Consider the following 50,817-nt stretch of genomic DNA (forward strand, 5'->3'; position numbering starts at 1 on the left):
TCTTCGGACGCGACACACTGCGCGCCGAGTCGGTTGGTCGGTGCCACCCGCACGGGCGGTGGCTGGAGTGGCTCGCCTAGCGAGCGACTACTTGCCGGCGCCGCAGTGCTGCTGGAAGTACGAGTCGATGTGCTGCACCGCGGCCTTGAAGTCATCCGAGGACATCTTCTGGGCCAGCGACTGGAACTGCGGGTTCTGGGCGACCTCCATGTAGTTACCGTTGGCGCTGGCGAACAGGTCGAGGTACGCGCCTTCGGTATCGGCGACGAGCTGGAAGTCGGCCTTGATCTCCGACGGCGCCGCGGCGGCGTCGGTCTTGAGGACCTGCGACATCGACTTGAAGTCCGTGCCGGCGCTGTTGGCCGCGGCGGTGGCGGCGGTCGCGGCGAAGGCGATCGCCGCGCTGCTGTCGCACACCTTCGACGCGGCGAGCGCCGCGGCTGCGCCCGACAGGTGGCTGCCGGCGCTGGTGTTCGCCTTGGCGTTGGCGTTGACGTTCGCGCTGGCGTTGTCGTCCTTCTTGCCGTTGCAGGCGCCCGAGGCGAGCAAGGTGACGGACGCGAGGATGACGAGTGCGAGCTTGCGCATGATGTTGTGCCCCTTGGTTACGTGGTGTCGGTCAGTCGAACAGGTCGGGCTGCTCGACGGAGATGCGGTCGAAGATCGGTTGGAAGCTGAGCCAGCCGGCGAAGTGACCACCGACCTGCGTCTGCGTGATGGCCGCCATCTCCGGATCGATCGAGATGGTCGGACCGGCGGCCTCGGCCAGCAGCTGCGCCTGGCAGGTGCGCTCCATCGTGATGAACCACCACACGGCTTCGTCGACGGAGTGGCCGACGGTCAGCAGCCCGTGGTTGCGCAGAATGACCGCCTTGGCCTCGCCGAGCGACACGGCGATGCGCTTGCCCTCGTCGGTCGACAGCACGACGCCGGTGTAGTCGTCGAACAGCTCGTGGTCGCCGTAGAAGGCGCACGCGTCCTGCGTCAGCGGGTCGAGCTTCTTGCCCAGCGCCGAGAACGCCTTGCCGTACAGCGAGTGGCTGTGCGCCGCCGCGATCACGTCGGGACGCGCCGCGTGGACCTGCGAGTGAATGGCGAAGGCGGCGCGGTTGACGTCGTACTTGCCCTCGACCACCTCGCCCTGGTCGTTGCACAGGATCAGGTCGGACACGCGGATCTGGCCGAAGTGCATCCCGAAGGGGTTCACCCAGAAGTGGTCGAGCAACTCGGGGTCGCGGGCGGTGATGTGGCCGGCGACGCCCTCGTCGAAGCCGCACTTCGAGAACATCCGGAACGCCGCCGCGAGGCGCTGCTTGCGGTGCAGACGCTCCTCTTCGACGGAGTTGAACGTGGGCAGGTCGTGGAGCATCTTCACCTGATTCGCCATGCCCAAATCCTACGCCCGCCGCCGGGTTAGCCGCCGTCGGCGAGGGGGTGGAGACGCATGGCCGCCGCGATCTCTTCGTCGGCGACCTCGGTGTAGATCTGCGTGGTCGCCAGCGACGCGTGGCCGAGGGCGACCTGGAGTTGGCGCAGGCTGAACGCGCCCTCCCGCAAGCCGAGGGTGGCGAAGGTGTGCCGCAGCGCGTGGACTCGTATGCCGGGCCGGCGGGCGCCGATCATGCGCAGCACGCGGTCGACCACGTAGACGACCGATTCTCGTGACGCTTCGACCGTGCGACCCACCACGCGCCCGTCGCGGGCGCGCACGTCGCGGGCACGCGACGAGATGATCACGGTCTGGGCGTCGAGGCCGAGTTCGTCAAGGCGCTTCTGGCGGCTGGGGAAGTAGGCGCGCAGCGCGTCGGCCACCACCGGCGGAACCCCGAGGCGGCGTTCCTTGTCGCCCTTGCCGCGTACCACCATGGCCGCCGGGGGGTCGCCTTCGAGGTCGACCATGCGCAGCCCGGCGATCTCGGCGAGACGCAAACCGCACGCCAGCGCCAAGGCGAGGATCAGCGCGTCGCGTTCAGGCCACTGGCTCTTCTCCGCCGCGTTCGACAGCGCGCCGCCGGCGAGGGTCTGCTCGAGCGCCCGCGGCACGCGCTTGCGCCGCTTCGGGGGCGACAGCAGCGCGGCCGGGTCCGCCGGGATGCGTTGGGTCTTGTACGCCCAGGCGAAGAACGAACGGATGGCCGAGGTGCGCCGGGCGATGGTGGCCGGCGAGCGCTCTTCGGGAGCGCGCTCGGGATGGGTGGAGAAGCGCGGGTCGGGACGGGTCCGGAACTCGGCGAGGGCGGCGTCGAGCATGTCGGGGGTGACGTCGCCCAGCTCGATGCGGTCGTAGGCGGCGAGGACCGCCGCGTCTCTCTCCGCTGGATCCTCGGGCAGGCGCGATCGCAGCGGCAGCAACCCGAGGTCGGCGGCCACGTCGATCATCGTGTCGTCGAGGTCGGCGCGGTAGGCCGCCAGCGTCGACGATGAGCGCCCCTCGTTCGCCAAGCGCTGCAAGAAGCGCTCGAGCATGACGGCGTAAGTGGCCCCAGGCACGCGGCTCAACCTACAAAGATGCGCCATGGGCATCGTGTTGGGGCTCGTCGCCGCCATCCTCTACGGCAGCGGCGACTTTGCCGGCGGGCGCGCCGCCGAAGGCGTCGACGTGCGCCGCGTGCTTCTGGTGTCCCAGGCAACAGCCGCGGTCGGGTCCCTCGTCGCGTTGGCGTTCGTGCACGGCGTGGCGGTGGGCGCCGACCTCGGCCGCGGCGTGGCGGCCGGGCTGCTCACCGCCGTGGGTCTTGGTCTGCTCTACCGCGCCCTCGCCATCGGGCGCGCCAGCGTGGTGGCCCCGCTGTGCGCCGCCACCGGCGCCGTCGTGCCCGTCACGTGGGGACTGGCGACGGGGGAGCGGCCCGGGGCCGTCGCCCTCGTGGGCGTGGTGTGTGCCATCGCGGCCGGCGTGCTGCTGGCGCGGGGTGACGAGGGGAGTGGTGCATCGGCCGACGGTGTACCGATCGCCATCGCGGCGGGCGTCGCCCTCGGCGCGTCGTTCGTGTGCTTCGCCGCGACGACCGACGCGTCGGGACTGTGGCCGGTGGCGGCGTCGCGCCTTGCCGGGGTGCTCGTGGTGGCGCTGGCGATCTCGGCGCGCCGGCCCGAACGCATCGCTTTGCCCGCCGACGTCATGCGGATCGCGGTCATCGCCGGCGTGTGCGATGTCGTGGCCACCGTGGCTCTCGTCGCCGGCCTGCGCGCCGAGCTGGCCGTCCTCGTCGCCGCCCTTGCCGCGCTGGCGCCGGGCTTCACCGTGGCGTGCGCCTGGCTCTTCGCCCGCGAGCGCGTCGGGCGCGAGCAACTCGTCGGTGTCGGCTTGGCGCTGGTGGGTCTCGCGTTGATCGCGGCGCGCTAGGCGAGACTGACCGCCGTGCCCGTCGCCCTGCCGATCCCGCCCGACCGCCCCATCCGCCTGGGCGTGGTCGGCCTCGGCCAGATCGCCGAGCTCATGCTGCCGCCGTACCTGGCGCACGCCGAGGTGGAGATCGTCGCGGCGTGCGACGCGTCGGCCGAGCGCCTGGCGCGCTGGGCGCCGCTGCTGCCCGCTGCCGCCCTCACCGAGGATCTCGACACGTTGCTGGCTCGCGACGATCTCGACGTCGTCGACGTGCTCGTCCCGACGCCGAAGCACGGCGACATCGGCCGGCGCGTGCTGGCGGCCGGTCATCACCTGCAGATCCAAAAACCGATCACGCGCTCGCTGGAGGACTGCGACGCATTGCTCGAGGTGGCGGACCGCGCCGGGGCGCTGGTGCGTGTGCTGGAGGACTACGTGTTCTTCCCGCCGCTGGTACGCCTGCGCGAGGTCGTGCGCTCGGGCGAGCTGGGGGAGCCGGTCGGGCTGCACATGAAGGTGGTCAACACCGGCCGTGGGGGATGGGACGTGCTCCCCTCGGCCTACGAGTGGCAGCTCGAACAGACCAAGGACGGCCGGGGCATGCTCGTGTTCGACCACGCCTGGCACCAGCTGGCGGTCGCCCAGTGGCTTTTCGGGAACATACGTTCGATCGTCGGCTGGGTCGGCCAGACCGAAGTCGCACCCGGGTTTTTCCTCGACGCGCCGGCGACGCTGGCGTGGGAGCACGCGACAGGCCTGCGCGGCGTCCTCGACGTCACGCTGGCCATCGACACGTACTGGCGCAGCGAGTTCTACAGCTGCGACGAGCGGGTCGAGGTGACCTGCGCCCGGGGCTCGGCCCGCTGCAACCGGATCTCGGCGGCGGGGCGCCAGGAGCCGTCTGTGGAGGTCTACAGGGACGGCGAGGTGCGGTCGTTCCACACACTCGACGACAACGGCGACGCCGGGTTCAAAGCGTCGACCCAGCACTTCGTCGACGTGTTCCGGGGCCGCAGCGACGACGTCGTGATGGACGGGCCCACGGCCCGCCACGTGCTGAGGGCCCTGCTGGCGGCGCTCGATTCCAGTGCTGACGGCGTGCACTTGGTGAACGTACCTACAAAAGAGTGATTATGTAGGGATGGTCAGGCAGGAACGCGGGTCACCGCCGGCGAATCTCTGTGGCGTGGGGCGAGGGCTGGTGCTTGGGGTGCTGGTCCTGGCCGCCGCAGCCATGGGGGTGCTGGGGAGGCCGGTACCCACACAGGCGTTCTTGGGCCGGGAGAACGCCAACAACGCGCGGGTCGATCGGTTCGTGATCCCGGAGCGCACTGTGCACGGCCTGCCGCCGTCGCCAGTGGGTTACGAACCGACCGACCCGGCGTCCACCACCACGACCATCCCCACCCGGGTCGAAGCGGCCACGCTCGACCGCACGGACCAGACGCCGACGACGCTCAGCGAGACCGAGGTGTTCGAGGCGACGGCGGTCGCGCCCGTCAACGGCGAGCCGGCGTGGGTGGCGATCGTGGTCGTCGTCCTCCTGCTGTCGGGCCTGCGCGTCGCCGCCCAAATCCAGGAACAGCGGGCGGCTCGACGCGCCGAGGACGGGTAAATCCGCCCCGAGTTGTAATTTGGAACGCCCATGTCCCGTCGCATCGAAATCGAACTGACCAGCGCGCGCCCCGACGGCTCGTGGACGTGGCGCGCCGCCGGCGCCCGCGAGCCCAAGGGCGTGCTGACCGCCTCGCTGCTGCCGGCGGGCGCCAAGCCGGGCGACGTGCTGCGCGCCGAGGTCGAGCAGGAGATCGACGGCATCAACGTGGTGGCGATCCTGGCGTCGAAGGCGTCGTCTCCCCTGCCCGAACGCATCGAGATCGTGGGCCGCGGTCCGGTGCAGGGCGGCGTGTCGAGCGAGCTGCGCCGTCCCCTGCGCGACGGCGACACACGCGAGCGCAAGCCCCGGCGCGACGGCGACAAGCGCCCGGGCGGTGGCGACCGCAAGCGCCCGAGTGGGCCGCGGCCCGAAGGCGGCGACCGCCGGCCGCCGCGCGAGCGCGCCGAGCGGCCGCCGCGACGTGAGGCCCCGGCGCCCAAGCCGAAGCCCAAGCGCCTCTCCCCCGCCCGCACGCACCGCGACGCCTGGCTGGCCGGGCTCAACGAAGCCGAGCGCCGCATCGCCGAGCAGCTGATGACCGGCGGCATCAACGCCGTGCGCCAGTCGCTCGACGCCCAGAACCGCGCCCTCGAAGCCGAGGGCAAGGAAGCGATCGACCCGACGCCGATCCTCACGCTCGCCGACGACCTGCGGGGCCAGATCACCGCCGTCGAGTGGCGCGACTTCGCCGAAGCGGCGATCGCGGACGCCAACGAGATCGCGCTGCGCGACCTGCGCGCCGTGGTGACCAAGGCCGACAGCGCCACCCGTGACGACGAGACGCGCCTGCTCGCCGCGCAGCTGCGCGAGGCGCTCGACACCCGCCTGGCGGCGATGAAGGAACACTGGGTGACCGAGCTGACCGCGGCGGTGCGCGACGGCCGCCTCGTGCGCGCCCTCAAGATCTCGGGCCAGCCGCCCGAACCTGGGAGTCGCTTTCCCGACGAGTTGGCGACGGAGTTGGCCACCGCCGCCGGCGCGGCGCTCAACGACGAGACGATGCCCGATCGATGGGGTGTGCTCGCCGAAGCGGTCGCCATGTCATCGGTGCGCCGCAACGTCGTGCCGGCCGCCGCGCCCAAAGACATCACCGAAGAACTGAAGGCCGCCGTCACGAAGGTGGCAGCCCGGGTCCCGGCCATCGCTGCCTGCCTTGGCATCGAGGTGCCGGCGTCGGCGAAGCCCGAGGGCAGGGCGCCGCGCCCGCCGCGCCAGCCCGTCGCCGCCAAGAAGGTGGCGCAGAAGCCGGCGGCACCCGCCGCCCGTGCGACGGCGGCGCCTGGTCCCCGGGTGATGATCGGCGGCCGCGCCATCCCGCCGCCTCCCCGCCCGACCGCCGCCGCGCCCTCAGAGCAGGTCGAGGATGTCGCCGGGACGCGCGGCGACGAGGTCGCCGGCGACGCGCTCAGCGCGAGCGTTCCACCCGGCAACGACGTAGCGGACACCAGCGAGCAGAGCCGCGCGCCGATCGTGGGCGGTGTCGCCGACGAAGAGCACGTCGCCGCTCCCGAGCCCGAGGCCGGACAGAACTAACTCGAGGCTCTTCGGTCCGCCGAAGTCCTGCGCGAACAGCGCCACCTCCGGCGCCCAGCCGAGCGCCGTGAGTTCGGCCCGCGCCGTGGTGCGGTCCTTGTGCGACGCCACCGCCCAGCGGTCGAGCGCGCCCAGCAGTGCGTCAACGCCGGCGAAGGGCACGACCTCGCTCGGGTCGTAGGCAGCGAGGTACTCCTCGACGGCGAGGCCGAGCCGAGCGCACTCGTCGGTGATGAGATGGCCGAAGGTGACCGACTCGGCGGGGACGCCGCAGCGCACGAAGGCGTTGACCAGGGCGCGGTCGGAGTCGAGCAGGGTGCCGTCGAGGTCGAAAACGACCGCTTGGACGCGACTCACTCGTCGTGGTGGATGAGGAACGACGAGCGGCGGCTGCGGCCGCGGTACTCGCCGCTGGCGCGGTCTTCGTCCCAGCGCGCTCCGCAGGTGAGGCACTCGCAGCTGTCGAGGTTGCCGGACGCGACGAACATGCGACCGATCTCGTAGCCCGAGCAGAACGGGCAGGCCAGGTGCGGTGCCCCCACCGCTCGGGAGTCATCCTCCCGACGCACGAGTTCTGAGGGTATCGGCAAAGCTGCGCGCAGTGGTGGCAACTACGTTGCACCCGCGTCCTTGGGGCGCTCGCTACGCTCGCCGCCCATGGTCAAGTTCGACAAGAAGGGCCCGATCGGCATCATCACGATCGACCGGCCGGAGGCGAAGAACGCGGTCAACGGCGACGTTGCCAACGGCATCGAAGCGGCGATCGACGAACTCGAGGGCGACGACGAGCTCTGGGTCGGCATCATCGCCAGTTCGGGCGACGTGTTCTGCGCCGGCGCCGACCTCAAGGCGATCAACTCGGGTCAGGCGGGCGCCTTGCAGACCAAGCGCGGCGGCTTCGCCGGCTTCGTGCAGCGCGAGCGCACCAAGCCCGTGATCGCGGCGGTCGACGGACCCGCCCTCGCCGGAGGCTGCGAGATCGTGCTGGCGTCGGATCTCGTCGTCGCGTCGGAGATCTCGCGTTTCGGCATTCCCGAAGTGAAGCGGTCGCTGGTCGCGGCGGCCGGCGGTCTGTTCCGTCTCCCCCGGGCGATCCCGCGCAACATCGCCATGGAAGCGGCGCTCACCGGTGATCCGATCTCGGCGGAGCGGGCGCACCACTTCGGCCTCGTCAACGAACTCGTGCCGGCGGGCCAGGCGCTCGCGGCCGCCATCGCGCTCGCCGAGCGCATCTGCGCCAACGCTCCCCTCGCCGTGCGCGCCACCCGTGAGGTCGTATTGAAGGCCTATTCCGAGACGGACGAGGTGCTGTGGGGCATGAGCGGCGCGGCGATGGGCAAGGTCGTGGCCACCGAAGACTTCATGGAAGGCCCCCGCGCCTTCATCGAAAAGCGCGCCCCGGTCTGGAAGGGCAAGTAGCGGGGCGCCGCTGTCAGCGGACAGCGCGAGGCGCCGTCACCTCGTCAAGCGAACAAGTCGATGATGCGGTGGTCGGCGAGAAACTCCGCCAGCCCCTCCGACAGCGCGAGGTCGGCGACGGCGTGCAGGTCCACCCACGCTGCCTCGCGGGCATCATCGCCGGCGACGACGCCTTCGGTGTCGAAGGCAGTGGCGTAGAAGTCGTGGACGACGTAGTGCGCGTCTTCGCTGAAGATCTCCACGTGGCCGATGTAGTCGCCCACGGCAACGTCGAGGCCGGTTTCCTCGCGCACCTCGCGCACCAGCGCTTCGACCATCGTCTCGCCGAACTCGACGCGGCCGCCGGGCAGCGACCAGTTGCCCGCGGCCGGGCCATGGCCCCGCCGGATCAGCAGCAGCCGGTCGTCGTCGAGGATGACCGCGCCGACGCAGAGCTCAGGGCGCGGTGGGCTCATCCAACCGGTGGCTCACCGTCAGCAGCCGCGCCTTGAAGCCCGCGGCCTCGAAGAAGTTCTTGGTGATGCGTTCGCCGGGGAGCGCGTAGGCGTCGATCGACGCGCAGCCCGCGGCGCGCGCCCAGTCGACGAGCGCGTTCAGCAACGCCTCCCCCACCCCGACGGCGCGGGCCGCTTCGTCGACGTAGAGCATCGTGACAACGGCCAGCAACGTGCCGCCCGTCAGCACCTCGACGTGCGCCGCCGCGGCGCCAACCGGGACGCCGTCGAGCACGCCGATGAGTACGGCCGCGTCACCGGCGTGGAGCCAGTCGACGATCGTGGTGGCGTCGGGCGGCGTCGACTCACGCAACAGCAGCAACTCGGCGCCGCGCGAGCCGTGCAGCGAGGCGGCGGCGGCCTCAGCCAACGCGACGACGAACGGCACGTCGACTTCGAGCGCCGGCCGTACCCCCGGGGTGGGCACGACGGCGCCGGCGGTCACCCGCGGAGTTGGGCGACGCGGTTGAGGATGGTGCGCCGGCCGCGGCCCGCAGCTTCGTAGGAGCCGATGGCCTCGAGCTCTTCGGCGTTGAGGCCGGCGAGGCGCTCGACGACTTGCGACGCCGACAGGCTGTCGTAGCCCGGAATGGCGAGGCTCTGGGCGTCGTGCACCGTGACGGGCGTGCCGTTGCTCTCCGCGGTGGCAGCGGCGGGCGCCGGCGGAGCGGGCGGCGGCGATGCCGGGGCGGGCGGCGGCGTCTGCGTCGCCGGTGCCGCGGGCGTGGCCGCGGTGGCCACGGGCGACGACGCCGGGCGATTCGAGGCCGGGCGCTCGGCGATTTGCTTGAGGCGCTTCTCGAGCTCGGCGCGGCCCATCGTGACGGCGAATTGCCCCATCGTCTTGGCCATGGTCGCTTCCTGGTGCCCGCGCGCGACGAGCTTGGGAAGTTCTTCGCGCACCATCGCCGCAATGCCGAGCGGCGCGTAGAACGCGGTCTCGAGGAGGCGCTCGATCGGGGTCTTGTCGTCGTCAGCCATCCGCGATTCCTACCCGTCCGTCGTGTGCACGATCAAAACGTCGCACGGCGCGCGGTGCGAAACCTTGTTCGGGACGTTTCCCTTGATGGCGCGTGTCGCCTGCGTAATCCCGCGATTACCTGTGACGATCAGGTCGCCGCCGGAGGACTCGGCCGCCTCGATGAGCGCCATCGCCGGGTCGGTGGCGCCGGTCACGATCTTGACGTCGGTCACGCCGAGCTTCTTCGCCAACGCCTTTCCCCGCTTGGCCCGGGCCTCGGCCTCGTTGACGTCCTTGGCCATCCACTGCATCTCGTCGGGCAGCGGCTCGGACTTGCGCGCTTCCTTGAGCTTGTCGTGCACGTACGCGGTGACGATGGTGAGGCGGGCGCCGAACGTCTTGGCCAACGCCGCGGCGTGCGCCACGGCCTTTTCCGCGGTTTCCGACCCGTCGGTGCCCACCACCACGTTCCTGTAGCCCATCCGCCTCGCTCCCTGTTAGACGCAGTCGCGGCAGAACTGCCGCTTCGGATCCGCCAGCTGACTCGGGTGCTTCACCAGGAAGCACGACTGGCAGACGAACTCGTCGGGCCGCTTGGGCGCGACCTTGCCGCTGTCGCCCTCGTCGGCGCGATCGGCGGGTTCGTCGTCTTCCTCGTCGTCTTCCTCGACGACGACCAGACGTTCTTTGAGGATCTCGTCGAGGGTGGCCTCGACGTCGTGGTCGACCTCGAGCTCGTCCTCGTCGTCGTCTTCGGCCGACTTCTTGGCGGACGCGGCTGAGCCTTCTTCGTCGTCCTCCTCGTCGCCCCCGCCCTCTTCGTCGTCGTCGAAGGACTCCTCGTCGTCGTCGGCGAGGTCAGCTTCCTCGTCGTCGATCAGGTCTTCTTCGCCGAGTCCTTCAAGGTCCTCTTCGTCGATTTCTCCGGGCTGGTCGTCATCGTCGACGCTGTCGTCAGCCATGTGTGCCTTTCCGCTAGCAGGCCTGCGCGGCGGCGGAGAATAGCGGGTTCTGGCGCTCCGGCTTAACCAGCCGGTGTCGTCGTGGCTGTCGAGCCACCCGAGGAATCGTTGCCCGCGTTAATCGCGCTCAGGCTGTCGACCAGCCAACCGCCGCTGCTATGCACGAGCGCGAGCTCGAAAAACGCCGTGCCGGGCCGATTATTCCCGCCGACGCCGGACACCCGGAAGTCGACACGCACGATGGCGGTGGCGTCGCTGCTGGACACGTCTCCGACGTACACGTCGACGGCCCGGACCTCGGAATGCTGCTTCGTGAGCTTGTACAGCTGGTCCAGGCCGCCGTCGAAGGCTTCGCGGTACTGCTTCTTGAATGACCCCGTCGCGAGCTTCACGACGCGCTCCTTGGCCTGGGGCAGGTGCTGGTAGTCGTAGGACAGCATGGCCGTGCCCATGGCGCCGGCGACACGCCGCACCGCCGCCGAACGACCCTCGGTGTCGCGGTTGTGGGCGCTCAGATTGGCGGCCAGCACGCTGAGCACGAGGCAGACGCCGGCCAGCACCACCACGGCGATCTTGAGGCCGTTGTGACGCGCCTTCGGGGCCGTCTCGGTGGCCAGCGGTTCCGGCGGCTCCGCCGCCGCGGGAACCACGGTCTCGTCCGGTGTCGCATCCTGCACGGTCACGGCGACATTCTGCTTGCTGCCCGCACCACGAACAGCGCGGCGACCACGGCCATGCCGAGGCCGAGGCCCGCTCCCGAAGCCGAAATCGGCGTCTTGGCCGGCGCCGCGGCGCTCGACGTCACCGCCGCACTGGGCGGAAGCGTGCTGTTGCAGTTCGGTGCCGGGATGACCGGTGGCAACGGGCGCGGCGGGTCGAACTGCTTCGGCGTGTCGTTGAGCGGCGCCTGGATCGGCGACACCCGCACCCACACGCCGTCCGGCTCGATGTCACGGGTATCCCACACCGCGGCGAACGCGGCAGGGGCCCACGTCAGCAGGGCGCGCAGGCCGGTGAGCTGCTGGGTGGTCGAGGCGTGGTCGACGACCACTTCGAGGACCTTGAGGTCGCAGTCGAGTTCGCCCTTGTGATTGCCCACCAGGGCTGTGACTTGCTCGAGCAGCGGCGTGCCCTGGTCCAGCAGCGTGGCGATGTCGGCCTTCGACGCGGCGAGGGCGGCGTTGATCTGCGCCAGGTTGTCGAGGTCGGCGCCGAGCGACGCCCGGTGCTGCGCCAACGCGTGCGTCAGCTTGCCGCCGTTGGCTGAGATGCGATCGAGCGCGGCGGTGCGGCTGGCGATCGTCGCCGTCAGCTTGTCGCCCGCGGTCGCCAGTTGCTGCAGCGAGTCGGCGCGGCCGTCGAGGCCGACCGAGAGGTTGTGCACGATCGTGTTGACGTCCTGCGGGTTGAGGGCGCTCAGGAGGGCGGATGCCGACCGTAAGAACTCCGAGAACTCGAGTGGCACCGTCGTGAGCGACTTCGGGATGTTCTCCCCCGCCTTGTAATACGGCGAGCCGGCGATCTGGGAAGTCGGCGCGTAGAAGTCGATGAACTGCTCACCGATGGCCGACTTGCGCTGAATGTTGGCCGTTGCGCCACGCGGGATGTCCTTGCCGCGGTCGATGGCCATCGTGACCCGCACGGCGTGGCTGGCGCGCTCGATCTGCACCTTGGTGACCTGACCGACGGGGACGCCGAGATACGAGACTTCGGCGTGGGGCAGCACGCCGAAGGCATTGTCGAAATCCGCCGTCAGCTTGTACGGCTTCTCGACCTGTTTGAAGCTCACGACGTTGCTCGCCAGCCACACCATCATCACGACGAAGCCGATGGCGAACACGACGATGTTGAGGTTGATCCGCCGCCTCATGGCTTCTTCGCCCGGGGATCTTGCAGGTACGGGATGAGCCAGCCGATGACGTTGGTGAAGTCGTTCGGGATGGCCGAGGGCAGGCCGTAGACGAACTTGTCGAGCCAGTCGATGAGGCTCTGCAGCTCGCTCGACTGGCCGGCGAGCACGCGCAGGATGTCGTCGGCCTGATGGATCTGCGTCTCGACGTTCGCCTGGTACTTGTCGAGCTCGGTGTTCTGAACCGCGGCGAGCCGGCTGAGGTTGCGCAGGATGGCGACGGCCTTGTCGCGATTGTCCGCCAGTGACTTGGTGGTCGTGGCGAGGTCGCTCAACAGCGCCGACAGCGACGCCCCCTCCCCCGCCACCGCCGCGATCGAGGTGTCGAGGTGGTCGACGATCGCCCCGATGTTCTGCGTCCGCGTCGCCAGGGCAGTGCTGAAGGTCGACAGCGAGTCGATGAGCGTGCGGATGTCGTCTTTGCGGCCGAGCACGGAGGTGGCCCCGGTGTCGATGAGCGTCGCTACGTCGCCCGCGGTCACCTGGCCGAGCACGTCGACGGCTTGCTCGGCCACGAACTCGAGCTCCGGCGCCTGCTGCACGTCCTTGATCACGTCGCCGTCCTTGAGGAACGGACCCTGCGTCGGGTTGCCCCGCGGGCGCAGCTCGACGAACTTCTCACCCAGCAACGACGTGGTGCGCAACACGGCCGTGACGTTCTGTGGGATGTGATGCCCGGGGTTGATGTGGAGCGTGACGCGCGCCTTGAAGTCCTTGGTCAGGTGGATCGAGCCGATACGGCCGATGCGCACGTCGGCGGTCTGCACCGAACCGCGCGGTTGGAGGTCGCCGGAGTCGTCGAACACCACGGTGACCGTCGTCGAGTTGGTGGCGCACGCCGACAGCATCGATGCCAGGAGCGCGGCGCACACCACGACGGGGATGAGGGCGCGGCGCTTCACCCGAACACCGCGCTGATCGAGTCGATGACGCCGCGCACGACCGACTTGTGCTTCGGCCCGCTGGTGAGCGGTGTCGGCGGCAGGTCGGGCGGGATCGAGAGTCCGGTGCCCGGCAGCGAGCACTGCGTGGTGACGGGTTCGCACACGAGCGTCGTCGGCAGGCCGAGGGCGTTGAACACCTGCGCCACGTCGGGCGTCACGAGTGTCCGCAGGTCGAGGGCGTGGAGGTTCTTGTCGTACGACGCGGCGAGACCGGCCTTGCCGTCGAGGTTCTTGCCGGCGACGAGGATCGGCCCGGCGGCGAGCAGCTTGTCGACCTGGTCGATGTGTGCGCCCACGAGGCGCAACTCACGGCTGAGCACCGTGATGTCGTGGTCGAGCTTGGTTCCGTGCTCCTTCAGCAGGTCGAGCCCGTTGGTCGACAGCGACGCCAGGCTGGCGAGCAGCGACTGGATCGCCGTGCGCTCCTTGGCCAGGGCGTCAGTCGTGGTGGCGAAGTTGTCGAGCACGCGTCCGAGCGTTTGGTCGCGGTCGGCGAGCGTGGCGGTGAAGCGGTCGAAGTTGTCGATGATCGACGCGACCTGTTGGTCCTTCTCGCCCAGGGTTTCGGTGATCGTGCCGAGCCCGGCGATCGCCTTGTTGAGGTCGTCGCCCGTTCCGTCGAGCCCGAGCGCCAGGTTGTGGACGAGTTTCCCGGTGGCCTGCGGATCGATGGTGTCGAGGAGGTGCTTGAGCGCGGCAAGCGTCTCGTCGGGCTCGACGGGCACGCTGGTGCGGTCGAGATCGAGCACGGCGCCGTGCGGCAGTGTCGGCTCCCCCTCCTTCCACGCGGGATACAGCTGCACGTAGCGCTCGCCGATGAACGACAGCGGGATGATGGTGGCGCTGGCGTCCTTGGGTAGGGGGATGTCGTCGTGGATGCGCAGGACGACGCGCACCTTGTCACCCACGACCTTCACCGACTTCACGTGACCGGCGGGGAGGCCGAGGACGCGTACCTGCGACGCGCTGTACAGCGAGATCGCACTCGTGAAGTAGGCCGTGACGGTGTACTCGTCGGGGCCGCCTGGACCACAGGCGCCGAGGCCGGTCACGACGAGGGCGGCGGCGAGGAAGCCGGCGAGGCGCCTCATGGCGTGGTACTCCCCTGCCCCGTCAGCGCCGCGAGCAGCGCAACGACGTCGGGGCCGAGCGAGCGCACGAGCACGTCACCCCACTCGCCGTGCGAGGACGCCAGGGCCAAGCCGTACGAGCCCTCGCCGATCCAGGCCAGCGCGCGATCGAGGTCGCCTTGATGGCGATCGAGGATGTCGACGGTCGGGTGCAGCGTCGACAGGATCGAGTCGAGATCGGCCTTGTGCGTACTCACCACGCCGGCGAGTTGGTTGAGGGCGATCGACGCCTGCTGGATGCCCTGCGCCACCGCGTCGTGCCGGTTGGCCAGGACCTTGAGCACGGCATCGCTCTGGTCGAGCAACGTCACGAGCGTCTGGTCCTTGGTGGCCAGGGTGCCGGAGATGGTGTTGGCGCGGTCGATCAGATCGGACAACTGCGAGTCGCGCTGCGCGATCGCGTCGGACACCTGACCGATGCCATGGATGAGGTCCTGGATCGACTGCTGGCGGCCGTCGGTGATCGTCGCCAGTTGCTTGATCAGGGTGTTGAGGTTGTCGTTGTGCGTTGCCTCGATCGCGTGGGTGCCCTGCTTGGCGATTTCGAAGATGTCATACGGCGTCGCCGTGCGGTCGTTCGGGATCACGGCGCCCTTGGTGAGCACGGGATCCTTCACCTCGCCGGCGAGCCGCACGTACTTGGAGCCGAGCAGCGTCGCGAGCGCCACCTCGGCGCGCGTGTCGGGGCCCAGCCGCACGCCGTGGTTGATCGTCATGTGGACGATGACGAGGCCGCGCTGGCGGTCGGGCCGCACCGAGGTGACGTGGCCGACCTGCACTCCCGCGACGCGCACCGGTGCGCCCTTCGACACGCCCGAGCCGTCGGAGAACTCCGCCGCAATCGGGAAGTTGCCCCGCGACGTCACCGGCTTGATCAGCAACGTGCCCAACAGCACGATCGCCATGGCGAGCAACGAGAACAGCGCCACGAGGTACGGGTTGCGGTCGCGGAAGCTCTTCATCGCGACACCGCCAGCGAGAGGATCGAGCGGATCCCGGCGGCGCCCTTGAGGACGGACGCTTGTGAGCCGGCGATGCCGTTCATGTTGTTGCTCGGCTGGTCGAGGCACGGCGTCGACGCCAGCGCCGGGTAACCCACCCTGAGGCACACGATCGACTGGTCGAGCCACTCGCCGTACTGCGACACGTTGGCGAGGCGCAGCACGCCGTCGTCGAGACCCGCCACGATGTGCTCGACCGTCGGCAGCTTGTCGCCCACGGTGTTCACCACCGTGGTGAGGTTCGTCAGGATGCCGTCGATCTGGGTGCGGTTGTGACTCAGAATGTCGGCGAGGTGGCCGTTGTAGTCGGCGAGTTCCACGCTGGCCTTGTCGAGGACGTCGACGTTGTCGTCGAACGCCTTGGTGATGAGCACGAGGTTGTCGAGGACCTGGCGGATCTCGCGATCCCGGTCGGCGACGGCGGCGGAGACGACGTCGATGTTGGACACCAACCGCCCGATGGCTTCGTCGCGTTCGCCGAGCGTCGCCGCAATCTTGGCCAGCGCGTCGAGGGATTCGCCGACCTTTGCCTCGTTGCCGTTGAGCGCGGCCACCACCGTGTCGAGGAAGTCGTTGACCTTGTTCGGGTCGATGGCCGCGACAATTGGACCGAGCCGGTTGAGCAATTCGCCGAGGTCGACGACCGACGTCGTGTGCTTGATCGCCTCGCCCGGTTGCAGCGCCGTCGACGCGGTGCCGGGATACAGGTAGAGGTAGCGCTGGCCGAGCAGGTTGCGCCAACGGATGGCGGCCTCGGTGTCGACCGGCAGCTTGAGCTGATGCTTTACGCGCATCGTCACGCGGGCCTTGCCGTCGACCACCTGAATACCGGTGACCTTGCCCACCTTGACGCCCGCCACTTTCACGTTGTCGTTGATCAGCAGGCCGGTGACGTCGTCGAAGGTGGCGGTTAGGCGGTACGAGTCGTCGAGCAACTGCACGGGCCCGATGCGCAGTGACTGCACGTTGCCGATGCTGAACACGAGCGCGACGGCGATCACGACGCACAGCGTCACGAAGGCGGTGAGCTTGATCAGGGTGGAGCGCATGTCAGCCCAGCAGGCTCCGTAGGAGGGCCCGGATGCCCTTCACGCCTTTGACGGGCGGGTGCAGCGGGGCCGCGGTCGGCTCGACGGTGTTGCCGGCGTTGATGCCGCTGAGGACCGGCGCGTGGTTCACGCTGTAACCGGCCGGGAGATCGGTCGAGCAGTCGGCCAGCGCCGGCTGGCAGGTGTTGCCGCCGACGAGCACCTTGATCTTGGCCACCGTGCCGCTGCCGTACGGGATGCCCGTCCCCGACTCCGCCAGCGTTTCGAGGAACTGCCGCAAGCCGACGACGGTCTTGGGCAGCTGGCCGAGTTGGGCGTCGATGACTGCCAGCGGCTTGCCGCCTTCGGTGACGAGCTTGTGCAGCAGCGGCTGGTTGTTCTCGAGGACGTCGGCGAGGTCACCCGACAGCGTGGCGAGATCACTCAACGCCCCCGTGAACTCGGCGGTGCGGTCGTTGATGACCGGCAAGACGTCGTGCGCGTCGTGGATACCCTGCGCGGTGGCGTCGGCTTTGGCCGCCAGCGTGTCGGACAGCGCGGCGAGGTCGTCGACGAACTGCTCGGTCTCCTTGACGTTGCCCGCCTGCGAGGTGGCGATGACGGCCAAGTTCTGGAGTGAGTGATTGACGTTCGGGCCCGTGCCCTCGCCGCCGCGGGCGAGCGTCTCGAGGATGGTGCCCAGCTCTTCGGGCTTGACCGCTTTGAGGATCGGATAGGCGTCGGACAGCACCCGCTCCAGCTCGAAGCCGCCGAGGGTGTGCTTGATCGTGTCGCCGTCGCGCATGAACGGGCCGGTGGCTTCGTCGGCTCCCGGGTCGATGTCGATGAACTTCTCACCGAAGAGCGTCTTGGGGCGAATGATGGCGTGCGCGTCGACCGGGATCTTGTCGGACTTGTCGATGGTGAGGCGAATGCGGGCGCGCCCGTCGACGAGCTTGATCGTCGAGACCTTGCCGATGTTGACGCCGTGGATCTTGACGTCGCTGCCCGACAACAGGCCCTGGCCCGCCGCGCTGAACGTGCCCTCGACGTGGTACACGGGCTTGGCCGCGCCCGACGCCAGCTTCGCCCCGGTGACGACCACCGACGAGAACAGCAGGACCGCAACCAGACCGCTGAGAACCCGATAGGTCCGCTCAGTCACTCGTTCCGCCATCCTTCGGATGGCGCACCGAGCGAATGCCTCTTCGGACCGGCGCTCCTCGCTTCGCTGCGGTGCTCGGTCAACCCGCGATCCTCACGCTGTTGCCGCCACCCCAGAAGATGACCGAGAGCACCAGGTTGAGCACGACCACGGTCACGATGCTGAGCCGGATGGCGCGCCCTACCGCCACGCCGACGCCGGCCGGACCTCCCGACGCGTAGTAGCCGTAGTAGCAGTGGATGAGCGACACGACCACGGCAAAGATGCAAGCTTTGGCCAAGCTGTAGAACACGTCGATTGGCGGCAGGTACAACCGGAAATAGTGGTTGTAGACGCCCGGTGACAAACCGAAGAACTTGGTCGTGACCAGCCGCGTGGCGAAGAAGCTGGCGTAGAGCGAGAACAGGTACAGCGGGATGATGCAGATCAATGCCGCCACGACCCGGGTGCACACGAGGTACACGAAGCTCGGCACCGACATCACTTCGAGGGCGTCGATCTCGTCGGAGATGCGCATAGCGCCCAGTTCGGCGGTGAACCCGGCGCCCACCTGCGCCGCGAACGCCACGCCGGCGATGATCGGTGTGACCTCGCGGGTGTTGGCGAAGGAGCCGACGAGGCCGGTGAAGGCCTGCGCGCCGATCTGTTCGAGACCCTTGAAGCCTTGGAGGCCGACCTCCGTGCCGGTGAAGAACGACATGGAGAAAATCACGAACACCATGCCGCCACCGACGATGAGCGCCCCGGCGCCGATGGTGATGTCCGAGATGAGCAGCGTCAGTTGCTTGGTGTAGCCGCGGCGGAACACCTGCATGGTGATCACGTCGCGCAGGATCCGGAGATAGAACTCCATCTGGCGACCGATCTCCTCGAAGACGGCCGAGACGCGGAGGCGAGCAGTGCGAACGGTCTGCATCGTCAGAATTTCTGCGGGACGACCGCGAAGTAGAGCGTCGTCATCACGAAGTTGACGAAGAAGATCAGGATGAAGCTGACGACCACCGACTGGTTCACGGCGTCGCCGACGCCCTTCGGGCCACCTTTGGCGTAGAGACCCTTGTAGCAGGCGACCATGGCGGCCACGAGCCCGAACAGGAACGCCTTGGCGAGCGCCGACCACAGGTCGGCGAGCTGCACCAGCACGGTGAAGCCGGAGAAGTAGGCGCCGGCCGTCACCTTCTGCACCACGACGTTGAACACGAAACCGCCCGCCAGGCCGGCGAGGCTCACGAGGGGCACCAGCAGTACCGACACGGTGGCGGCGGCCCACAGGCGCGGCGTCACCAAGCGGTGGATCGGGTTGACCGCCATCACCTCCATCGCCGCGATCTCGTCGCGGATCTTGCGCGAGCCAAGGTCGGCCGTCATCGCCGATCCGCCGGCCCCGGCGATGAGGAGGGCGACGGCGACGGGCGCTGCCTCGCGCACGATGGCGAGCACCATCGCCGCGCCGGTGTTCGACTCGGCTCCGAGCTGACGGCTGAACGAGCCCACGTGCAGCGCGATCACCGCGCCGAACGGGATGGCGATGAGAACCACCGGGATGCTGGTGACCTTGGCGATGAACCAGCACTGCTCGAGGTATTCGCGGCCCCATTGCCGCACGTCCCACGTCTTGCGCAGCGCCTCGAGGGCGATGGCGAACATGTTGCCGGTCTCGCGGACCAGCGTGACGGGCTTGTCGGTGAAGTCGCTGAGAGTCGTCGCCATCTAGACCGAGAGGATCTCGTAGGTGGTCTCGGAGCCGTCGTCCTCGTCGTCGTCGCTCGCCATCTCGTCCATGCCGATGGGACCCTTGGCCCGCCCGGCCAGGAACTGGCGGATGATCTTGTTGTCGGTCGTCTTCATCTCCTCTTTCGAGGCGAACTTCACGAGACCGGAGCGGAACAACACCCCGATGTACTCGGCGGTGCGCATGACCGAGGGGATGTTGTGCGTGATGATGAAGAACGTGGCGCCCGTCTTCTTCTGGACGTCGACCACGAGCTCGTCGAGATAGGCCACGCGGACGGGATCGAGGCCGGAGTCGGGCTCGTCGAAGAGCACGATTTCGGGATCGAGCACCAGCGCCCGGGCGAGGCCGGCGCGCTTTTTCATGCCGCCCGACACTTCACCCGGCACCTTGTTCATGTGGTCGAGCATCCCGACAAGCGCCGACTTCTCCATCACGATCTCGCGGATCTCGCGCTCGGACTTGCGCGTGTGCTCGCGCAACGGGAAGGCGATGTTGTCGTACATGTTCATCGATCCGAACAGTGCCCCGTCCTGGAACAGCACGCCGAACTTGCGCCGCACGCGGTAGAGGTCCTTCTCCGACATGCCGACGGTCTGCTCGCCGTCGACCCAGATCTCGCCCGCGTCGGGGCGCAGCAGCCCGATGATGTTTTTCAGCAGCACCGACTTGCCGGTGCCCGACGGCCCCATGATGGCCGTGATGCGGCCCTTGGGCACGTCGAAGGAGATGTCCTTCAGAACGGTGTGGGAGCCAAACGACTTGGTGACCCCTCGCAGCGAGATGATCGCCTCTTCGGCCACTACACCCCCTTGGTCTGGAACGTACGGAAGACCCTAGTCAGGCGTCGATCGATGCACGGCGCACTTCGGCGCGCCGCTCCGACTCCAGCCGTTCGAGGTCGTACGTCTCGTGGTCGACGTAGCGCATCATCTCCGCCACCGCGTGATGGCCGGCGCGCTCGGCGATCAGGTTGTGCATCTGCTGGCACACCTTGCGGTACGACGGGTGACCTTGGCGCTCGGTGCGCAGCTCGAGCATCTGCATGGCGGCCCGGGCGTTGAGCGTCATGGCGTAGCGGACCTTGTAGGCCAGGGCGACTGCGTAGGCGGCCTCGTGCGGGAAGTCGGCGCACAGCACGTCGTGCAGTTCGGCCGAGCGCTCCATCGACTCGTCGTAGGTCTCGGCGAGACCGGCGTCGGCGACGTCGGTCGGGAGTTCGTAGCCGAAGTGGGGCGTCAATGCCTGCCATTCGATCGTGAGCATGCGGTGCCGCTGCAGATCGCGGAAGGCGCCGTAGTCGCTGAGGATGTCGAAGCGGTACCAGACGTTTTCGAGGGCACGGCCGGGGCGGTGCCGGCGATTGGTGCGGTCACCGACGTAGGCGTGCACGACGCGCACCTTCTCGTCGGCCGACATCTGCGCCACGCGCGCCGCGATGGCCGTCTCGGGTTGGTTGCTGTACGGATACAGCATCGCGGTGATCATGCGGTCCTCGGCGTCGGGATCCCAGCGCACGAGCGTCACTTCGTCGGTCGCCGGCGGATCGCTGCCGGCGAAGAGTTCCCGGGCGACGGACTCCATGGCGTCGCGGTTGTCTTCGAGGTAGTGCGACCACCGCTGGCCGCGGTCTTCGAGGTCGACGCGGGTGAGAAACGACGGGATCACCTTGCGCAGTTCGGTGAGCATCATCTGGGCGTACTCACGCGCCTCGGGCAGCGGGTGGGCGTTCATGCGGATCAGCAGCTGCTCATAGGCCTGGCCCGTGCCGTAGATGCCGACGTTGGACAGCGACGCGGCGGGCAGCAGCCCGCGGATGGCGTCGAACGCCTTGGCCTTGACCGCCTGGTTCCACACGAAGTCCGAGTCGCCCGGCTGCTGCGGGTGCACCTTGCGATAGTGCTGCTGCATCGCCGGCACGAGTTCGGCGTAGGTGTCGAACATGCGGTCCATGTCGCCCACGTAGCGGGTGCCGTGCGCCGACTTCAGGATCGCCGGGTCGCGGTAGTAGCGGTAGCGACCGTTGCCGAGCCGGGTGTCGTAGGCGATGTAGCGGGTGGACTGCTCGAGGTAGGCCATCAGCCGGCCCCACTCGAGCACCTTGGTCAGCAGGTTCGACGACTGCTCGCAGGCGAGGTGGACGCCCCCGAGCTGGGCGACCGAGTCGTCGCCGTACTCGAAGAACACCTTGCGGTACAGCTCTTCGGCGCGGTTGAGGCCCATGGTGGCGTCAACGGTGAGGTCGCCGGTCATGTCGAGCTCGCCGACGAACTCGTCGAGGAACAAGCGGCGCAGGCTCTTCGCCGATCGGCTGTAGCGGGCGAATAAGGCGCCTTTGACCACTTCCGGCAGGTTCGTCAAGGCAAACACCGGCTGATCGAGGTTCGTGAAGTAGCGCCGCAGGATCACCGCCTCATCGGGCGTGAAGGTCTCTACGGCGTACCTCGTCATGGGACTCCGCAGAGTACGACCGCCGGGGTCACTTGTGGCGGATCACAATTTTTCCGGACTGCGACCCCGTTGCAAGTCGCTCGAGAGCCGCTGGGTAGGCGTCGAGGCCGTCGAAGACCTCGTCGATGGGCACGGGCACCCCGGCGGCCACGAGGTGCATCACGGCGTCGAATTCGGCATAGGAGCCCATGGTCGAGCCGATGATCTCGTGCTGCTTGAAAAACAGGCGCGGCAGGGAGATCTCGACGGTGCTGCCGGCGGTGCCGCCGCACGTCACGAGGCGCCCGCCGGGCTTGAGGGCCCGGATCGAGTTGTTCCACGTGGCGGCGCCGACGTTCTCGAACACGACGTCGGCCTGCACGGGCCACGGCGCGTTCGAGTCGAACGCGGCCGCGGCGCCCATCTCGACGGCCCGCGTCCGCTTGGCTTCGTCGCGCGACGTGGCGTAGACGGTGGCGCCGCTGGCGACGCCGAGGACTAAGCCGGCGGTGCTCACCCCGCCGCCGACGCCGACGACGAGCATCGTCTCGCCGGCGGTGAGCCGGGCGCGGCGCAGCATGCGCCACGCCGTGAGCCAGCACAACCCGAACGCCGCCGCGGCGGGCCAGTCAAGCGACGCCGGCTTGGCCACGACGTTGGCCGCCGGCACGATCACATACTCGGCGTGCGTGCCCCAGCGGTGCTCGCCGAGGATGCCGAACTGCTTGCACAGGGGGCTCTCCCCCGCCAGGCAGTAGTCGCACTTCCTGCACGAAACGGCGGGGTTGATCACCACCTCGTCGCCGACCGCGACGTTGCGCACCTCGTCGCCGATCGCATCGACCACGCCCGCGCCATCTGCGCCCGGTACGTGGGGCGTGTGTGGCTTCGGCATGCCCTTGGTCACCCAGATGTCCATGTGGTTGAGGGCGGAGGCGACGACGCGCACGCGCACCTCGTCGCGCGCCAGCGGCGGCAGGTCGATCTCCCCGCGGCGGTAGCTGCCCGGCGACTCGTCGAGAATCCACGCGTCCATCGCGTTCACGCTATGACCCGCAGCGCGTCGGGGACGACCCGGATGGCGACGTGCTTCGCCACACCGGCGGGTTCGCCGTCGAGTTTCACTTCGGCGGGGCGCGGGAACTCGAAGGTCATGGCCTTCGTGCGGTGGCCCTCGATGCGCGGGTGCGGCAGGTGCGAACCGGTGCGCAGGCGCGCCTTGACCTGGCGCCACTCGAAGCGGTTGAGCTTGGCCTCGTAGACGTCGAGCACGCCGTCGTTGGGGTGTGCCTTCGGCCCGAAGTTCCACTCCCCCATCCACGGCGCGTTCATGGCGACGACGAAATGGCGCCACCCGTTCGGCTGGATCAGCAGGTGAGCGACGAAGAAGTGCACGCGACCGTCGAGCAGGACCTCCCCCACGTCGAGCGGGAACGCCATCCCGGCCGCGCCACCGAGCGTGCGGAACAGATCCCCGCCTTGGAGGCGGAAGGTCGGCGGATCGGTGTGGCTGCGCCGGGCCTCCTCGACGGCACGCGACAGCTCACGGTCGGTGTGCACGACGACGGCGCCCTCGCCTTCCGTCGCCGGTTCGCCCCACGCCTGCCCCGGCTTAATCGTCATCGGCACCTACGACCGACGAGGCGACGACGACGCCGCGGAAGATCGCATCGGCTGCCTGGTTCGCCGTCTTGGCGGTCGTCGCGTCGGTGGCGACGAGTGCGATCTGGCGCAGCAGGTCGACGAGCTGCTTGATGTTGCGCACGAAGTCGCCGCCGGTGATCCCGTCACCCAGCAACTCGTGCAGCGGTTCGCCCATGGCCCAGGCGTAGGCGACGCCGACGAAGCCTTCGTCGACGTCGCGGGTGATCGGCAGGTGCGCCCGCTTCTCCAGCCCGACGAGCCGCGCCAGGTGCGACTCGATCTCGGTGATGCGGGCGTTGAGCCCGGCCGGGACGGGCAGGAGGGCGACGTCGGTGCCGCGCGCCTCGAAGGTGAACACCGAGACGAGACCGGCGAGCTCGGCGGGCCCGAGGCCGTCGAGGATGCCGGCCGTGACGCAGTCGGCGATCAGCAGGTCGCACTCGTGATACAGCCGGGCGAGGCGCTCGCCGGCGGCGGTCAGGGCCCATCCGTCGACGAAGCCGAGTTCGGCGAGCACGGTCAGCACGCGATCGAGCTGGCGGCCCAGCGACGCCTCGTCGTTGCGCCGCTGGCGGCGCTCGGCGGCGAGGCTGCGTTCGAGCCGGTCGACCCGCCCGAGCGCCCGCAGGTGCTGCGCGGCGTCGGGACACGCGGCCACCGGGTGCATCGTCGCCAGCCGTTCTGCGGGCGTCCGGCCGCGGGCGCGCGATCGACCCCCTTGCCACTTCGGGGTGTACGTCTTCACGTCGTCGGGCTCGACGACCTCCGCCTGGCGCACGAGGTCTCCAGCGGCACGCAGGAACCGCGCCGCCGTGGGATCGAACGGCGTGGGCAGCTTGATGTGCCCGGCGCGCCGCGGCGGGACGGGAAAGTCCTTCACCCGCAGCTGCAGCCGCCGCCCGTCGTCGGTGACGACGGGCAGGTGCAGCCCGCTGAGTCCCTTGCCGCGGGGCGGGCCGAGCACGGCGACGCGTCCCTTGGTGCGATGGCTCGGCACGATCACGATGTCCCCGGGCCGGAGCCGGTTCATGGCGTCGACGACGAGGCGGGCGTCGGAGGGCGCGTCGCGGCGAGCCGCGTCGGCCTCGGCGACGAGCAGTCGGTACTCGCGGACGTCGCCGCGCTCGCACTCGGCCTGCGCCCGGGCGCGGGCGATGTCGTGCACGAGCCGCTCGATGGCGGCCTCCTGCTGCACCACGACGCGGTCGGCCCGGTACTGCGCAAAGCTCAGGTTGAGCAGATGGCGCGCTTCGTCGGGGGCGTAGCGCCGGACGAGATTGGCCGCCATGTTGTACGTCGGGCGAAACGACGATCGCAGCGCGTACGTGCGCCGCGACGCCAGGGCCGCCACCTGTTCGAACGACACGAACGGCGACCACAACACGACGGCGTAACCCACGTCGTCGAGCCCGCGACGCCCGGCGCGCCCGGTGAATTGCGTGTACTCCCCCGCCGTGAGCATTTCGTGACGGTCGCCGGTGAACTTCGTCAGCTTCTCGATGACCACCGAGCGAGCCGGCATGTTGATGCCGAGCGACAACGTCTCGGTAGCGAACACCAGCTTCACCAACGCGGCGGCAAAGAGCGCTTCCACGGCCTCCTTCATCGGCGGCACGAGTCCGGCGTGGTGCGACGCCACGCCCATTTCCAACCCGGCGAGCCAGGCGTCGTAGCCGAGGGCGTCGAGGTCGGCGTCGGAAAGACCGGCGAGGTGCTGATCGGCGACGGCGCGGATCTGATCGCGTTCGGTCGGCGACGTCAGCCGCAGCCCGGCGTTCACGCATTGGCGCACCGCCTCGTCGCAACCCTTGCGACTGAAGATGAAGTAGACCGCGGGCAGCATCTCGTGATCGTCGAGCACGTGGGCCACCTCGACACGCCGCGGCGTGTAGACCTTGCGCCGCCGCCCGCTGCGCTCGTTGCGGTCGGTGCGGCTGTCGAGACGGGCGGCGAAGCGGTTGGGCAATCCGTCGACGAAGGTCGGCACGAGGTGCATGCGTTCGGAATCACGCTCTCCCGCCAGGTACAGGTGCTCGAGTTGGACGGGCCGGGTCTCGTCGATGATGGCGTCGGTGGCGCCGCGCACGGTGCCGATCCAGTCGGCGACGTCCTCGGCGTTGCTCACCGTCGCCGACAGGCACACGAGGTCGACCGACGTCGGCAGGTGGATGATCACCTCCTCCCACACTGCGCCCCGGTACGGATTCTGGAGGTAATGGACTTCGTCGAGCACAACCCAGCGCAGGCTGTCGAGGTTGCTCGAGCGGGCGTAGATCATGTTGCGCAGCACTTCGGTCGTCATGACGATCACGTCGGCGTCGGGCCGCACGACGGTGTCGCCGGTGAGCAGGCCGACGCGAGCAGAACCGTGGCGGGCCACGAGGTCGTTGAACTTCTGGTTCGACAGCGCTTTGAGCGGCGTCGTGTAGAACGCGCGCGCGCCCTCGGCGAGCGCGCACTCGATGGCGTACTCGGCCACCACCGTCTTGCCCGATCCCGTGGGCGCGGCGACGAGGACGGAGTGGCCCTGGTCGATGGCGTTCATGGCGTCGGACTGGAAGGCGTCGAGCGCGAACGCCAGCCCCGCCTCGAACTGGTGGCGCACGCTCGCCGCGGTCATCGCTTCAGCAGACGCCCGATCAGGATCGACAGCTCGTAGAAGAGGCACATCGGGATCGCCATGCCGAACAGCGAGTACGGGTCCTGGCTCGGCGTGATCACCGCCGCGGCCACGAAGATGATCACGATCGCCGGCCGCCGCCAGGAGCTCAGCTTCTTGCTGGTGACGGCCCCGACGAGTTCGAGGAACACGAGGAGGACGGGAAACTCGAACGCGAGGCCGAACGCCAACATCACCTTCAGGAAGAACGAGACGTACTCCTTCGGGCTGAAGATCTCCTGGAGACCCGACCCACCGATCTGGATCAGGAACTGCAGCGCCTTGGCGAAGGTCAGGTAGCCGATGAGGACGCCGAAGAAGAACAGCCCCGTCGACGCCGCGATGAATGGGACGGCGTAACGCTTCTCCTTCTTGTGCAACCCGGGCGTGATGAAGCGCCAGATCTCCCACAGCACGACGGGGCTGGCGATCATCAGTCCGCCGTACCCGGCAATCTTGAGCCGGACCGCGATGCCTTCGAGCGGCGACGTGATGAACAGCTTGCAGTTGCCGTGGCGCACGGCGCAGTACGGATGCACGAGGAAGTGCAGAATCCGGTAATAGAGCAGGAACGCCACGACGGCGCCGACACCGATAGCGATCACGGAAATGAACAGCCGCTGGCGCAGCTCCGTGAGGTGCTCCACCAGCGTCATGGCGGCGAAGTCGGTCTGGTCGGCGGCGGTGGCCGCCTCGTCGGCCACGCGCGGTTACGCGATCTCTTCGCCGGATGAGGACGCCGGTGGTTCCGGTGGCAGCGCGGGAGGCGGTGCCGTCGGCGGCGTCGGGCTGGGGATCGCCGGTGGCCCCGGCGGTTCGGTCTGGTTGACCTCGTTTTCGAGCTGCGACATGGCGTCGCGCATCTCGGCCTGCAAGCCGCCGGTGACCTTGCGGAACTCCGCCATCGCCTTGCCCATCGACCGGGCCGCCTCGGGCAGTCGGTTCGGACCGAGCACCAAGAGCGCGACGATGAGCACCACGATGATCTCGGGTCCTCCGATGTTTCCCACAGTAGGAATCTACGCCGCTGCTAGTGCGGCCAGATGATCACGCCGCCGAATTAGGCGGCGTGGCCACGCTCGTCGCGGGCGACGAGCTCTTCGACGGCGGCGAACCAGTCGTCGGTGCCGAGCAGATCGTGGAAGGCGAGAATGTCGTCATAGCTGATCGGATCGCCGGCGTGCTCTTCGGCGAGTTCGCTGGGCAAGCTCCAGTCGGTGAGGCTGATGCCACTGGCGACGAGCAGGTCGAGCAGTCGTTGGTCGGCCGGCTTGACGACGACGGTGCCGCACTCGGGGCAACCGAAGCTGTAAGAACCCTCACCAGTGGTCGAGCAGCGACGGGCGTGGAGCGCAGTGCCCGGCAGTTCGACGTCGCCGCACGAAGGACAGCTGGCTCGCACGAGCGCCACCAGCGGCTCGGTATTGCGTCCATCCATCGTGCGTCTCCTTGCGGGTTGTTGTTGCGTGATTGTTGAGACAATCCTGTGCCGAATGCCCGATTTCTGGCTATGCCTCATCTGTGGGGTTTTGGACTCACCCGAAGTGACTAGTCAACGATGGCGCACGTGGATTCGTTACAGCGCCCGCCCATAGCCTTCGCCCACCGCGGTGCGCGCGCCCACGCGCCCGAAAACACGCTGGAAGCCTTCAAACTCGCACGAAAACTGGGTGCGACGGGCTTGGAGAGCGACGTGTGGGTGACCGCGGACGGTGAGGTCGTCCTCGATCATGACGGAGTAGTCCGCGGCGGATTGCGCCGCCGCTCGGTGCGCGATGTCGTTCGCGCCGACCTGCCGGCCCACATCCCGACGCTCACCGAGTTGTACGAAACGTGCGGCACCGACTTCGAATTGTCCCTCGACGTGAAGGACGTCGCCGCCTTCGCCCGCACCGTCGAAGTAGCCGACGGGTTCGGGGCGACGGGGCGGTTGTGGCTGTGCCACCCGGACTGGGAGGTCGTCGCCCGCTGGCGTGAACACAGCGCCGCGGTGCGTCTCGTCGACTCCACTCGGCTGCGCAAGATCTCCGAAGGCCCGGAGCGCCGCGCCGCCACGCTGCAGAAGGTCGGCATCGACGCGCTGAACATGCACTGGACCGACTGGAACGCCGGGCTCGTCACCCTGCTCCATCGCTTCGAACGTCTGGCGTTCGCTTGGGACGCTCAGCAACCCCGCGCCCTCGCCCGCACCTTCGCCTACGGCATCGACGCCGTCTACAGCGACCACGTCGACCGCCTCATGGAAGCCCTAGCCGACCAACTCCGCTAACTGCTCGCAAACTTGTGTTCTGTGGCACCCGTTTCGGGTGCCACAGAACACAAGTTTGGTTAAAGGCCGCCCCAGCGGCTGGGGGGCCAGACGCGGAAGTAGGCGTGGCCGATGATCGAGGACTTTTTGATCGGGCCGAAGTACCGGCTGTCGCGGGAGTTGCTGCGGTTGTCGCCCATGACCCATACGTCGCCCTTCGGGATCGTCACCTGCCCGTCCATGATCGTCTGGGTGCCTGGGACGAGGTACGGCTCCTTGATGGCGACGCCGTTGACCAAGAGCTGGCCGTCGCGGGCGGAGACCGTCTGACCCTCCGTGGCGATGACGCGCTTGATGAGGTCCTTTATGGCGGCGGCTTCTTCACCCGGAGGGCGCTTGAAGACGACGATGTCGCCGACGTGCGCCGACCTGTTGCGCTTGTTGACCAGCACGCGGTCACCGACGAGCAGTGTCCGCTCCATCGACACCGACGGGATGCTGAACGCTTGCACGACCGTCGCGCGCAGCAGCGTCGCCGCGAGGAACGCCGCGATGATGACGACGGCCCATTCGATGATCTGGCGGCGGGTATTGGATCCGTCGGACACGGCGGCGCACGCTATCTGTCAACTAGCGCCGCGGCGTACGCGCCCGCGGCCGCAGCGAACTCGAACGCCCGCGGGTCGTCGCCGGGCGTGCGGCCCATGGTGGTGGGCGTGATGCCGCGGCGGTGCAGAAAGGTCACGGCGTCGGGCTCGTCGACGTCGGCGACGAACGCGTGCGGCCCCAGGTCCGGGAGGCCTTCGGTGCCCGACGGGACGGCCACGAACACGGGCGAATGCGTCGCGGTCGTTAGCGCGACGATGCTGTGGTCGCTCACGAACTGATGGCGCGGGCGAGGATCGGCGTCGGACACGCGCAAGGCGGCAACGGCGCGACCCCCCAGATCGTTCGTGGCGTCGATGATGCCCCCGACCTCGATGCCCGAGTAGCCGAGCACCGTGCCCGTCCCAACGGAGCCCGGACCCATGCCGGCGAGGATGACGTCGGCCCGCAGGCTGTGCTTCGCGACGGCCAGCCCCGAACGCACGTTGACCGCTTCGAGATCGCCGCCGAACGCGTGGCCGGCGGTCACCGTAGCGTCGACGACGCCTTCGTACACGAGGTCGGCGACGAGATCCGACAGCGCCAGCGGCAACGCTGCCGCGTCGGTCATCACGTAGACGACTCGCAGCCGCTCGTCGTACGCCTTGATCGCCGCGGCGGCGCACGCCAACTGGCTGTGCAGTGCCAGCGCGACGACCGGGGTGCCCTCGAGCGTCGGCGGTGCGTCGTCGCGTTCCTCCGCGACTCCAGTGTCGGCCTGCAGGCTCGTGTAGCGCAGCTTGATGACGTGGCCGCCGGATTCGGTGGCCACCGAGCCGCGCGCCAGATTCCAGTGCACGAAGTGCCAGCCGCCGGTGCCAAGGCCGAGTTCGACGGCGGTGGTGTTGACCACCACCTTGTCGCCGACGGCTACCTCACCTACGAGTTGCGTCAGGACGTAGGACGGCTCGCCGTCGACTTCGACGCGTTGCAGGCCGCGCCGGGCACTGAGAATTTCCGTGACGGTGCCGGTCTTGTACGACGGCATCGGCTACAACGAGGCAATGAGGCGATCGACGCGATCGTCCTTCGACTTGAACGGGTCCTTGCACAGCACGGTGCGCTGCGCCTGATCGTTCACCTTCAGATGCACCCAGTCGACGGTGTAATCGCGGCGGCGTTCCTTGGCCTTGCGAATGAAATCGCCACGAAGCTTGGCCCGCGTCGTCTGCGGCGGGTTCTCGCGGGCGTTTTCGATGTCGGCGTCTTCGACCATGCGCTCTACGGCGTTGGCGTTCTGCAGTTTGTAGAACACACCGCGCGTGCGGCTGACGTCGTGGTACTGCAGGTCGAGCAGGGCGACGCGCGGGTGGCCAAGGGGTATGTCGTACTTGGCGCGGTACTTCTCGACGAGGTTGTGCTTGATCACCCAGTCGCACTCGCGGTCGAGGGAGAACGGATCCTTCTCGAGGCCTTCGAGGCAGTGCTTCCACATCTTCATCGCCTGGGTCTCGTGCGGGTGCAACTCATGCGTCTTGGCGTAGCGCTCGGCGCGGGTGAGGTACTCGAACTGGATGTCGAGCGCCGATGCCTCGCGGCCGTTGGCCAGCTTGACGCGCCGGGTGCAGGTGATGTCGTGGCTGATCTCTCGAATGGCGCGGATCGGATTCTCGAGGGTCATGTCGCGCAGCACGACCTTGGGGTCCTCGAGCATGCGCAGCAGGATTGACGTGGCGCCGATCTTGAGGAACGTCGTGTACTCGCTCATGTTGGAATCGCCCACGATCACGTGGAGGCGGCGGTACTTCTCGGCGTCGGCGTGCGGCTCGTCGCGCGTGTTGATGATCGGGCGGCTGCGCGTGGTGGCCGACGACACGCCTTCCCAGATGTGTTCGGCGCGCTGGGCGAGGCAGAACACGGCGCCCCGCGACGTCTGGAGGACCTTGCCGGCGCCGGCGTAGATCTGGCGGGTGACGAAGAACGGGATCAGGACTTCGGAGAAGTGACCGAAGTCGTCGCGTCGCGACGTCAGGTAGTTCTCGTGGCAGCCGTACGAGTTGCCCGCGGAGTCCGTGTTGTTCTTGAACAGGTACACGACGCCGCGGATGCCCTCCTGGCGCAGCCGCTGCTCGGCTTCGATCACGAGACCCTCGAGCGTGCGCTCTCCCGCCTTGTCGTGGATGACGAGATCACCCACGGTGTCGCACTCCGGCGTGGCGTATTCGGGGTGACTGCCGACGTCGAGATACAGGCGGGCGCCGTTCTCGAGGAACACGTTCGAGGAACGCCCCCACGACACGACGCGCCGGAACAGGTAGCGAGCGACTTCGTCAGGGCTGAGCCGGCGCTGACCACGCAAGGTGCACGTGACGCCGTACTCGTTCTCGAGACCGAATATCCGCCGCTCCATTACCTGGAACGGTACAGAGTCATGAGAGCAGGGATGTGGCTTCGCCGTCTTCGATGCGACGAAACGCCCGGCGGGGAGCTTCGCGGTCGAGTACGGCGATCTCGAGGTCTTCGGCGTTGAGGGTGCGATCGGGCCCGGCGAGCGCCTTCACGAGGCTCTGCAACGCGGCGGCTAGCGGTGCTCCCTCGGTGAAGGACTCCTTGAGCCGTTCGGTGATCGCGTCGGAGTCGCCGCCGAGCACGGCGAAGCCGTCTTCGTCGGTCACGGTGCCGTCGTAGAGGATGTGGAACAGCTGATCGTCTGCGGGAGTGTTGCCGACTTCGGCGACGAGGATCTCGATCTCGAAGGGCTTCATCTCGTGGGTGAACACGAGACCGAGCTGCTGGGCGTACAAGTTGGCCAGCGCCCGGGCATCGACGTCCTCGCGGCTGTAGGTGTAGCCCTTGACGTCGGCGTGCTGCACACCGGCCTGGCGCAACTGGTCGTACTCGTTGTAGCGGCCGACGCCGGCGAAGGCGATGCGGTCGTAGATCTCGGAGATCTTGTGCAGGTTCGTCGACGGGTTCTCGGCGCAGAGGAGAATGCCGCCCTCGAACACGGCGGCGACCGCGGCGCGCCCGCGGGCAATGCCCTTGCGGGCGTAGTCCGCCTTGTCCTTCATGAACTGCTCGGGCGCGACGTAGAACGGCATGCTCATCGGCCGCTACCCCCCGCGCTTTCGCTGAGGCGGGCGACCAGTGCGCTGAAGCGCTCGGCGACCTCGTTGGTGTCGACGTAGGTGAATCCGGACTCGGTGATCGTGGCCACGAGCGGATAGATGCCGCGCACGACGTCGGGGCCGCCCGTGGCGGAGTCCTCGTCGGCGGCCTCGTACAGACCCTGGACCGCCAGTTCGATCGCCTCGTCGCGGTTCATGCCGGGGCGCCAGCCGAGCTTGATGGTGGTGCGGGCGTCGCGCCCACCGGAGCCGGTGGCGTGGAAGTCGGATTCCTCGTAGCGACCACCGGTCACGTCGTAGGTGAAGATGCGCCCGACGGTGCGGCGCGTGTCGTAGCCGGCGAAGAGCGGAACGACGGCGAGGCCCTGCATGGCCATGCCCATGTTGCCCCGGATCATCTGGGCCAGCTGGTTGGCCTTGCCCTCGAGCGACAGCGTGTTGCCCGACAGCTTCTCGTAGTGCTCGAGCTGCGTCTGGAACAGGCGCACCATCTCGACGGCGATTCCCGCCGCGCCGGCAATGGCGATCCCGGAGAAGCGGTCAGCCGGGAACACCTTGTCCATGTTGCGGTGGGCGATGTCGCTGCCGGCCGTGGCGCGGCGGTCGCCCGCCATGAGCACGCCGTCCTCGTAGCGAAGGGCGACGATCGTCGTGCCGTGCGTGATCTTGTCGAGCCCGCCGCTCTCCGGGACGCGCGGCGCCAGACCGAGACGATCCAGCAAACGAGCGAAGTCGGGGCCCGGCGAGTCGGCCGGGCTGAACAGTGGAAGTGTCATTGGGCGCGCAGGCTATTGCCTACTGGCCACCCTTTTGCACGTACGAGCGGACGAAGTCCTCGGAGTTCTCCTCCAATACTTCGTCGATCTCGTCGAGCAGGTCGTCAATATCGGCCTTGAGCTTCTCGCCCCGCTCGGTTGTGGCCGGCGCTTCGTCGACGATTTCCTCGTCGCCTTTGGCCGGCGCCTGCTTTTTCTTGAGTTCTCGTTCAGCCATCGTCAGAAGTCTCCTAGGCGCCCAGTTTTGCCACAAGCTCGGCTGGTGTCGCGCATGATTCCAACAACGTATCCACGATCGCAGCTGTTCCCCGCAAAGGTTCCATCATCGGGACCCGGCGCAGGGGCTCGGCGCCGAGGTCGAACACGATCGAGTCCCAGTTCGCCGCCGCCACCGAACTGCCCCACTTCTGGAGGCACTTGCCGCGGAAGTAGGCCCGCGTGTCATGCGGCGGCTCCGTCACGGCGGCGAGCACCTCGTCTTCCGGGATCAGCGTTTCCATCTTCAGCCGGTGGAACAGCGACGTCGCGGGGCGCAGGTCGTGGTACTGGATGTCCATGGCTCGCAGGCGGGCGTTGCTCCACTGCATGTCGTTCCGTTCACGGTAGGCGTCGATCAGCTCGAGTTTGGCTACCCAGTCGAGCTGCTTCGAAAGCGTAAAGGGGTCCGTCTCGAGACCGGCGAGCACGAGCTCCCAACGCTCGAGCACCGCCTGGCCGACGGCGTCGCCACCGATGGCGTCGAAGCCGTGCTCGTCGGCCCACTTCTTGGCGAGGCCGAGGTACTCCCACTGGATGTCCAGCGCGGTCATCGTGGTGCCGTCGTCGAGGGGCAACGCGTTACGCAGCGACAGGTCCGACGACACGTGGCGCATGGCGGCGACCGGCGCCGCGAGGTCGATGTCGCGGCCACCTCCTCGAACGTCGTCTTCGATGAGGGCGAGCACGATTGCCGTCGACCCGAGCTTGAGGAAGGTGGCAACTTCGGCGAGGTTGGCGTCGCCGCAAATCACGTGGAGGCGGCGGAACTTCTGCGAGTCGGCGTGCGGCTCGTCGCGGGTGTTGACGATCGGACGCTTGAGCGTGGTCTCCAGCCCAACTTCCTCTTCGAAGAAGTCGGCGCGCTGGGTGATCTGGAATGCGGCGGCGTCGCCTCCGGGCGCCTCGCTGCCGATCTTGCCCGAACCCGTGAACAGCTGGCGGGTGACGAAGAACGGGATGATGCGGCGCACGATGGTGGCGAAGGGAATGGCGCGGTCCATGAGGTAGTTCTCGTGGCAGCCGTAGCTGTTGCCCTTGCCGTCGGAATTGTTCTTGTACACGGCGACGTGGGCGTCGCCCTGCAACAGGCTCGACGCGTACTCCATCGACCGTTGCAGGATCACCTCGCCGGCGCGGTCGTACCGCAGCGCGCTCAGCGCGTCGCGGCACTCAGGCGACGAGTACTCCGGATGCGCGTGGTCGACGTAGTAGCGCGCCCCGTTGGTGAGCACCGCGTTGACGAGGTGCGTCTCGACTTCGGGGGGCCGCGCGTCGACGCGCGACGAGCCGCGGGCGTCGCGGCCGGGCGACTCGTCTTCGAAGTCCCAACCGACCTGGCGGTGGAGATGCTGCACGTAGGCGTTGATCAAGATCGACGACGCCGCGATCGGATTGGGATCGCCGCCGCGCAGGGCGATCCCGTACTCCGTCTCGATGCCGCACACCTTGGGCACTGCCACGACCTCACGGTAACCCGGTACGGCCCGTTATGGCACCACCTAGGGTGCGTAACGGCGATGCGGGAGTTGTTCGTAGTTGTGTCCGGTGCACCCGGTTCGGGCAAATCGACCATCGCGCCGCCGCTGGCCCGGGCGCTGGACCTTCCGCTCCTGGAGAAGGACGTCATCAAGGAGGCGCTAGGCGACGTGCTCGGCGCCGACACCCTCGATGACTCGAAGCGCCTCGGGGCGGCGACCATGGCGGTGTTGCTGGCGCTGGCGCGGGCCAACGTCAGCGGCGTGCTCGAAAGCACCTGGATCCCCGAGCTCGCGCGCGTGCAGCTGGGCGACCTGCCGAGCCGGGTCGTGGAGATCTTCGTCGATGTGCCGGTCGACGAAGCCATGGCGCGCTACCGCGCTCGTGCCGGGACCCGGCATCCGGTCCACTTCGACCACCAGCGTCTCGCGCGCGCCGACTTCGTCACGCGCGGCACGCCGATCGGCGGCGGCTGGCCGGTCATCCGCGTCGACGGCACACGCGAAGTCGACATCGACGCGCTGGTGCGCCAGATTCTCTCGGCGTGAACCGCATACTCGACCGGCCGGTGTTCATCATCGCGATGCCGCGGTCGGGCTCCACGCTGCTCTTCGACGTGCTGCGGGCCCACCCGGGAGTGCGGGCGTGGGACAACGAGGCCTACGCCCCCTGGGCCGCGGTCGATCCCGCGGTCGGCAGCGGCCCGCGCGGCGACGCCTTCGATCCCGAGGCGCTCGACGCCGACGCGCGGCGCCGCGCCGAGTGGTCACTGCACGAGGGCGTGATGCGCAAGGGCTGGTTCGAGCGGCGCGGGCGCGTGCGTTACCGCCTCGTCGAGAAGACGCCCCCGAACGTGCTGCGGGTCGCGGCGCTCGACAAGCTGTTTCCCGACGCGCTGTTCATCCACCTGACGCGTGACGCGCCGCCGAGCATCGCGTCGATGCTCGAGGGCCGAGAGCGAGGCCTTGCCGTGCGTGAGTGGCCGCGCAAGCACGGCCACGAGTGGCACTTCCTCATGGCGCCCGGTTGGCTCGGCCACCTCGACGACTCCCCCGCCGAGCAGTTCGCCTGGCAGTGGCGCGTCGGCAACCAGGCCGCGGTCGACGACCTTGCCAACATCGCCGGGAGCCGGTGGTGCCGCATCAAGTACGAGGACTTCATCGCCGACGCCCCGCGCATGGTCGAGGACCTCCTGACCTTCTGTTATCTCGACCCGAGCCCGGCCGTAACAAAAGCCGCCCGCGAACTCACGCCGAGTGCCGTAACCCTGAGCGCGCCCAGCGACGACAAGTGGCAATCCCGCGCCAAAGAAATCACCCCGGCACTACGCGGCTTAGCACCACTCCGAAAGACGTTGGGCTACAGGTACTGACCCGTGGCGACGCGTTCGATGGCGCGGCCGCCTTCGGCGCTCTTGTTGCCGTCGTCCTTGGTGATGAGGGTGCGCACGTAGACGATCCGCTCGCCCTTCTTGCCCGAGATCTTCAACCAGTCGTCGGGGTTGGTGGTGTTGGGCAGGTCTTCGTGTTCCTTGTACTCCTGCTTCACCGACTGGATGAGGTCGTCGACGCGGATGCCGCGGCCTTCGCCGGCGATCACGCGCTTGATGGCGAGCTTCTTGGCGCGCCGGACGATGTTCTCGATCATGGCGCCGGACGAGAAGTCCTTGAAGTACATGATCTCCTTGTCACCGTTTTGGTAGGTGACCTCGAGGAAGCGGTTCTCGTCGTCGGTGCGGTACATCATCTCGACGGTCTGCTCGATCATCGCGGCGACGCACTTGTCGCGATCGCCGCCGCCGAGGTTCTTCACCTCGTCTTCGTCGATGGGCAGATCGGACGTGAGGTAGCGCGAGTAAATCTGCGCCGCGCTCGCCTCGTCCGGGCGCTCGATCTTGATCTTCACGTCGAGACGGCCCGGGCGCAGGATGGCCGGGTCGATGAGGTCTTCACGGTTCGACGCACCGATCACGATCACGTTCTTGAGCGTCTCGACGCCGTCGATCTCGGCCAGCAGCTGCGGCACGATCGTCGACTCCATGTCGGAGCTGATGCCGGTGCCGCGGGCCCGGAACAGCGAGTCCATTTCGTCGAAGAAAACGATGACGGGCATGCCCTCTTCGCTCTTCTCCCGGGCGCGCTGGAACACGAGGCGGATCTTGCGCTCGGTCTCGCCGACGTACTTGTTCAGCAGCTCGGGGCCCTTGATGTTGAGGAAGTACGCCGTGCCCTTCGTGCCGTCGCCGGCCTTGGCCGCCACCTTCTTGGCGAGGGAGTTGGCTACCGCCTTGGCGATGAGCGTCTTGCCACAACCGGGAGGGCCGTAGAGCAGGATGCCCTTGGGCGCCGGGAGCTTGTGCTCGACGAACAGTTCCTTGTGCAGGAACGGGAGCTCGACGGCGTCGGTGATCGCCTCGATCTGCGTGTCGAGACCGCCGACGTCGTCGTAGGAGATGTCGGGCACTTCCTCGAGCACGAGGTCTTCGACTTCGGGGCGCTCGAGCTTCTCCAGCACGAGGCCCGTGCGGCTGTCGAGCAGCACGGTGTCGCCTGAGCGGAGTTTGGTACCGACGAGGCCGTCGACGAGTTCTACGACGCGTTCCTCGTCGCCGCGGCCCACGATCATCGCCCGGCGCTCGTCGACCATGTCCTTGAGCGTCACAACCTCGCCGGCGATCTCGGGTCCGCGCGCCATCACGACGTTGAGCGACTCGTTGAGGACGACCTCTTGGCCCTTCTTCAGGTCGTTCACGTCGATCTCGGGATGCAGCGCGACGCGCATCTTGCGCCCGGCTGAGTAGACGTCGACGGTGTCGTCGTTGTTCGCTCCGAGGTATGTGCCGTACGCCGCGGGCGGTTGCGTGAGCTTGTCGACCTCCTCACGCAGCGCCGAGATGTGCTCGCGCGCCTCACGCAGTGTGTAGGTGAGCTTTTCGTTGTGGCTCACCGCTTGTGTCAGTTGCCCCTTGGTCTCGAGCAATTTCTCCTCGAGCGTGCGCACGCGCTTGGGCGCGTCCTGCAGACGACGGCGGAGGGCAACGACCTCTTCTTCCAGCGCCACGATCTGCTCGCGTGCCGCGGGCAGATCCATGGGTTCAAGATCATCGCTCATCGGTACCTCCTGATTCCTCGTCGACCCTACACGCGCGTTGTTGCAGCAAAACTGAGTTTTTTCGTGAATTACCGTGGAAATGCCATGGATGCGCTACGATGCGAATTCACTCCCGTTCGTGGTCCGTTGCTCCGGCTAGGAGCCTAAGTACAAGTGAGCGTTTGATGGGTTACAAGGTCTGGATCGACCAGGATCTGTGCACCGGTGACGGGCTCTGCGAAGAGATCGCCCCGGCGGTCTTCACGCTGCTCGACGATGGCCTCGCCTACGTGAAGGAAGGCGACAAGGTCTTCTCTGATCCGGGCGGTCCCGAGGGCCTCGCGAACGTGCCGGGCGGCATGGAAGACGCCGTCGTCGAGTCGGCCGAAGAGTGCCCCGGCGAGTGCATCTTCATCGAAGTCGCCTAGCCACTAGCGCCATATGAGTCTCGAGCACGGAGCCCTACGGGGCTCCGTTGTTCATTTGGCGCCCGAGTTGCACGGTCATGGTGTCGTGCTCACGCCGGCGACGACCGACGACGCCTTCGCCCTCGCCGAAGCGGCGGCGTCCTCCCCTGCCGACGCCTACCGCTGGACCTTCGTCGCCCGCAGCGCAGATGAGTGGATCGACACCATCAACTCGTGGCCCGCGACCGGGCGGTTCATCTACACGGTCCGTAACGAGGACCTCGACGTGCTCGGCATGACCGGGTTCTACGACCTCGAGTTCTGGGCCGATCGCGACGCCCCCGACGCCTGCGAGGTCGGTCACACGTGGTACGTGCCATCCGTGCGCGGCACCAGCGTCAACCCGGCGTGCAAGCTGCTGCTGTTCACGCACGCGTTCGAGACGTGGCAGGTCGCCCGCATCGCCATGCGCACCGACGCCCGCAACCGCGCCAGCCGCGCTGCCATGCTCAAGCTCGGCATGACCTTCGAGGGCGTCCGTCGCCGTCACATGCCGGGGGCTGACGGCACCTTCCGCGACTCGGCGTACTTCTCGGCGGTGCCCGAGGAGTGGCCGGCGATCAAGCGCGCCCTCGAATCCCGCCTGGCGTAACCGGTCAGCCGTTTGAGAGGCACTGGCCCGACGACTGGGCGACCCGGGGGCCGGCGAGTGCGGCGGACACTTCCTTCGACGTAAGGGCGTAGGCGGTGTTGGGCTGGTCCGGCGCGATGGCGAAGGCCATGCCGGTGACGCGCCCGTCGAGGTCGGTGAAGGCGGCACCGGAGTCGCCGGGGTGCAGCGTGGCCGCGAGGACGAACACGTCACGGTCGGTGCGGTGCGAGTCGTACAGGTCACGGCCGCGGGCCGTCACCTCCTGGCTGACGCGCGCCGGTGCCACCCGTAGCTGGTCCTGCCCACCCGGGTGGCCGAACACCGCCCCGCGATCGCCCACGTGGCCCGTCGCCAGCGGCAACGGCGTGTCGCCCAACCCCTTGACGCTGAGCAAGGCGATGTCGCGGTCGGAGTCGAAGTAGACGAGGGTCGCGGGCAGATGGCGGCCGTCGGGCTTGAGAATCGACGGGGCGCGTACGCCGGCGACGACGTGGGCGTTGGTCACGATGAGTTCGGGGGCCGCCGTCCACCCACTGCCCTCCTGGATGCGATGACACGCCTCGCCTTCGACCTTGACCGTCGACAGCGCGATGCGTTCCTGCACCCCCGCCGCGAAGCCGGTCTCGGCCGGCGGCGGACCTGTCTCGGGTGCGGGTCCGAGCTTGTCGAACACCTCGGGAAAGTTGTGGTCGCCGATCAGGCGGCGCAGCGCCTGCATTTTGTCGGGCGGCGGCGGCGCGTAGCGATCGACGAGCTTGGCGATGGCCGACGAGCGGGCCTGTTGGGCCGGCCAGCCGGGGAGGTCCACCAGCCACGGCAACACGAACAGCCAGAAGCTCAACATGACACCGAAGACGCCGAGGGCGGCACCGACGCTGCGGTCGACGAGCCGGATCGGTCCGATCGGCAGCACGCGGTGAATGCGGAGTCCGGCCATGAGGCCGACCGCCTGGCCGGCGAAGGCGCCGCCCAAGAGGATCAGCACCGCGACCGCGGCGCGGTACGCGGGGTCGCTCGACGAAATGGCGCGCAGCGCGGGCGCCAGCAACTGGCTGGCGAGGTACACGCCGACGCCGAGGCCGAGCCACGAGAACACGCGGGCGAGGAAGCCGAGGCGCCAGCCGCCAAGCGCCGCGGCCAGGAGCATCACGATGACGATGAGGTCGAGCTGGTTCACGCGTCCCCCGAGAGCAAGCGCGCCGTGGTCAGGAAGCCGGTGTGGCCGACCATGCGGTGATCGGGACGCACCGCCGCGCCCTTGACGTACCACCCACGTTGGAGCACCTCGTTCGTTTGGACCATGGCGAACGCGCTGTCGTCGAGCGCCTCGCGTAGCTGAGCGACCTGCACCGTGGATGGAACGTAGGCGAAGAAGATGCCGCCCACGCGGAGGGCACCTTCGGCGTGCTTGACCACCTTCCACGGCTCAGGCAGGTCGAGGACGATGCGGTCGAGATCGCGCTCGTCGATGCCGTCGTACACGTCGCGCAACTCGACGCGGTAGCGCGCCGACGCCTCCTCTCCGAGGAACGACGCCACGTTGGCCCGCGCCTTGGCAGCGAAGTCCTCGCGCAACTCGTAGCCGACGATGTGGGCCCCGGCGCGCAACATCGCCATCGACAACGCGCCGGACCCTACCCCCGCTTCGAGCACGCGGGCCCCGGGATAGATGTCGGCCTGCACGAGGATCGCGCCGATGTCCTTGGGATAGATCACCTGCGCGCCGCGGGGCATCTCGAAGATGAAGTCCGACAGCGTCGGAGTCACCGCGATGTACGCGGCGCCGAGCGTAGAGCGCGCCAGGAACCCATCGCGCTGGCCGACGATGTCGCCGTGCGCGATGTAGCCGGCATGGCTGTGGAACGAGCCGCCCTCGACCAGCCGTACGAGGTAGCGGCGGTGCTTGCGGTCGACCAGCAGCACCAGGCTGCCGTAGGCGAACCTACCGGGTGACGCGGTCGTCACTGCAGGTGATCACGTAGCGCTCGCCAGGTTGCAACCTGAAGCGAGCCACCTTGGCCTTGGGCTCACGACGGGCGAGTTGCCATAGGCCGGCGATCGCGAACACCACGAGCCACGGGCCGCTGCCCCCGGCCACGCCGTCGCGCAGGCCGCGGCGCAGCGCCCATCGCAGGAGGGGTTCGAACACTTAGAGGCGGCGGATCTCGACGAAGGCGGACCTCTTCTTGCCCCTGCGCCGGCCAAGGAAGTACGCCAACGCGATCACGACCACGCCGGCGACGATGGCGATGACGATCCCTTGCGTCTTGTGTTCCTGGGCTGCCTCTTCGGTGTCGCCCTTCAACTGGCGCAGCTTGGTTTCGATGTCCTCGCGGGTGATGCGTGGCGCTTCTGCAGTCGTCATTTGCCATCTCCTTGCTTCTTCCACGGCGTCCGCGTGACGGATCGCACCGATAACGCTGTCACGATTAGCACCCACGCGAGGGCGCCGGCGTAGGGCACCCAGGACCAGTAGCCCGTAAGGGCCGAGCCGGTCTCGGTCTCGAGACCACGCAGGACGGCGAGGGTCCCGAAGCCGGTGCCGAGGGCGAAGAAGAGCATGCCGAGTGCGCCCGAACGCATGAACGGACCGATGCCGCGCAGCGGAGCGGTGGTCTCCTGCTTCGTGTACCCGACGACGAGTCGCCATACGTCGTTGAGTTCTTCGGTGAATTCGGCGGGACGGACCCGGGCCATGCGACCTCCGTGTGAGTAGCGGGGAGCCTAACGGGACCGGTTACCCGTCCTCACGCCGGCCCAACTCCAACGCGAACATTTCCGCGGCATCGAGGGCGAGGGCGGCGATCACGTCGGCGCGCCGCTCGGCGTCGTCTTCGGCGAGGATGCGCTGGCGGTCGACGGGCCCGGCGGGCGTCACGCCGGCGAGTTGCCACTGCCGTGTCGCCGGATCGCCCACGAGCACGTCGTCGAGGGACGGTACCTCGTAGCCGAGCCGGGCGGCGAGACCCAGCGCCTGGCGCACGGCGGCTTCGGCCACGGCGTTGGCCTCCTCCGACGGCGCCGGACCGGGTGGCGGCGTTTCGACCAGCGCCAGCGGATACGGGTCGTCGGGCAGCCACGTGACCACGCGGATGCGCTCCTCCCCGACGGCGAGGATCGCCCAGCGCCCGTCGTCGAACTCGGTTGCCTCGGCCATGCGCATGCGCGTGCCGAACGTGGTGCGCACCTCCCCGCCGCCGACTTCATGGCCGCGCTCGATCAGCACGATGCCGAAGCGGCCGTCGCCGCGCTGGAGGTCGTGGGCGAGTTGGCGGTAGCGGGGCTCGAAGATGTGCAGCGGCACCACCGACCCCGGCAACGCCACCGTGCCGAGGGGGAACATCGGCAGCGGGATCGCCACCAGCTCTTCGCCGTCGCTCACGGTGCCAGTGTGTCCGCTGGCGGCGCCTCGGGATAGGTGGCGAGCGCGGCGACCAGGCGGTCCTGCAGCGCCTCGCCGCCGGCGGCGGTGAAGTTCCCGTTCGAGATGAAGGCGAAGCGCAGCTTCGTCGTCGCCTTCGGGTCGACGATGCCAACCAACGCGGTGACACCGTCGAGCGTGCCGGTCTTGGCCCGCAGTGTCCCCTTCAGCGGCGAGTCGAGGAAGCGGTCGTCGAGCGTGCCGGTCTGGCCGGCGACGGCGAGCATCGTGCCGAGGTCGAACCCACCGGGCCGGCTCGTGAGGGTGTCGAGCAGCGCGTCGCAGGTCGCGCGGTCGGACCGGTCGAGCCCCGAGCCGTCGATCGCCTGCACCTGCTTGGGGTCGATCCCGAGCGTGCGCAGCGCCGCCGCTCGCGCCGCCACGCCCGCAGCACGGGTGGCGGGGTGATCGCCGGCGCGCCGCGACAGCTCCTTCAGCAACAACTCGGCGGTGTTGTTGTCGCTTTCCGTCAGCATCTCCGTGACGACGTTGGCGTACGTAGCCGACTCGACGGAGACCTCCTCGACAGGCGCCGCCGGACGGCTGGCCCGCGTCGTGGCGCCCGCGACGGCGATGCCAAGTCCTTGGAGTTCGGCGCGCAGTTCGTTCGCCGCTGCTATGCCTGGATCGGGCGCGGCGACGAGGGGCGCGTACGAGCTGAACCCGTCGTTCACCGCCAACGCGCCCAGCGGGCCGACGTCGCCGCCCGTGGTGTAGCCGCTGCTCCAGGTCGGGACGCGGCGCTCGTTGTCGTAGGCGTTGTCGACGACTTCGATGCCGCCCGTGACCCGCGTGATCCCGGCGGCGTGGAGCTTGGCCGCCAGTTGGGCGAAGTCGGTGAAGGGCTTCGGCGGGTGGCTGCGCGTGTCGACGTAGCTCTTGGTGGCGAGCAGTGGGTCGCCGCTGCCTTCGAGCGCCAAGAACGCCACGGCGCCCGACGCGTCCTGGCGCGGGAACCAGACGTGGGTCGTAAAGCGGCTGCGGCCGCCCGCCTTGGCGAGGAACGCAGCGGCCGTCGTGAGCTTCAGCGACGACGCCGGCATCAGCAGTTGGTCAGCGTGCACCGCCAGGATCGGCGAATCGTCGGCGCGCACCTCGGCGCACGACGTCGACGACACCGAACGCATGAAGGCGCCGACGCGACTCGCCAGACGGGTGTCGGCGATCAGGTCGCGAAAGGCCTCGGGCGCGCGGCGCGGCGAGAGGACCCCGACCGCGGGCGACGGCGACGCGTCCCCAGCGGATCCGTCCGCCCGCGTGAGCGCCACCGCGGCGCCGCCGCTGACGAGGGCGATCAACACCGCGAGCACGACGGTGGTGCGGCGCTGCCGCGCCGTCACGTGCGGTCGCGGATGAGATACGTCGAAGTCGCCCGCGCCACCAAGCGGCCATCTTGGTCGTGGACGTCGGCTTCGACGAAGTTCACCCGCGCGCCCGAGCTGATCGTCGTCGCCGTACAGGTGAGGAAGCTGTCCATCGGGACGGGACGTAGGAAGCTGATCTTGAGCTCGGCGTTGGCGCTGAAGATCTTGCGGTCCTTCGCCGCCGTGATGCTCGAGGCTCCCATGGCCGAATCGACGAACGCTGCGAGGAACCCGCCTTGGAGCATGCCGACGGGGTTACAGAACCGTTCCTCCGCTGTCATGGTCCACACCGTCACCCCGGGCTCGTCCTTCTTGATGCACACCATGCCGAGGGTCAGGTCGCACGGCGGCGGAACCTGCACCCCCGGAGTCTGGGGGCTCACGGTTGCAGTGCGGCCCGGAAGAACGCCTTGACGTGGTCGAGGCGGGCCTGCACGGCTTCTTCGGCGAGCGGGTCGGAGCCCGTAAGAGCTTCGAGGAACGGCAAATCGCTGAAGTACGTGACGATGAGGCCGTAGCCGGTGAGGATCAGCTGGAGCGGGTCGAGCTGGCGGAAGTGGCCGGCGTCCATTTCGCGCTGGAAGAACCCGCACACCAGGTCGACCTGCGGGCGCATGACCGCCGCGAACTCGCTGGCGATCTCGCTCTTGTCCTCCAGGGCCTCACGGCGGAACAGGCGGACGAACTCGGGATTCGCCATGAAGAACTCGAAGCCGGCGGTGATGACGCGGTCCATCTGTTCGAAGCCACCGCGGGGGGCGTCGACCGCCTCGTCGATCCGGATGAACCAGTCGCTGATCGAGCTCTCGAACACTTCGCGGTACAGGGCGTCTTTCGACGGGAAATGATGCAGCAGGCTGGAACGGCGGATTCCGACCGCTTCGGCGATGTCGTTGAGCGACGTGCCCTCGAAACCATGCTCGGCGAACAGGCGGCGGGCCTCTCCGAGAATCTGCTCGCGCGTGGTGGGCGCGGAAGCCGTGGCCGCCATGGCGCAAGGCTACCTTCACCGTTATGCAGATCCTGGCTGCGTTGTTCATCGACACCATCGACTTTCGACAGGTCGAGGGCCCCGCGACACGCATCGACCTCGGTGGCGTGCAGTTCTCCTTCGTCTCGCCCGATCCGCTGCCCGTCCACCTGACACCGCATCTCGTCGTGCTCGTCAGTTGCGCGGCGGACGAACCGGGTACGGCAGCCCTAGTGGTTTCCTTCACCGACGAGGCCGGCAGCGAGATCGCCCGCAACGTCCAGCCGCTCCAAGTCGAGCCGGGCAAGTTCGGCTACCGGCTCGTGCGCGCCGAGCTGACGTGGGAGGCCTACGGCACGGTTTCGGCCCACTGCCGCCTCGACGACGGTCCCGAAACCGTGGTGCCGTTGACCTTGCTATCGCCCGCGTAGGGTGGCGGGCATGCCGACGGAGGACATCGAACAGCTAGGCGTCAACGTCATCCGCGGGTTGTCGATGGACGCACCCCAGGCCGCCAAGAACGGCCACCCGGGTACGGCCATGGCGCTCGCCCCCCTGGCCCACGTCCTCTACACGCGGATCATGGCGCACGACCCGACGTCGCCCGATTGGCCCGACCGTGACCGCTTCATCCTGTCGTGCGGGCACGCATCGATCCTTCAGTATTCGCTGCTGTACCTGTGCGGCTACGGCCTCACGCTCGACGACCTGCGCCACTTCCGCCAGGTCGGCAGCAAGACCCCGGGCCACCCGGAGGTGCACCACACCAAGGGCGTCGAGGTCACCACTGGGCCGCTGGGTCAGGGCTTCGGCAACGGCGTGGGCATGGCGCTCGCCGAGTCGTGGCTGCGCGCCACCTACGGCGCCGAGGTCTGCAATCACTACACGTTCGTCGTGTGCTCCGACGGCGATCTCATGGAGGGCATCAGCCACGAGGCCGCGTCGCTGGCGGGCCACCAGGGCCTCGGCCACCTGATCTGCGTCTACGACGACAACCACATCACCATCGACGGCGTCACCGAGCTCGCCTATACCGACGACAACGTGAAGCGCTTCGAGGCCTACGGCTGGCACGTCGAGTATCTCGGCGAGATCGCCAACGACCTCGACGCCCTCGAGGCGGGGCTGCGCCGCGCCATGGCGGTCGAGGACAAGCCGAGCATGCTCGTGCTGCGCAGCCACATCGGCTGGCCGTCCCCCCACAAGACCGACAGCCCTTCCGCCCACGGCAACCCACTCGGCGAGGACGAGGTCCGCGCCACGAAGGAGATCCTCGGCCTGCCGGCCGACGAGACGTTCTACGCGCCGATGCAGGTCGTCGAGCACTATCGCCTCACGCAGGGCCGCGGGGCGACGGCGCGGCGCGAGTGGGAAGAGCGGGTGGCGCGCTACCAGGGCGACACCGACAGCTTCATGGCGGCGCTCGAGGGCCGGCCGCTCAACGGCTGGGCTGCCAAGCTGCCGACGTTCGAAGCCGGCACCAAGATCGCCACCCGGAACGCGCTCAAGAAGTGCCTCGACGCGGTGTGCGATGTCATCCCCGGCCTGATCGCCGGCGGCGCCGACCTCACCGACAACACCGGCGTGAATGTCGAGTCGTTCGACCCGATTTCCAAGGAAGACCGCAAAGGCCGCCTCCTCCACTACGGCGTGCGGGAGCACGGCATGGTGGCGGCCGCCAACGGCATGGCGATGCACGGCGGCGTGTTCCCGGCGGTGGGTACGTTCTTCGTGTTCTCCGACTACTGCCGCCCCTCGATCCGGCTGGCGGCGATGTCGGAGGCAAAGGTGCTCCTGGCTTTCACCCACGACTCGGTCGGCCTTGGTCCCGACGGGCCTACGCACCAGCCGATCGAGCAGCTCGCCTCGCTGCGGGCGATGCCCGGGTTGCGCGTCATCCGTCCCGCCGACGCCAACGAGACGGCGCACGCGGTGCGCATAGCGGTGGACAGCAACGGCCCCACGCTGCTCGTGCTGAGCCGCCAGGACCTCGTGGTGCTCGACGGCACTGCCGATCGGTACGCGGATGTGGCGCGGGGCGCATACATCCTGCGCGACGTCGCCGACGCCGCGGTCACCCTCGTCGGTACCGGCAGCGAGGTCGCGGTGTGCCTGGGTGCGGCCGACGTGCTGGCGGCTGCCGGCGTCGCGGCGCGCGTGGTGAGCATGCCGTCCTGGGACCTGTTCGCCCGCGAGTCCGACGACTACCGCAATTCGGTGCTCGACGACGCCCGCCCGATCCTGGCGGTCGAAGCCGCGTCGAGCTTCGGGTGGGAACGCTGGGCCGACGACTCGGTCAGCATCGACCACTTCGGCGAGTCGGGGCCGGGCGACGAAGTGTTGGCGAAGTTCGGGTACACCCCGGAGAACGTGGCGCACCGGGCCCGCACGCTGATCGAGGAGTGGTCGTCGTGACCAAGCTGCAAGACCTTTTCACCGAGTGCGGGCAAAGCCCGTGGCTCGACGTGTTGTCCCGCGACAACATCCGCGGCGGCGAGCTCCAGGCGATGATCGACCGCGGCATCCGGGGCGTCACTTCGAACCCGTCGATCTTCGAGAAGGCGATCAGCGGCTCGACGCTCTACGACGACGACATCGCAACGCTCAAAACTCAGGGGTCGTCCGTCGACGACGCCTACTGGGACCTTGTGATGACCGACATCCAGGCCGCGGCGGACCTGTTCGCCGACCTGCACAAGGCTTCGGGAGGCAGCGACGGGTTCGTGTCGGTCGAGATCGACCCGCGTCTCGCCGATGAGACCGACGCCCAGGTCGACGCCGGCAAGTCGATGTTCGCCCGCGCCAACCGTCCCAACGTGATGATCAAGGTCCCGGCGACCGCCGCGGGCGTGCCGGTGATCGAAGAGCTGCTGGCGGCGGGCGTCAACGTGAACGTCACGCTCATCTTCGGATTGCCGCGCTACGCCGAGGTCCTCAACGCGTGGAAGCGCGGCCTCGAGCGGGCAGCGGCGCAGGGCCTCCCGGCGCCCCACAGCGTCGGGTCGTTCTTCGTCAGCCGTGTGGACACCGAAGTCGACATGCGTCTTGAGGCGATCGGCACCCCTGACGCGCTGGCGTTGCGAGGGAAGGTCGCGGTCGCCCAGGCGCAGGCGGCGTACCAGCAGTTCCTCGCGTTCTGCCACGACGCGCCCCGGCCGTTGCAGCGGCCGCTGTGGGCGTCGACGTCGACGAAGAACCCCGCCTACTCCGACCTGCTGTACGTGGACACGCTCATCGGCCGCGACACGGTCAATACGTTGCCCGAGGCGACCATCGAGGCGTTCGCCGATCACGGGACCGTCAGGCGCACGGTCGACGGCGACGTGGCGGAAGCGCAGGGAATCCTTACGGCGGTCGAGAACGTTGGTGTCGACATGGACGACGTAGCCGACGTGTTGGAACGCCAGGGCGTGAAGCAGTTCGCCGACGCCCACGAGAAGCTGCTCGCAGCCCTGACGCCCAAGCTCAAGGCCTAGGGTCTTCCCGTGCACAATCTGGAGGGGCTGGGTCTCGACGAGCTGATGACGCGGGCGCGTATTCGCCGCTCGCTGGCCACGGGCAACCGCATCACGTTTTCGCCGAAGGTCTTCATCCCGCTGACGCGTCTGTGTCGCGACCGCTGCGGCTACTGCACCTTCGCCACGGCCCCGGCGCGCGTCGAGGCGCCGTACCTGTCGCTCGAGCAGGTCGTCGACATCGCCCGCCGCGGTGCGACGACCGGCTGTCACGAGGCGCTGTTCACCCTCGGCGAAGCACCGGAGGAGCGCTACCCGGCGGCGCGTGACTGGTTGGACGCCAACGGGTACGCGTCGACCGTCGACTACCTCGTCGCCGCATGCGCCGCGGTGCGCGACGAGACGGGGTTGTTGCCCCACGCCAATCCGGGCGCGCTGTCCTACGACGAGATCGTGCGGCTCCGGGCGGTCTCGGCTTCCCAGGGGATGATGCTCGAGACGCTGCGCGCCGACCTCCCCTGCCATCGTGGCGCCCCGGACAAGACGCCCGAGCGCCGGCTCGCGACCTTGGAAGCGGCGGGGCAGGCGCAAGTGCCCTATACGACGGGCATCCTCGTCGGCATCGGCGAGACGCGAGCCGACCGCATCGAAGCGCTCGAGGCGATCGCGGCGTCGCACGCCCGCAACGGCCACGTGCAAGAAGTGATCGTGCAGAATTTCCTGCCGAAGGCCGACACGGCGATGCACAACGCGCCGGCGTGCCCCGAGGAGGAGTTCCTGTGGACCATCGCCGTCGCCCGCCTGCTCCTTCCCCTCGACGTGCACCTGCAGGCCCCACCGAACCTGAGCGACGACTTCGGTGTGCTGCTCGACGCCGGCATCGACGACTGGGGCGGCGTCTCGCCGGTCACGCTCGACCACGTCAACCCCGAGCGCCCGTGGCCGGCGCTCGAACTGCTGCACCGCGAGACCGAGGCCCGTGGTCTGCGCCTCGCCCCGCGTCTCACGGCCTATCCCGAGTTCGTGCGCGATCCGCACCGGTGGCTCGCGCCCGAGATGCGTACGCCGGTGCTGCACCGGGAGGACGCTGCGGGTCTTGGCCGCGACCTCGACGCGTGGGTGTCGGGAGGCGAAGCGGAGCCGCCGCACCTGCTGCCCGGCCCGGCAAGCGCCAGTGGCCCGATCGAAGCCGTGCTGTCGGGCGTGCTCGACGGACACGAGGTCGGCGAGGACGAAATCGTCACGCTGTTCGGGGCGCGCGGTTCCGACGTCGCCGCGGTGGCCGCCGTCGCCAACGAGTTGCGCCAGCGCATCGTCGGCGACGAAGTCACCTGGGTCTCGAACCGCAACATCAACTACACGAACGTGTGCACCTTCAAGTGCAAGTTCTGCGCGTTCTCGAAGGGGCCGCTGTCGCTCAACCTGCGCGGCGCCCCATATCTGCTGGAGCTCGACGAGATCACGCGCCGCGTCGCTGAAGCGGAAGCCCTGGGCGCCACCGAGGTCTGCTTGCAAGGTGGCATCCACCCCGACTTCGACGGCGACTACTACCTCCACGTGATCGACGCCGTGCGCGCCGCCTCGCCGACGATCCATATTCACGGCTTCACCGCGCTGGAAGTGAACGAAGGCGCCCGTCGCTCCGAGGTGTCGCTGGCGGAGTACCTGCAGCGGTTGATGGCGGCGGGTCTCAAAACGCTGCCGGGCACGGCGGCGGAGATCCTGGACGACGAGGTGCGCGCCGTCCTGTGTCCGGACAAGGTGAACACCGAGGAGTGGCTCGAGGTGCACCGCACTGCGCACTCGGTCGGGTTGCGCTCGAACATCACGATCATGTTCGGCTCGATGGAAGAGCCCAAGCACTGGGCGCGGCACATGCTGCGCACCCGGGCGCTGCAGCGCGAGACGGGCGGCTTCACCGAATTCGTGCCCCTCCCCTACGTCCACATGGCCACGCCGCTCTACATCCAGGGCAAGGCGCGCCAGGGACCCACCTTCCGCGAGGCACTGTTGATGCACGCCGTCGCCCGCATCGTCTACGCCGACTGCATTCCGAACATCCAGGCGTCGTGGGTGAAGATGGGCGGGCGCGGCGCCGCGCAACTGCTCAACGCCGGCTGCAACGACCTCGGCGGCACGCTGATCGACGAGAACATCTCGCGCGCCGCGGGCGCAGCGCACGGTCAGGCGATGGACCAGGCCGGCTTCGCCGAGATGGTCGCCGCCGCCAACGCCATCGACGCCGGCACGCGACGGTTGGTGCAGCGCACCACGCTGTATGGCCGCGTCAACGCTTCCGTCTGAACCGATGCACGCCCTCGACCACGTGATGGTGGTCGTCGCCGACCTCGACGAAGCGGCGCACCGCTACGACTCCGACTTCGGACTGGTCGCAGTGCCGGGCGGTCGCCACCCGGGATTCGGAACCGCCAACTCCATCATTCCGCTCGGCGACGCGTTCATCGAGCTGGTTGTCGTGGAAGACGCCGCTGTCAGCCCACTGGCGGAGTTCTTGTCGGGGCGCCTCGCCAGCGACGGCGAGGGCATCGTGGGTGTGTGCCTGCGCGCCGCGGACTTCGCGGCGGTCGCAGCGCGGCTCGACTCACCGATCGTGCCGATGTCGCGCACGCGCCCCGATGGCACCGAACTGCACTGGGAGCTCACCGGGATCGACGGCGCCCTGGTGCACGGATTGCCGTTCTTCATCTCCTGGGCGGTGGACGAGGATCACCCCGCCCGCATGCGCGTGGGGCATCCGAGCGGCGCCCGGGGTATCGCGTGGGTCGAGATCGGCGGCGATCCCGAGCGCGTGCGGAGTTGGCTGGGCGAGGACGAAGCGCCATTGCGTCTCGTGGGCGGCGATCCTGGACCTCATCGCTACGCCGTCACAACCGCCAGCGGTGAACTCACGCTCTCCTAGCGGTCCCAGTACTCCTCGCTGAGCTTGGCCTCGATCGAGCGGATGTTGTCGCGGACGCACGCGACGCAGTA

General features: G+C 68.5%; 58 protein-coding genes. 14 read left to right on the top strand and 44 right to left on the bottom strand.

Annotated features, from left to right (window positions below):
• Positions 1-87: 87 nt before the first annotated feature.
• The 3 genes from VHC63_13620 to VHC63_13630 are packed head-to-tail and all read right to left on the bottom strand — an operon-like array spanning position 88 to position 2,490.
• Positions 88-588: a hypothetical protein gene (locus VHC63_13620; protein ID HVV37643.1), complete on the bottom strand. Its 501-nt coding sequence runs from the start codon at positions 586-588 to the stop codon at positions 88-90.
• Positions 589-619: 31 nt separating this feature from the next.
• Positions 620-1,387: a class II aldolase/adducin family protein gene (locus VHC63_13625; protein ID HVV37644.1), complete on the bottom strand. Its 768-nt coding sequence runs from the start codon at positions 1,385-1,387 to the stop codon at positions 620-622.
• A 26-nt stretch (positions 1,388-1,413) separates the two neighbouring features.
• Positions 1,414-2,490, bottom strand: a complete 1,077-nt coding sequence (locus VHC63_13630; GenBank protein HVV37645.1) for a tyrosine-type recombinase/integrase — start codon at positions 2,488-2,490, stop codon at positions 1,414-1,416.
• A gap of 25 nt (positions 2,491-2,515) precedes the next feature.
• Between VHC63_13630 and VHC63_13635 the strand changes: the two genes are divergently transcribed.
• From VHC63_13635 to VHC63_13645, 3 genes are read left to right on the top strand one after another with little or no spacing between them, the layout of a single operon-like run.
• Positions 2,516-3,346, top strand: coding sequence for a DMT family transporter (locus tag VHC63_13635; protein ID HVV37646.1), 831 nt, complete (start codon positions 2,516-2,518; stop codon positions 3,344-3,346).
• Between the two features lie 15 nt (positions 3,347-3,361).
• The gene (locus VHC63_13640) at positions 3,362-4,459 is read left to right on the top strand and encodes a Gfo/Idh/MocA family oxidoreductase (GenBank protein HVV37647.1); all 1,098 of its coding nucleotides are present in this window, start codon (positions 3,362-3,364) and stop codon (positions 4,457-4,459) included.
• Between the two features lie 55 nt (positions 4,460-4,514).
• Positions 4,515-4,943, top strand: coding sequence for a hypothetical protein (locus tag VHC63_13645; GenBank protein ID HVV37648.1), 429 nt, complete (start codon positions 4,515-4,517; stop codon positions 4,941-4,943).
• A 1,389-nt stretch (positions 4,944-6,332) separates the two neighbouring features.
• On the opposite strand, the gene VHC63_13650 is transcribed toward VHC63_13645, so the two are convergent.
• Together VHC63_13650 and VHC63_13655 are read right to left on the bottom strand one after the other, a co-directional pair.
• Positions 6,333-6,875: an HAD-IA family hydrolase gene (locus VHC63_13650; protein HVV37649.1), complete on the bottom strand. Its 543-nt coding sequence runs from the start codon at positions 6,873-6,875 to the stop codon at positions 6,333-6,335.
• Positions 6,872-7,087, bottom strand: a complete 216-nt coding sequence (locus VHC63_13655) for a hypothetical protein (GenBank protein ID HVV37650.1) — start codon at positions 7,085-7,087, stop codon at positions 6,872-6,874. The genes VHC63_13650 and VHC63_13655 overlap by 4 nt, the downstream gene beginning before the upstream one ends.
• Before the next feature lie 88 nt (positions 7,088-7,175).
• On the opposite strand from VHC63_13655, the gene VHC63_13660 reads away from it, so the two are divergent.
• Positions 7,176-7,937 (top strand): crotonase/enoyl-CoA hydratase family protein, encoded by a 762-nt coding sequence (locus VHC63_13660; GenBank protein ID HVV37651.1) that lies wholly within the window; start codon positions 7,176-7,178, stop codon positions 7,935-7,937.
• Positions 7,938-7,981: 44 nt separating this feature from the next.
• On the opposite strand, the gene VHC63_13665 is transcribed toward VHC63_13660, so the two are convergent.
• From VHC63_13665 to VHC63_13770, 22 genes are all read right to left on the bottom strand, one after another.
• Positions 7,982-8,392, bottom strand: a complete 411-nt coding sequence (locus tag VHC63_13665; protein ID HVV37652.1) for an NUDIX hydrolase — start codon at positions 8,390-8,392, stop codon at positions 7,982-7,984.
• Positions 8,373-8,876, bottom strand: a complete 504-nt coding sequence (locus tag VHC63_13670) for a GNAT family N-acetyltransferase (protein HVV37653.1) — start codon at positions 8,874-8,876, stop codon at positions 8,373-8,375. Before VHC63_13670 ends, VHC63_13665 begins: the two co-directional genes overlap by 20 nt.
• Positions 8,873-9,412 carry a hypothetical protein gene (locus VHC63_13675; GenBank protein HVV37654.1) on the bottom strand — a complete coding sequence of 180 codons (540 nt, stop codon included), beginning with the start codon at positions 9,410-9,412 and terminating at the stop codon, positions 8,873-8,875. The genes VHC63_13670 and VHC63_13675 overlap by 4 nt, the downstream gene beginning before the upstream one ends.
• Before the next feature lie 9 nt (positions 9,413-9,421).
• Complete coding sequence (locus tag VHC63_13680) at positions 9,422-9,874, bottom strand: universal stress protein (GenBank protein ID HVV37655.1); 453 nt, start codon at positions 9,872-9,874, stop codon at positions 9,422-9,424.
• A 15-nt stretch (positions 9,875-9,889) separates the two neighbouring features.
• The gene (locus VHC63_13685; GenBank protein ID HVV37656.1) at positions 9,890-10,354 is read right to left on the bottom strand and encodes a DUF4193 family protein; all 465 of its coding nucleotides are present in this window, start codon (positions 10,352-10,354) and stop codon (positions 9,890-9,892) included.
• 62 nt (positions 10,355-10,416) lie between these two features.
• Positions 10,417-11,037: a hypothetical protein gene (locus tag VHC63_13690; GenBank protein HVV37657.1), complete on the bottom strand. Its 621-nt coding sequence runs from the start codon at positions 11,035-11,037 to the stop codon at positions 10,417-10,419.
• A complete protein-coding gene (locus VHC63_13695) occupies positions 11,034-12,224 on the bottom strand; it encodes an MlaD family protein (protein HVV37658.1) in 1,191 nt (396 codons plus the stop codon). Before VHC63_13695 ends, VHC63_13690 begins: the two co-directional genes overlap by 4 nt.
• Complete coding sequence (locus VHC63_13700) at positions 12,221-13,165, bottom strand: MlaD family protein (GenBank protein HVV37659.1); 945 nt, start codon at positions 13,163-13,165, stop codon at positions 12,221-12,223. Before VHC63_13700 ends, VHC63_13695 begins: the two co-directional genes overlap by 4 nt.
• The gene (locus VHC63_13705; GenBank protein HVV37660.1) at positions 13,162-14,298 is read right to left on the bottom strand and encodes an MCE family protein; all 1,137 of its coding nucleotides are present in this window, start codon (positions 14,296-14,298) and stop codon (positions 13,162-13,164) included. Before VHC63_13705 ends, VHC63_13700 begins: the two co-directional genes overlap by 4 nt.
• Positions 14,295-15,299 carry an MlaD family protein gene (locus VHC63_13710; GenBank protein HVV37661.1) on the bottom strand — a complete coding sequence of 335 codons (1,005 nt, stop codon included), beginning with the start codon at positions 15,297-15,299 and terminating at the stop codon, positions 14,295-14,297. Before VHC63_13710 ends, VHC63_13705 begins: the two co-directional genes overlap by 4 nt.
• Positions 15,296-16,387 (bottom strand): MlaD family protein, encoded by a 1,092-nt coding sequence (locus VHC63_13715; protein ID HVV37662.1) that lies wholly within the window; start codon positions 16,385-16,387, stop codon positions 15,296-15,298. The genes VHC63_13710 and VHC63_13715 overlap by 4 nt, the downstream gene beginning before the upstream one ends.
• Position 16,388: 1 nt before the next feature.
• Positions 16,389-17,531, bottom strand: coding sequence for an MlaD family protein (locus VHC63_13720; GenBank protein ID HVV37663.1), 1,143 nt, complete (start codon positions 17,529-17,531; stop codon positions 16,389-16,391).
• Positions 17,532-17,610: 79 nt separating this feature from the next.
• The gene (locus tag VHC63_13725; protein ID HVV37664.1) at positions 17,611-18,447 is read right to left on the bottom strand and encodes an ABC transporter permease; all 837 of its coding nucleotides are present in this window, start codon (positions 18,445-18,447) and stop codon (positions 17,611-17,613) included.
• A 2-nt stretch (positions 18,448-18,449) separates the two neighbouring features.
• Entirely contained in the window at positions 18,450-19,241 is a 792-nt protein-coding gene (locus tag VHC63_13730) for an ABC transporter permease (GenBank protein HVV37665.1), read from the bottom strand.
• Positions 19,242-20,066: an ABC transporter ATP-binding protein gene (locus VHC63_13735; protein HVV37666.1), complete on the bottom strand. Its 825-nt coding sequence runs from the start codon at positions 20,064-20,066 to the stop codon at positions 19,242-19,244.
• Between the two features lie 37 nt (positions 20,067-20,103).
• On the bottom strand, positions 20,104-21,714 hold the full coding sequence (locus VHC63_13740; GenBank protein ID HVV37667.1) for an FAD-dependent thymidylate synthase: 1,611 nt from the start codon (positions 21,712-21,714) through the stop codon (positions 20,104-20,106).
• Positions 21,715-21,742: 28 nt separating this feature from the next.
• Positions 21,743-22,729, bottom strand: coding sequence for an alcohol dehydrogenase catalytic domain-containing protein (locus VHC63_13745; GenBank protein ID HVV37668.1), 987 nt, complete (start codon positions 22,727-22,729; stop codon positions 21,743-21,745).
• 5 nt (positions 22,730-22,734) lie between these two features.
• A complete protein-coding gene (locus tag VHC63_13750; protein HVV37669.1) occupies positions 22,735-23,316 on the bottom strand; it encodes a hypothetical protein in 582 nt (193 codons plus the stop codon).
• Entirely contained in the window at positions 23,306-25,957 is a 2,652-nt protein-coding gene (locus VHC63_13755) for a DEAD/DEAH box helicase (protein HVV37670.1), read from the bottom strand. The genes VHC63_13750 and VHC63_13755 overlap by 11 nt, the downstream gene beginning before the upstream one ends.
• A complete protein-coding gene (gene tatC, locus VHC63_13760) occupies positions 25,954-26,700 on the bottom strand; it encodes a twin-arginine translocase subunit TatC (GenBank protein HVV37671.1) in 747 nt (248 codons plus the stop codon). The genes VHC63_13755 and tatC overlap by 4 nt, the downstream gene beginning before the upstream one ends.
• Positions 26,701-26,706: 6 nt before the next feature.
• Positions 26,707-27,006, bottom strand: coding sequence for a twin-arginine translocase TatA/TatE family subunit (locus VHC63_13765; protein ID HVV37672.1), 300 nt, complete (start codon positions 27,004-27,006; stop codon positions 26,707-26,709).
• A 50-nt stretch (positions 27,007-27,056) separates the two neighbouring features.
• On the bottom strand, positions 27,057-27,434 hold the full coding sequence (locus tag VHC63_13770) for a hypothetical protein (protein ID HVV37673.1): 378 nt from the start codon (positions 27,432-27,434) through the stop codon (positions 27,057-27,059).
• Positions 27,435-27,563: 129 nt separating this feature from the next.
• On the opposite strand from VHC63_13770, the gene VHC63_13775 reads away from it, so the two are divergent.
• Positions 27,564-28,265, top strand: a complete 702-nt coding sequence (locus VHC63_13775) for a glycerophosphodiester phosphodiesterase (protein HVV37674.1) — start codon at positions 27,564-27,566, stop codon at positions 28,263-28,265.
• A 59-nt stretch (positions 28,266-28,324) separates the two neighbouring features.
• On the opposite strand, the gene lepB is transcribed toward VHC63_13775, so the two are convergent.
• The 7 genes from lepB to dop are packed head-to-tail and all read right to left on the bottom strand — an operon-like array spanning position 28,325 to position 34,451.
• Positions 28,325-28,852 (bottom strand): signal peptidase I, encoded by a 528-nt coding sequence (lepB, locus tag VHC63_13780; GenBank protein HVV37675.1) that lies wholly within the window; start codon positions 28,850-28,852, stop codon positions 28,325-28,327.
• Positions 28,853-28,863: 11 nt separating this feature from the next.
• On the bottom strand, positions 28,864-29,877 hold the full coding sequence (locus VHC63_13785; GenBank protein HVV37676.1) for a DUF3866 family protein: 1,014 nt from the start codon (positions 29,875-29,877) through the stop codon (positions 28,864-28,866).
• A gap of 3 nt (positions 29,878-29,880) precedes the next feature.
• The gene (gene pafA / locus VHC63_13790; GenBank protein ID HVV37677.1) at positions 29,881-31,239 is read right to left on the bottom strand and encodes a Pup--protein ligase; all 1,359 of its coding nucleotides are present in this window, start codon (positions 31,237-31,239) and stop codon (positions 29,881-29,883) included.
• Between the two features lie 19 nt (positions 31,240-31,258).
• Entirely contained in the window at positions 31,259-31,936 is a 678-nt protein-coding gene (gene prcA, locus VHC63_13795; GenBank protein ID HVV37678.1) for a proteasome subunit alpha, read from the bottom strand.
• Positions 31,933-32,733: a proteasome subunit beta gene (prcB, locus tag VHC63_13800; protein ID HVV37679.1), complete on the bottom strand. Its 801-nt coding sequence runs from the start codon at positions 32,731-32,733 to the stop codon at positions 31,933-31,935. Before prcB ends, prcA begins: the two co-directional genes overlap by 4 nt.
• A 19-nt stretch (positions 32,734-32,752) precedes the next feature.
• Positions 32,753-32,950, bottom strand: a complete 198-nt coding sequence (locus tag VHC63_13805) for a ubiquitin-like protein Pup (protein ID HVV37680.1) — start codon at positions 32,948-32,950, stop codon at positions 32,753-32,755.
• Positions 32,951-32,963: 13 nt separating this feature from the next.
• Positions 32,964-34,451, bottom strand: a complete 1,488-nt coding sequence (dop, locus tag VHC63_13810) for a depupylase/deamidase Dop (GenBank protein HVV37681.1) — start codon at positions 34,449-34,451, stop codon at positions 32,964-32,966.
• 57 nt (positions 34,452-34,508) lie between these two features.
• On the opposite strand from dop, the gene VHC63_13815 reads away from it, so the two are divergent.
• Together VHC63_13815 and VHC63_13820 are read left to right on the top strand one after the other, a co-directional pair.
• Positions 34,509-35,015: an AAA family ATPase gene (locus VHC63_13815; GenBank protein HVV37682.1), complete on the top strand. Its 507-nt coding sequence runs from the start codon at positions 34,509-34,511 to the stop codon at positions 35,013-35,015.
• Positions 35,012-35,839: a sulfotransferase gene (locus tag VHC63_13820; GenBank protein ID HVV37683.1), complete on the top strand. Its 828-nt coding sequence runs from the start codon at positions 35,012-35,014 to the stop codon at positions 35,837-35,839. The genes VHC63_13815 and VHC63_13820 overlap by 4 nt, the downstream gene beginning before the upstream one ends.
• Here VHC63_13820 and arc read toward each other — a convergent pair.
• Positions 35,827-37,578, bottom strand: a complete 1,752-nt coding sequence (arc, locus tag VHC63_13825; protein ID HVV37684.1) for a proteasome ATPase — start codon at positions 37,576-37,578, stop codon at positions 35,827-35,829. The genes VHC63_13820 and arc overlap by 13 nt on opposite strands.
• Before the next feature lie 164 nt (positions 37,579-37,742).
• Between arc and VHC63_13830 the strand changes: the two genes are divergently transcribed.
• A complete protein-coding gene (locus tag VHC63_13830; GenBank protein HVV37685.1) occupies positions 37,743-37,985 on the top strand; it encodes a ferredoxin in 243 nt (80 codons plus the stop codon).
• Between the two features lie 55 nt (positions 37,986-38,040).
• Entirely contained in the window at positions 38,041-38,616 is a 576-nt protein-coding gene (locus VHC63_13835; GenBank protein ID HVV37686.1) for a GNAT family protein, read from the top strand.
• 4 nt (positions 38,617-38,620) lie between these two features.
• Here the strand turns inward: VHC63_13835 and VHC63_13840 are convergent, their stop codons facing one another.
• From VHC63_13840 to VHC63_13880, 9 genes are read right to left on the bottom strand one after another with little or no spacing between them, the layout of a single operon-like run.
• On the bottom strand, positions 38,621-39,793 hold the full coding sequence (locus VHC63_13840; protein HVV37687.1) for a MarP family serine protease: 1,173 nt from the start codon (positions 39,791-39,793) through the stop codon (positions 38,621-38,623).
• Positions 39,790-40,581, bottom strand: a complete 792-nt coding sequence (locus VHC63_13845; protein HVV37688.1) for a tRNA (adenine-N1)-methyltransferase — start codon at positions 40,579-40,581, stop codon at positions 39,790-39,792. Before VHC63_13845 ends, VHC63_13840 begins: the two co-directional genes overlap by 4 nt.
• Complete coding sequence (locus VHC63_13850) at positions 40,559-40,765, bottom strand: hypothetical protein (protein ID HVV37689.1); 207 nt, start codon at positions 40,763-40,765, stop codon at positions 40,559-40,561. Before VHC63_13850 ends, VHC63_13845 begins: the two co-directional genes overlap by 23 nt.
• Complete coding sequence (locus VHC63_13855) at positions 40,766-40,981, bottom strand: hypothetical protein (protein ID HVV37690.1); 216 nt, start codon at positions 40,979-40,981, stop codon at positions 40,766-40,768. It abuts the gene before it with no gap.
• The gene (locus VHC63_13860) at positions 40,978-41,313 is read right to left on the bottom strand and encodes a hypothetical protein (GenBank protein ID HVV37691.1); all 336 of its coding nucleotides are present in this window, start codon (positions 41,311-41,313) and stop codon (positions 40,978-40,980) included. Before VHC63_13860 ends, VHC63_13855 begins: the two co-directional genes overlap by 4 nt.
• Positions 41,314-41,353: 40 nt before the next feature.
• Positions 41,354-41,998, bottom strand: a complete 645-nt coding sequence (locus VHC63_13865; protein ID HVV37692.1) for an LON peptidase substrate-binding domain-containing protein — start codon at positions 41,996-41,998, stop codon at positions 41,354-41,356.
• Complete coding sequence (dacB, locus tag VHC63_13870; GenBank protein HVV37693.1) at positions 41,995-43,377, bottom strand: D-alanyl-D-alanine carboxypeptidase/D-alanyl-D-alanine-endopeptidase; 1,383 nt, start codon at positions 43,375-43,377, stop codon at positions 41,995-41,997. Before dacB ends, VHC63_13865 begins: the two co-directional genes overlap by 4 nt.
• Positions 43,374-43,763 (bottom strand): PaaI family thioesterase, encoded by a 390-nt coding sequence (locus VHC63_13875; GenBank protein ID HVV37694.1) that lies wholly within the window; start codon positions 43,761-43,763, stop codon positions 43,374-43,376. The genes dacB and VHC63_13875 overlap by 4 nt, the downstream gene beginning before the upstream one ends.
• Positions 43,764-43,780: 17 nt before the next feature.
• The gene (locus tag VHC63_13880; GenBank protein ID HVV37695.1) at positions 43,781-44,392 is read right to left on the bottom strand and encodes a TetR/AcrR family transcriptional regulator; all 612 of its coding nucleotides are present in this window, start codon (positions 44,390-44,392) and stop codon (positions 43,781-43,783) included.
• 23 nt (positions 44,393-44,415) lie between these two features.
• On the opposite strand from VHC63_13880, the gene VHC63_13885 reads away from it, so the two are divergent.
• Genes VHC63_13885 through VHC63_13905 form a run of 5 tightly spaced genes read left to right on the top strand, consistent with a single transcriptional unit; the run spans position 44,416 to position 50,746 of the window.
• Complete coding sequence (locus VHC63_13885) at positions 44,416-44,802, top strand: hypothetical protein (GenBank protein ID HVV37696.1); 387 nt, start codon at positions 44,416-44,418, stop codon at positions 44,800-44,802.
• A 10-nt stretch (positions 44,803-44,812) separates the two neighbouring features.
• On the top strand, positions 44,813-46,786 hold the full coding sequence (tkt, locus tag VHC63_13890; protein ID HVV37697.1) for a transketolase: 1,974 nt from the start codon (positions 44,813-44,815) through the stop codon (positions 46,784-46,786).
• Positions 46,783-47,847, top strand: a complete 1,065-nt coding sequence (tal, locus tag VHC63_13895; GenBank protein HVV37698.1) for a transaldolase — start codon at positions 46,783-46,785, stop codon at positions 47,845-47,847. The genes tkt and tal overlap by 4 nt, the downstream gene beginning before the upstream one ends.
• 9 nt (positions 47,848-47,856) lie before the next feature.
• Positions 47,857-50,130: a 5-amino-6-(D-ribitylamino)uracil--L-tyrosine 4-hydroxyphenyl transferase CofH gene (cofH, locus tag VHC63_13900; GenBank protein ID HVV37699.1), complete on the top strand. Its 2,274-nt coding sequence runs from the start codon at positions 47,857-47,859 to the stop codon at positions 50,128-50,130.
• Positions 50,131-50,134: 4 nt separating this feature from the next.
• Entirely contained in the window at positions 50,135-50,746 is a 612-nt protein-coding gene (locus VHC63_13905; GenBank protein HVV37700.1) for a VOC family protein, read from the top strand.
• Positions 50,747-50,817: the final 71 nt, after the last annotated feature.

It is taken from the genome of Acidimicrobiales bacterium (assembly GCA_035546775.1).
Classification (GTDB): domain Bacteria; phylum Actinomycetota; class Acidimicrobiia; order Acidimicrobiales; family JACCXE01; genus JACCXE01.

Excerpts from the sequence above, each read along its gene's own strand:
- VHC63_13620 (HVV37643.1), bottom strand. The coding sequence starts at position 588 with ATGCGCAAGCTCGCACTCGTCATCCTCGCGTCCGTCACCTTGCTCGCC.
- prcB (HVV37679.1), bottom strand. The coding sequence starts at position 32,733 with ATGACACTTCCACTGTTCAGCCCGGCCGACTCGCCGGGCCCCGACTTC.
- VHC63_13830 (HVV37685.1), top strand. The coding sequence starts at position 37,743 with ATGGGTTACAAGGTCTGGATCGACCAGGATCTGTGCACCGGTGACGGG.
- VHC63_13680 (HVV37655.1), bottom strand. The coding sequence starts at position 9,874 with ATGGGCTACAGGAACGTGGTGGTGGGCACCGACGGGTCGGAAACCGCG.
- VHC63_13635 (HVV37646.1), top strand. The coding sequence starts at position 2,516 with ATGGGCATCGTGTTGGGGCTCGTCGCCGCCATCCTCTACGGCAGCGGC.
- arc (HVV37684.1), bottom strand. The coding sequence starts at position 37,578 with ATGAGCGATGATCTTGAACCCATGGATCTGCCCGCGGCACGCGAGCAG.
- VHC63_13855 (HVV37690.1), bottom strand. The coding sequence starts at position 40,981 with ATGACGACTGCAGAAGCGCCACGCATCACCCGCGAGGACATCGAAACC.
- VHC63_13675 (HVV37654.1), bottom strand. The coding sequence starts at position 9,412 with ATGGCTGACGACGACAAGACCCCGATCGAGCGCCTCCTCGAGACCGCG.
- VHC63_13745 (HVV37668.1), bottom strand. The coding sequence starts at position 22,729 with ATGGACGCGTGGATTCTCGACGAGTCGCCGGGCAGCTACCGCCGCGGG.
- VHC63_13815 (HVV37682.1), top strand. The coding sequence starts at position 34,509 with ATGCGGGAGTTGTTCGTAGTTGTGTCCGGTGCACCCGGTTCGGGCAAA.
- VHC63_13740 (HVV37667.1), bottom strand. The coding sequence starts at position 21,714 with ATGACGAGGTACGCCGTAGAGACCTTCACGCCCGATGAGGCGGTGATC.
- VHC63_13880 (HVV37695.1), bottom strand. The coding sequence starts at position 44,392 with ATGGCGGCCACGGCTTCCGCGCCCACCACGCGCGAGCAGATTCTCGGA.
- tkt (HVV37697.1), top strand. The coding sequence starts at position 44,813 with ATGCCGACGGAGGACATCGAACAGCTAGGCGTCAACGTCATCCGCGGG.
- VHC63_13770 (HVV37673.1), bottom strand. The coding sequence starts at position 27,434 with ATGGATGGACGCAATACCGAGCCGCTGGTGGCGCTCGTGCGAGCCAGC.
- VHC63_13725 (HVV37664.1), bottom strand. The coding sequence starts at position 18,447 with ATGCAGACCGTTCGCACTGCTCGCCTCCGCGTCTCGGCCGTCTTCGAG.
- prcA (HVV37678.1), bottom strand. The coding sequence starts at position 31,936 with ATGAGCATGCCGTTCTACGTCGCGCCCGAGCAGTTCATGAAGGACAAG.
- VHC63_13665 (HVV37652.1), bottom strand. The coding sequence starts at position 8,392 with ATGAGCCCACCGCGCCCTGAGCTCTGCGTCGGCGCGGTCATCCTCGAC.
- pafA (HVV37677.1), bottom strand. The coding sequence starts at position 31,239 with ATGGAGCGGCGGATATTCGGTCTCGAGAACGAGTACGGCGTCACGTGC.
- VHC63_13625 (HVV37644.1), bottom strand. The coding sequence starts at position 1,387 with ATGGCGAATCAGGTGAAGATGCTCCACGACCTGCCCACGTTCAACTCC.
- VHC63_13715 (HVV37662.1), bottom strand. The coding sequence starts at position 16,387 with ATGCGCTCCACCCTGATCAAGCTCACCGCCTTCGTGACGCTGTGCGTC.
- VHC63_13730 (HVV37665.1), bottom strand. The coding sequence starts at position 19,241 with ATGGCGACGACTCTCAGCGACTTCACCGACAAGCCCGTCACGCTGGTC.
- VHC63_13660 (HVV37651.1), top strand. The coding sequence starts at position 7,176 with ATGGTCAAGTTCGACAAGAAGGGCCCGATCGGCATCATCACGATCGAC.
- VHC63_13695 (HVV37658.1), bottom strand. The coding sequence starts at position 12,224 with ATGAGGCGGCGGATCAACCTCAACATCGTCGTGTTCGCCATCGGCTTC.
- VHC63_13905 (HVV37700.1), top strand. The coding sequence starts at position 50,135 with ATGCACGCCCTCGACCACGTGATGGTGGTCGTCGCCGACCTCGACGAA.
- VHC63_13785 (HVV37676.1), bottom strand. The coding sequence starts at position 29,877 with ATGCCGTCGTACAAGACCGGCACCGTCACGGAAATTCTCAGTGCCCGG.
- VHC63_13705 (HVV37660.1), bottom strand. The coding sequence starts at position 14,298 with ATGAGGCGCCTCGCCGGCTTCCTCGCCGCCGCCCTCGTCGTGACCGGC.
- VHC63_13885 (HVV37696.1), top strand. The coding sequence starts at position 44,416 with ATGCAGATCCTGGCTGCGTTGTTCATCGACACCATCGACTTTCGACAG.
- VHC63_13860 (HVV37691.1), bottom strand. The coding sequence starts at position 41,313 with ATGGCCCGGGTCCGTCCCGCCGAATTCACCGAAGAACTCAACGACGTA.
- VHC63_13805 (HVV37680.1), bottom strand. The coding sequence starts at position 32,950 with ATGGCTGAACGAGAACTCAAGAAAAAGCAGGCGCCGGCCAAAGGCGAC.
- VHC63_13710 (HVV37661.1), bottom strand. The coding sequence starts at position 15,299 with ATGAAGAGCTTCCGCGACCGCAACCCGTACCTCGTGGCGCTGTTCTCG.
- VHC63_13685 (HVV37656.1), bottom strand. The coding sequence starts at position 10,354 with ATGGCTGACGACAGCGTCGACGATGACGACCAGCCCGGAGAAATCGAC.
- VHC63_13750 (HVV37669.1), bottom strand. The coding sequence starts at position 23,316 with ATGACGATTAAGCCGGGGCAGGCGTGGGGCGAACCGGCGACGGAAGGC.
- VHC63_13755 (HVV37670.1), bottom strand. The coding sequence starts at position 25,957 with ATGACCGCGGCGAGCGTGCGCCACCAGTTCGAGGCGGGGCTGGCGTTC.